Source organism: Ensifer adhaerens (assembly GCF_013283195.1).
In the GTDB taxonomy this organism is placed as follows: Bacteria; Pseudomonadota; Alphaproteobacteria; order Rhizobiales; family Rhizobiaceae; genus Ensifer; species Ensifer adhaerens_G.
In genome coordinates this window covers 56901-113631 of the sequence record NZ_JABEKT010000002.1, presented here as the reverse complement: position 1 = coordinate 113631, position 56731 = coordinate 56901, and the positions used below count along the sequence as shown (strand labels likewise).

Below are 56731 nucleotides of genomic sequence, written 5' to 3'. Positions count from 1 at the left end.
CCGCATGAGCATCCACACCCGCGCTGTTGAAGATCACCGGGTTCAGGAACGCATCGATCAGGCCGACTTCTTCAGGGGTTGCCGCGTTGTTGCTGAGCTTCAGCATTTCGACGTTCTCGGCGAGCATCGAGTGACCGAAGCGATAGACGACCTGGGCAAATTCCTCATAGATCACCGCGTCGATCTCGACCGAATGCGAGAACACGAACGGATCGATCTGCGGGGCAACGGCGCGGACGAACTCTTCGAAGACCAGGTGCTGGTAGACCATTTCGGTGGAGAAGCGGGCCGCCTGGAAGAGGCGCTCACCGTCCCAGATCAAGCCAGAAAGGTCGGTGGGCAGGCTTGTAACATCGACCAGGAGCCATTCGTTGAGCAGCGCCAGATCGCCTTCGGCCAACACCGTCGCCTTGATGGCGTCGACCTGGCGGTTGTGCTCGCTGTGGAAGATCGAGTGCGTCGCGGTCAGCGCGATGTTCTCGTTGCCGCGGCCGTCGCCGACGATGAAATGCGCGTTCAGCAGCTCGTCATCGTAAGTTAGGTTGAAGCCGAACTGGTTCGGGGTGATGGGGTTGCCGGTCACATTGTCGGCATCCGGCAGCACCGCCACGGGTGCTGTCGCCGGGTTGCGGTCATGGTCGATCGGCGCGCTCGGCACCGCGTTGTGGGCGATGTCGTTGAGGAAGGCCCGGCCGGCGCTGAGGCTGGTCAGCGCATTGAGCGGCGCTGCGAGATTGCCTTCGACGGGTCCCGTCGCCGTCACCATCAGCGGCAGGCCGTTGGCGCCGCGCACGAACTCGCCATAGAGGTCGGTGACCAGAAGCGGCACGCTATGGACGTTGAGATCGCTGAGCTCGATGCCGAGCAGCTCGCGCGCCTGGGCCTTGATGTCGGCCCAGGTCGGTGGTCCGCCGTTGGCGCCCTCGAGCATCTGGCCGGTTGCCATCGGCTTGCCGCCGACCATCACATATTCGCGCAGGAACACCTGGTGCGACGGGTTCGAGGTATAGACCTGGTTGAGGTCGATCCAGGGCGTGGTTTCGTTGCGATGATCACGGATGTCGTCGGACGTCCCGACCTGGCCGTCAGGCCCGGCATGTACGGCGTCGTTGGTCGCGCGGGTGAGAACCATGAAGTTGGTCTGGCTGCCCGGCACGTAGAGCGGGTCATCGGGCTGCAGCGGAATGATGACGTTGCCGCTGCCACCCTTGGCGGTGAGGTCGAGGCCGTGGTCGAAGAACTGGCCGAAAATCGTCATGAACCCGTTAAAGGAGGCGGTGTCGCCAAGGTCGGCGGCAATGTTCTTGATGAAGACGTTGTCGCCGTCCATCGTCACGCCGTGTGACGTGACTTCGGCAATCACGGCAGCATCGGCGGCCGCTGCGGCAGCGACGGCAGCTGCCGTTGCGGCGCCGTCAGTCGGAATGGCATCGCGCGCCTCGATCGCGTCGGCAAGGGCGTCGTTTGCCTGGGCGAGGTCGTTGGTGGCAGCGCTCAGGCTTGCGTCGGCATTGGCAAGAGCGGTTGCCGCATCTGCAGCCTCCGCCTGGGCCACGTTGACTGCGTTGGACAGCACTTGCTGCTCGGCGATGGCGTCCTGGAGGACGGAGATCGTCGCGGCATGTGCCGACTGGGCCGATCCAAGGACAGCAACCGCATCCTCATGATCCTCGACGGCCTGGGCATGAATGATCTGTGCTTCTTCACGGGCATCGACAGCCGCCGCATAGGCTGCGGCATTGGCAGGACTCGGGTCATTCTGGAAGGCGGCGAGCGCATTGGCTTCGGCCTGCTGGGCGAGGCCCAGATTGGCAAACGCAATGTTCTTGGACGCTTCCGCGGCGGCGGCCGCAGCTGCAGCGGACTGGCTGGCGACGAGCGCGGCGGCGACGGCGGATTGGGCGGCGGTGACGACGGAGGCATGTCCATCGCGTGCTGCGACGGCTGACGCCAGCGTCGCGTTGGCGGCGCCGAGGCCCTGTGCGGCGACTGCCTGCCCGGCCGCTGCCGTATCGAAGGCGGACTGTGCTATGGCCTGCGCGGTTTGCGCGCTCGCGACGATAACGTTGGCAGCAGCCACGGCGGCGTCAGCGTCTGCCGCAGCGTCGGCGACGGCTGCATGCGCGGCCCGGGCCACCGCCTGCAACTGCATCACCTCGCCAATGATCTGCAGTGCCTGCGAGCCGGTGATGCCGACGGAGGCAAGTGCGCCGGAAATGGCGGCCGGATTGTTCAGGGACTGGTCGGCCACGATGTTGGATATCATGCGCGGCTGGCTGTCGTAGACCGAACCGCTGAGATCTGCGTAGCTGGTTGGCAGGCCGTTGCGGATGTTGGTTTCTGCGGCCGCATAATTTGGTGTCAGCAGCCGGGCCATCACCTGGTCCGAAGAACCAAAATGCGTCATGTTCGGCTGGAAGTTGTTGTACGAGCCGTCAACGGTGCGCAGGCCGTAGGGAAGCAGCGGGCTTGATACCAGCTGCTCGAGCGCTGTCCGGGGGTCGGCGCCGCCTTCGATGGCGGCCGTGTGCGCCTCAGCGATCTTGATCTGCTTCAGGATGAAGTCGAGGTCGTTTCGGTTAAGCTGTACCATTTTCCCCTCCGTCGGCCGTAACGCAGCCGCGCCCGCCGGTTTTTGCCAAAGTTTCACCGCCCGGCGGGCAGGCGTCGCCTGCGCCCGTCGGCTGCAAATCGTCTTCTTGTCCGATCTCTTGATCAGGACCTTCGTGTTGATGCTCAGATGTTCGGAGGAAACGGCGAAGAAAGAAACGTCGCAAAGTCGGGCGAAATTGCCGACGAATGTCGCACCGGCAGTCCGACCACTGTCGGCGCGGCAGGTAGAATAGGACCGCAAGGGATACTGGACTTAGGTCCAGATATAGTCCAACCCTAAGATGTTGTTCGCCGACGCTCTTTCAATTTATGAAAATACTGCGATCATCATCCAGCAAGGCAGCGTCTTGATTTTCGTGCGCGGACAATTTCGACTTCGCGCACGACCCGAAGGAGGGAGCGGCGCAGTTTGACTGATCTTCTGGGTGGCATGGCGGGCAATACTCCGGCACAGCAGCGGCACCTTGATCCGGTTGCGGGCGGGCGGTGGTCGTTGCCAGGCGCCTGGTTCCGCCGACAGACCTTGTCTGTCCAGTTTCTGCTGGCGAGCAGCGTGCTTATCCTTGTTGCCGCCGCGGTCGCCGGCTATTTGATTTCCGAAGAGGTTTCCAAGAACGCCGCCCACGATCGGGCGGCATCGACAGCACTTTTCATGCAGAGCATCCTGGAGCCGATGGCCCAGGAGTTGGACCAGGCAAAGGAACTGTCACCGGCGACGATCGTGAAACTCGACCACCTCTTCGCCGACGAGCAATTCCGCAGCAGCTTTCCCTATTTCGAGCTCTGGCGCCCGGACGGCACGGTGGCCTATTCCACAACCCGGCAGCTGATCGGTCGCCGCTTCAATCCGCCGGCGGGGCTCGTGCGGGCCTTAGGCGGCGAGGTTGCCTCCGAGTATGCGGACCTGGGCGCCGACGAGCACACGCTTCGCAATTTCAGCATGCGCTATTTGGAAATCTACAGTCCGGTGCGTCGTGCCGACAGCGCGGCGATCGTCGCGGTTGCCGAGGTGCACGAGGACACCGAGCTTCTGCACCGGGAAATCTTCGAGGTGCGGCTTAGCAGCTGGATCATCGTCGCAGGTGCCTCCGCCCTGATCATGCTTGGCCTGTTCGGCATCGTGCATCGCGGCAGTGCAACGATCGAGCGACAACGCCGGAAACTTCAGCAGCGCGCCGACGAGGCAGAGCGGGTGTCGGAAGAAATCCGTATGCTGCGCGACCGCGCCCGCCTGGCCTCCTTGCGATTGACGGATTTCAACGAGAAGCTGACCCGCGGCATCGGCGCCGATCTTCACGACGGGCCGGCACAGCTCATCGGCTTTGCCGTCCTGCAGATCGAACCGGCGCGCCGCGCCAAGACCAAGGGAGAGCGGGAGCATTCTCTGGAAGCGATCGGCCGGACCCTGGAAGAGGCACTGCACGAAATCCGCATGATCGCCCGCTCGCTGCTTTTGCCCGACATCGACAGGCTCAATCTGGAGCAGGTCGTCGCGCGCGCCGTCAAGCTGCACGAAGCGCGCACGGCTACCACCGTTCTCGTCGAGACGTCTGGCGCCCGCATCGCCCTTCCGACCGTCATCAAGACCTGCGCCTATCGCTTCGTCCAGGAGGGGCTCAACAACGCCCACCGCCATGCCTCCGGCAACGATCAACGGGTGACCTGCCACATCGATGGTGCGATCTTGAAGCTGAGCGTGCGAGACGGCGGAAGGCGCCCGGGCGAACCTGCTCCACAAGGGACTGGCGACGGTGGGCTTGGCATTCATGGCCTGCGCCAACGGGTCGAAAGCCTCGGCGGCACGCTGGAGTTCGAACCGCGGCCGGCAGGCGCGGTGTTGACCATGACGCTCGATCTTGGAGGGGGAATGCTTGATGAGTGAAACGACCTCGGTCATCGTCGTCGACGACCATTCCCTGTTTCGTATGGGTGTGCTGCAGGCGCTCCGGTTGGAGGAAGGTCTCTCGGTGATCGGCGAGGGCGGCACGAAGGCGGAAGCGCTCGGTCTTGTCGAGCGCTTGTCGCCCAATGTCGCCTTGCTCGACATCTCCATGCCGGGCAACGGCATCGAGGCCGCGCGCGATATCACCAGCCGGTGGCCCGACACCAAGGTCGTGATGCTGACCGTCTCGGAGGAAGACGACGATGTGCTCGAGGCGCTTGACGCCGGAGCCGCCGGCTACGTCTTGAAGGGCACGCCCGCACCGGAGCTGGTTGCGGCCATCGTCGCGGTTGCCGAGGGGCGGTCCTATATGTCGCCCAATCTCGGCATGCGGCTTTTCGGCGTTATCCGCAACAGGACGGAGGAGCACAAGGCCGGCAAGCTGATCGATGCGCTTTCGCCCAAGGAAGAGATCGTCTTCCGCCTGCTCGGTCGCGGCTACACCAATCGCGCGATTGCCGAGGAAATGGGTGTCCAGATCAAGACCGTCAAGTTCCATGTCAGCCGGCTGCTGGTGAAGCTCGGAACGAAGAACCGCGTTGAAGCGGCGCTGATGGCGCAGCGGCATTTGAGCAATCCGGGCAAGCCGTGACGGCCTCCGAGCGGGTTGTCCGCTCAGTCTTTTGCCACGTTCGAACTGTCGCACATGCCGCGGCCAAGCGGCGGCAGTGGACCGGTTCGGTGCAACGCAACACATCAGCCATGCGTTGTGCTGCACCTCCTCCACGTTTACCCCTCGTTACGCGACCTTGCTTCGGTCCTGTTGCCCTGCGATCCGGGCTTTTCCGGCAAGTCCTCGTGTGATGTCGACGCATTCCCGGGCGGCATACCAGTAACGGGGGTCGAGTTCGATGTTGAAGACAACGCCTTCAGGGAACTCGCACGCCTCAAGGAGCTGCGTCCAGGGAATGTCACCCCATCCGACCGGCAGATGCAGGTCACCGTTTCCGTACGCCAGGCGTTCGCTTTGGGTATAGGCCCAGAGATCGTCCTGGCGGCCGAAACTGTCATGAACGTGCAGATGGCGTGCGACAGGCGCCAGCGCTGCAATCTCCTCCACGAAGCTTTCCCTGCGTCCGTCGGCATCCAGTTTGATGTAGCTGTGGCTGAAATCGATTGTCGCCATGATGTGAGGATGGTCGACGATCGCGATCTCCTGCGCCAGCCGCTTGGGGCTCGAGGCATGCTTCCAGCCGTCATACTCGAACAGGGTCTCGACGCAGATGATCAGGTTGCGCGCCCGGGCAAGCTCGCCTGCCTCGGCGAGCAGTTCGCGCTGGCGGGCATAGGCATCTTCGATTTTCGCCGCCTGGGTCTCATGGGTCAGGCCGGAATGCAGGACATAGTGAACAGCGCCGACGGCGGCGGCGACATCGAGCGACGCTTCCAGCACCTCGATATGGCGCGGCGTATTTGTCGGTCCGTCCATGAGGTTGATCGCCAACGGACCGTGTACCGAATAGGCAACGGCGCGGCCCGCGCAGGCCGTCTTCAAGGCGAAAAGCTGGGGCGCCCTGACCCTCCCACCGATTACGAGGTCGTAGTCGAAGGTCGGCAGTTCGATGAGATCGACGCCCAGCGCCTCGATCATATCCAACTCTTCACCGAGGGTCGTGAGGTCGCCGGCCCGGTTTTTCGCCGAGATGCCAACACCGAAAGCACCGTGTTTCAAGGGCTATTCTCCATTGTGTCTGATTGAGTGTCTTGGCCGCCCTTCCGCCTTCGAGCTGTCACGGCGCGCCGCCGCCCGGGAAGGGAGGCGATGCGTTTACGTTGCCGGTCCTGCCGCAATGCGCTTGCGACGCCGAATGACCTCCCATGCAATCGCGCCAGCAAGCGTGGTGATCATCATCACGAGGCCGAGTGCATTCACGACCGGCGTCAGGCCCGCTCTCACTTTCGACGCGATGAAGATCGTCAGCGGCGTTTCGGTGCCGCGAACAAAGAGCGTGGTGTTGTAATTCTCGAAGGACTGAAGGAAGGCGATGAAGCACGCGCCTACCAGCGCCGGACGCAGGAACGGCAGCAGGATCCGGCGAAACACGTAGATGCGGGAGGCGCCCAAGCCGAGGGCCGCGTCTTCCATCGTTCTGTCGAAGCGCTGCAGCCGCGCTGCGACCATCAACATGACGAACGAGATGATGAAGCTCGATTGGGCAAGAATGCTGAGCGCAACGCCGCCGCCGATGCCGACCTTGCGCCAGAACAAGAGCGTGGCGATGCCGATGACGACGCCAGGTGTGAGCAACGGGGACACCATCAGCGCGTAGAGGATGTTGCGGGCCCGGCCATGCAGGCTGGTCAGCACAAGGGCGGCGGCGGTTCCGACAGGCAGCGAGATGGCGATGACGCCGGCCGCGATCACGGCGGAACTGCCGAGCGCCTTCAGCATTTCTGCATCGCGAAACAGGGCCGCGATCCACATGTCTGTCGTGCCAAGCCAGGGAACGATTGTCGGAAAGCTGCTCCTGTTGAACGTCGCTGCCGCCAGGATCAGCAGCGGCAGCAGCAGATAGGTAAGAAAGAACGCAAAATAGAGGCGAAAGGCGAGGCGCGGCAGTCTGTCGAGAACGCGAGACGCCCGGGTTTTCAGGCGACCTGCAGAGACCGGCCGGACAGGGTTTGAAGCTGGTGTGCTCACATTTGTCATTTGACCGCACTCGTCAGGTTGACCTGGAAAAGGCGCAGCATCCCAAGGACGGCGATGAGGCATAGCACCAGCAACGTGACGCCATAGGCCGCGCCGCGGTTCCAGTTGCCGCTTTCGAAGAACCAGTCGTAGATCAGCTGCGTGAACCAGCGGCTGCCCGGTGCACCGAGCAGCGCCGGCGCCATGTAGCTTCCGGCCGCCAGCATGAAGGTGAAGACGCAGCCGGTCGCGATGCCTACCTTGGCATGGGGAAGGACGACCCGGCGATGGATGCGCACTGTTCCGGCGCCAAGGTCGCGGGCCGCATCGATCTGTGCGTGATCAAGCGTGCTGACGGCGTTGTAGATCGGCAGGAGCATGAACAGCAGATAGGCATAGGCCATGCCCGCCAATACGCCGCCGTCGCCATACCACCGGACGGGTTCGCTAAGCAGTCCGAGGTGGACAAGCGCGGCATTCAGCGGACCGTCGAAGGCCAGGATGATGTACCACGAGAGCCCGCGCAGGACCTCGTTCATCAGATAGGGCACGGTCAAAAGAACGAGCAGGGCCGATGTCTGCCTTGGTGTCGAAACCTGCCCCAGCCAATAGGCGATGGGATAGCAGATGACGAATGTCAGCACCGTCACGAGCGCGCTCGACCAGACGGTCTTCAGGAAGATCCAGCCATGCGATGGATGGTTCCAGAGGTAGAGGAAATTGTCGAGCAAATAGCCGTCCTTCGGGCCGCCGAGCTGGGCGGCAGGCAGGTTTGGTCGAAGGGCGAAGTCGAGCATCGTCAGGTTGGGAACGAGCACGAGACCGGCCAGCCAGAAAAGCACCAGCAAAATGAAGCAGCCACCGAGATGCTTGCCGAAACGTTGGGTAATCTCATTCATGGGCGAGAACGACCGCGTCTTGCCGGGAGAAGCCGGCGACGAACGGCTTGCCGATGTCGGGCGCCTCGCCGAGATGCTGATGGGGAATTGCCAACTGGACGCTGAGCGGATCGCTGTCATGCGGAACGACCGCGTGCGCGGTGGCAAAAGCACCTTCGAAATCGAAACGCTTGGATACCGCCGTCAGACGGTTCTCGGGTTCCTGGCGGTTGAGAGAAAGCGATTCCGGCCGAACATAGAGGCGCGCTTTCATCTGGGGTTGAAGGTTCGCACTGCGGCGTCCGACAAAGCGACCGTGCGCACCTTCAAGAACCGCGTAATCGCCGAAGGTGTCGACGACGGTGCCGGACATGATGTTGTTCTCGCCGACGAATTCGGCGACGAAGGCGGTGGCCGGGTTGGTATAGAGTTCAAGCGGCTCGCCCACTTGCTGCAACTCGCCGGCGCTCATCACCGCGACGCGGTCGGACATCGCCAGTGCTTCCGATTGATCGTGGGTGATGTAGATGAAGGTGACGCCAGTGCGTTTCTGGAGATCGCGAAGCTCGGCGCGCATCCGCTGTCTGAGTTTGAGGTCGAGCGCTGATAGCGGCTCATCGAGAAGCAGCACCTTGGGCTCGATCGCCAGCGCGCGGGCGATCGCGACGCGCTGTCTTTGCCCGCCCGACAATTCGTGCGGCATGCGCTCGCCATAGCCGGGCAGCGCGATGAGTTCCAGCAAGCGCTCGGCTTCCTGCCGTCGGCGGGCCTTGCTCATGCCGCGCACTTCAAGACCGAAGGCGATATTCTCCCAGACCGGCATGAGTGGAAAGAGCGCGAGAGACTGGAAGATCATCGCGGTCGAGCGGCGGTTGGCCGGGATGTCGCGCATGTCCTGACCGTCGATGAAGATCCTGCCCGCGGTTGGCTGCAGGAAGCCTGCAATCATGCGCAACAGCGTGGTCTTGCCGCAGCCCGACGGGCCGAGGATCGAAAAGAACTCTCCCGACCGGACTTCGAGTGACATGCGCCGGATCGCCAGGCTGGCGGCAAAGCGCATTTCGACGTCCAGCAGGCTGACGGTATTGGTCATGACAGCAGATATTCCCGGGAATGAGGAGACGGGCGGCGCTTGCCTTCAAGGCCAGCGCCGCCAACCGCATGCGTGTCGCGCTCGCGCGCTTCGGTTTACGTGTTGTTCGGCGGAAAACCGTCAGGCGCTGAGGAAGCGATCCTGGTACTCGGTGCGCAGTTCGACGAACCAGCTCTCCTGCACCGGCCACCACCACAACTTGTCGAGTGCGTCGGCCGGGTAGGCTGTTTCGAAGAAAGCCTTGGCATCGGCCGGAAGCAGCGCTTCTGCGCCCTTGGCAGTGGTGTTGACCTTGGCATGGCTGGCGTACATGGCGCCCGCCTCGGGCGTCAGCATCCAGTTGATGAACGCATAAGCCTGGTCGATATTCTTGGCGCCGATCGGAAGGGAAATGCCTTCCATCCAGGCGAGCGCGCCTTCCTTCGGCGCGATGTAGCCGATCGGCATGCCTTCCTGCTTCAGGCCGGCAGCTGTCGAATCCCATGTCTGGCCGAGGATACAGCCGTTGGTGCGGAACGCGCCTTGCGCCTCGTTCTGGCTCGACCAGAACTGCGCGACGTTGGCCTTGCGGGCGAGAGCCTCCTCAAGGACGACATCGTAGTTGGCGCGCATGGCCTCCGGATTCTTGAAGCTTTCTAGGAATGGCTTCGGCAACTTGCCTTGCTGCTCCAGCCACAGCGCCAGGCCGACGAGAGCGGAATGGCCGCGGACGGTGACCTTGCCAGCCATTTCCGGCTTCCACAGATCGCTGTAGGAGGCGGTGCCGTACGTGAGCGGTGCCTTTTGCGTATCGAAGGCGATGGCTTCCGTGCCCCAGTCGGTCGGCACCTGATAGCGTTTTCCCTCGACCACGGCGCCGAGCGTCTCGGAGCTCTTCACAGCGCTTTCGATGCAACGGTCCCATTCGACGCGCTTTTCGTCGATCGGCTGAACGAGCGAGGCTTCGACATAGTTCGGAACACGGTCGAGCGCCGGCCAGATGACATCGAAACCCTCGCCCTGATTGACCTTCATCAGGCTGAGTATTTCATCGTTGGTGCCGTAGGGCGTGTAGCTCGCCTTGATACCAGTCGCCTTTTCGAAGGCTGCGAGCATTTCCGGAGAAATGTAACCGGCCCATGCGCTGATGCGAAGTTCACCCGAGCTCGATTGGGCAGCCGCGCTGCGCGCGACGAACGGCGCGCAGACGAGCGAGGCCAATGCGCCGCTCAGGACTGTGCGCCGTTTGAGGTTGAAGGAATGTCTCGTTGTCGCCGGCTTGTCTTGCACCATGGTGGCACGCTCCTGAATTTGGGCCTCATCCGAAAACCGCGGATGAGTTTGCAGGCGGCGAGTAGCATCCGGGTGTAACAGTTGAACGACAGGGAAACCGACGGCACGGCGGAAGCGTTTACACCTCGTCGCGATTGCGCTTGGCCACCGCGTGCGCGACCGGCGGCAGCCGGTACATGGCTGTCGCCATGTCATGCTGCTCGGCTGTTATCTGCTCGTGATCACTGGGCAGAAGGACGGCAACGTCCGTGAAGCCGAGATCGGCCAGCTGGTAGGGCGTACCGTGACCATATTCCAGATGGCCGCGCCCGATGATGCCGACGACGAGCGCGCCGCCATCAGCATGCGCCTCGGCGATGTTGCAGGCAAAGGCGCGATCCCACGTCTGCTGCGCCCGCACGAAGCGGTCGAAGGCGGGGTCCTCAGCCGAAGTGGCTTTCCGTGCCGGCGATCCGCCGCCGGTGATATCGAACAGATACTGCCGATAGGCCGGCATCGCCGGCTTTGCCGGGGTGACACCGTCGCGGTCTTCGGGTGCTATCGCCTCCCAGCCGAGCTTGCCGACTTCCGTCACCAGCGCCCGCCGGCAATTCAACGCCTTCATCGGAACCTTGAACTGCCGGCAAAAATCGAAGATCGGCATGTAGAGATCAGCCGGAAATCCCCAGACGGTTTGCCAGCCGACCTTGTCCAGAAATTCCGCATTGGAAAGGTTTCCCGCCACCCACGCGTCGAGGACTGGCTGGGTGCTGCGCGGAAACATCTCGAAGCCAACGACAAGGTTGGCATTGTGGGCGTAAAGGCCGGCCGTGAAGTGAAGCTGCCAGCGATGGATGTCGTAGCGGTCGTGCGTCTCGCCGAGAAGCACCGCCTGTTTGCGGGACAGGCGGTTCATCAGGTCGTTGTGGCGGATTTCTTCGCCGGTCGAGGGCACGATCCATGTGCCTGGCTTGTGTTCGATTGTAGTCAACGCCGTATCCTCGATCAGTTGGCTGGGCGAAACGCCGCAGCGGTCTTGGCGCGAAGGGTGAGCCCTGTGGGGCGCTCGTCCTTGCCGTATGCGGCAAGCACGACCTCGTCTTCGGTCGCCTCTTCCTGCCAGCGTGAGACGGTGCCGCCGAGCAGATGAAGATGGAAGTCCGATGTCATCACATTGATGAAGCCCATGGCGGGGCTCACTTTCGGGACGACGCCACTCCAGCGCTGCGAGAAGCCGGGCTGATCGAAGGCGATGACGATGGTCTCGGCTGAAGCGAGTGCCGCATTGAGCGGCACGAGGCCTGGATCATCCGTGGCGACGTCGGCTCGTTCGGTTCTTTCTGCCTTTGGCCGTTCAACCGGGTCGACCTCGGTCGCAAGACCGGCAAGGGCTGTCTCGAACGGTTCGAGGCCGCCGAAGCCGACGATGCTGAAGACGGGTTCCCCATCGGCGCCGTTGAAATCGAGCCGCGGATAGACCTGTTCCTGCATAACGCTCGACGTGTCGATGACGACAGTCGCAACAAGCCGCGGATCGAGGCGGCTGTCATGATCCTGTCCCCGACAGACAAGGAAGGCGCCGTCATCTTCAACATGTTCGACGGGGCCGATGCGTTCGTGGGTGACGCCATTGCGTTTGCCGATGATCATCAGCTTGCCAATATCGGGCAGTCTGCGCACGACCGTATCAGGTGTTTCGAGAACGAAGCGGCGGGTTGCGGAAGCAGAATCTGTCATGTGTTGTCTCACGGTTGCGGAAGGGAACGGGATAGGTTGTGCTGCTAAGCGGCGGCCAAGGCTGGTATCGGCATCAGGTCGATGGTTCGGACGTCGAAAGACATTTGTGGCCCGCGATGGGCGATCAGGATCAACGCGGTCTGGGGCAGGCGATGCCGGACCAGTGACAGGAGTTTCGCCTCGGCCGCGGCGTCGAGCGCGCTCGTCGCCTCGTCAAGGATCGCCCAGCGCGGCGCGTGTAGCAGCAGGCGGGCGATCGCCAGCCGCTGCAGCTCTCCGCCGGACAGCCCTTCGGGCGCTTCGAGACTGGTAGCCCCGTTATCGGCCACGCGATGCTCCAGTCCGACATCGCAAAGTGCAGCGCGGATCTGCTCCTCGCCGAAACTTTCGACCGCAGATGGATAGGCGGTCGCTTCGAGCAGCGTGCCAAGTGGCAGGTAAGGCTTCTGCGGCAGGAACATCCAGCCTTCCTGCGGCCGCCTGATCTCGCCGGTGCCATGTGGCCAGAGACCGGCAACGGCTTTCATCAAGGTGGTCTTTCCGATGCCGGATGGACCGCGCAGCCAGACGCACTCGCCGGTGCTGATCGTCAGATCCTCGATGGTCAGAAGACTGCGGCCATCGGGCGTATCGAGCAAAAGGGCGTTCAGATGGAAGACATCGCTTCGTCCCAAGCGGTGAATGCGGGCGTCAGGGCCGGTGCTTGCGGCTGCCGACTGCATGAAATTATCCAGGCGCGAAGCGGTGGCGACGAGGTCGGCAAGGTCGCGATAGGAAAAGATGAACCAGGAGAGCGTTGTTACGACCTGCGAAAAGGCGGTGCTCAACTGCATCAATCCGCCAAAGGCGACATGGCCCGCGAGATAGCCCGGCAGCGCGACGAAGAGCGGTATCCGCAGAACGGAATGATTGAACGGATAGGTGAAGCCGCCGAGGATCAGTTCGCGGATGATCAGCTTCTTCCAGTTCGCCGCAAGTGCGTCGAAGCGGGCGCGGAATATCCGTTTTTCGGCGTCTTCTCCGTTCGAAAGCGCAACCTCGTCAAAGCTTGTACGCCATCGGGCCATCGCATAGCGGAAGTCGGCTTCGCGATGTTGCTGTTCGGAGAAAAGGCCCTTGAGCGGCCGGCCGAGCAGGTGCGTCAGCCCGCTGCTGACCGCGACATAGAGAAACGCCGCCCAGACCATGTAGTGCGGTATTTCGAGGTCGATGCCCATGAACGCAAGCGACAGGGGAAAGTCGGAAAGGCCCCAGAGAATGGCGATGAACGAAACCAGTCCGACGACGCGGGAGATGAGGTCGAGGGTCTCGCTGAGCATGCCACTGACGAACAGCCGGCAATCCTCGGCGATACGCTGATCCGGGTTGTCTATCCTGTCGGTCTTGGCCTGCGCCAGATGCCAGAAGGCCTTGTTGGCCGTCCAACGGTCGATGGCGATATCCGTCAATGTCCGGCGCCAGCGGATTTCGAGAATCTTGCGCAGATATTCTGCCAGCAGATGTCGGGCGGAATTCAAGGCGATGATGGCGGCAAAGATGCCGATCTGCCTCAAGACCCCAGGTGCATCGACCTTTTCGACCGCCGAATAAAAGGCGCCGGTCCATTCGACCAGGCGCACGCTGGCATAGACGCTGCCGAGCGTCAGCGCGGTGATGAGCAGGAACAGCGCCAGATTGACCTTGCCGCCGGGCGAGCGGACGCAGAGGCCGATGAGGCGCTGGAATTGGCCGGCGATCTTGAACATGCTGCGCTCCTGCCTTGGGAAAGAGGGGCATGCGCGGCCGCTGCCGCGCATGCCTTGCTCGTCGATCAGAAGCGCACAGTTGCGCCGAGCTTGAACACCCGGCCCGGAGCGGTCTGCAGCTCGAGTGGGTTGACGTTGGCTGTGGCGACGGATGCGGGGACGCGATCATAGCCAGTGAGGGTGTTGGGGAAGTAGCGGCGATCGAAGATGTTCTCGATGCCGGCCGTCAACTCGACGTTTTCCCTTGGCGTCCACTTCGCATAGGCGTCGAAGACGGCGTAGCCCGGAACCAGATAGTCGGCAGGATCACTGTTCTGCGTGCGTCCCGCTGCGAACGTACCGAAGACTTCGAACTGAAGGCCGTAATCGGGCAGTTCATGCTTGAGGCCGAGGACGGCGGTGAGCGGCGTGGCCCCATCGAAGGCGGTGGTCGCCGCCCCGGCAGATGTGCGCTGACGCCCCTTGCTCCAGGTGATGTTCGCCGATGCTGTCGTGTAGTCGAGAACTTCGTATTCGCCGCCGAACTCGATCCCCCACAACGCCACGTCTTCGACGTTGTTGGAGGTGTAACCAACGACCGGGACTCCGCCAGGACCCGTGACGGTGATGGGTTGAAAGCCGCGAATGAAGTTCGTGTAGTCAGCATAGAAAGTTGCCACGGTGAAATAGCCGCGATCCAGTTCGCCACGGAAGCCGATTTCGTAGCTGTCGACCGATTCCGGCTTCAGGTTGGGGTTCGGCACGAGCGAACTGCCGGTGAATGGGTCGACGCTGGATTGGAAGAGCTGCGCCGACGTCGGCATCTTGAAGCCCTCGCCATAAGAGGCATAGGCCGAATAGGTATCGTCGAATTTGTAGATGGCACCAACCCGCTTGAGAAGTTCGGTATTCTCCTGCTTTTGCGGGCGGAAACCCGGCAGGCCCGGATAGCTGGCGTCACCCGTCGGATCGATCGAGTAGTGCGCAAGACGAACACCGGGATTGACGGTCAGTTGGCCGTCTAGAAACTCGATGCTGTCCTCAAGGTAGAAGTCGGCACGCTCGGTGTCGACACGTGGGAAGCTGAAGCCCTGGTTGATCGCCGTGGTCGTTGTGCCCGTCAGCGAATTGTAGGTCCTGTTGATACCGGCGTAGTCACCCTTGGTGCGGTCGCCGTCGAAGCCGTAGGTCAACGTGTGGTGCGTGGATCCCAGGTCGAAGGACGACTTCATCTGGATATCGGCTTCAAGAAAGTCTTCGCTGTAGTTGCGGTACTGGTCATGCAGCTGGATGCGGTTGGAGTAGACGCGGCGCTGCCGGCTATCGGTCTCGCGCTTCTGCGGTGACCACGAGAGGTTCCAGTTGACGCTGTCGAGCCACGCTGCGCCGACCTGCCAATCATGTTCGAGCGAAATGCGCTTGCGGCTCATTTCCAGATCGCGAACGTAAGGGTCGTTCACATAGGCCGTCGTCGATGGGATCCCGGTGGCGGAGGCCGACATGTCATAGAGTTGCAGCACTCGCGTGTCGCGGCCGAAAAGCTCCCCGGTCAGCTTGAACGTATGCTGCGCGTCCGGTGTCCAGACGACCTTCGCAAGCGCGTTGTCCACGTCGGTGTCGGCGGGGAACAGGCGGTCGCAACCGATGTAGAGACGCGAGCAACCCCAGATGCCGCCGTCAGCGCGCGCCTTGCGGAGTTCCGCTTCGCTTGACGAGACCTGGCCGTAGCTGCCGAGAACTTCGATGTCGCCGAAGTCGTAGGCAGCCGTTACCTGCTTGCGCCAGCTGTTGTCGAGGCTGTCATAGCCGGTCCTGACCTCGACGGCCCAGGGCTTGGTCGGGTCGGTCAAAAGATCCGAGGGATCGAGCGTCTGGAACATGACGGAACCGCCGAGCGCATCGGCACCCCATAGCACCGAGTTCGGTCCGCGGACGATCTCGACGGATTTGAAATTGCTCATGTCGAAGAAGTCGCGGCTACCGTCGGTGATGCCCTCCTGCACACGCGAGCCGTCGACCGTCAAAAGTACGCGGTTTCCGCCCATGCCGCGGATGGTGAAGCTGTTGAGCTGGCCCCACGGGTTGGTAATCGAGGTGGTGCGGTTGACGCTGACACCGGGCTCATGGCGAACCAGGTCCTGGATGTCGCGCACATTGTGATCGGTGATCTCTTCGCGGGTGATGACCGAGATCGACTGCGGCACGTCGAGGACCTTTTTTGCGCCGCGCGTCGAGGTGACGACGATGCGCTCAAGCGGCGTTTCTTCCTGGACGCGCCGGGCGGTCTTGTCCTGCGCCTGGGCGTGCGCCGGCAGCGCCAATGCCAGGGCGGCGACGCCGGTCAACAGTGCCCGGCGATGCTTGCTCGCCAGGTTGTGAAGTTCGAATGTTGCTGCAGTCCCCATGCCGACCCCTCGAGAATTGAATAAAATCAATGCGAGGCCTTGTATTGAAACATGAGTAAAAGAATCAAGTTAAAATATGGCGTGTCCCGTTTTGTCGCACGTCATGTCGCATTTCGACTGCTGGCAAGCAGCGCCGGCAGGCAACGACATGGCGTTGGCCGGCGAGCTCGAAACGGTGCCAAACAAAGTGCTCGCGCCTGTTCGTATGGGCAAATTCGGGCGGCGCGCGAACGAAGCCGTCAACGGCAGCGTCCTCCTGGGCTGCGACGGTTTGACCCGTGGAAACGAGGGCAGCAAGGCTCAGGAATGTTGTGATCTTGGTGGATGGCCGGTTGAATCCTTGTCGGCGTTGGACCATGCCTGCAACTCCCGATCGAAGAGCGCCCGTACGCGGAAGCCCTCCATCACCGGCCAATTGGAGTTATCAGTTTGTTTTCAAGAATTTTCCTGCCGGCAGCCGCCATTGCCACCCTGTCGAGCCCGGCTGCAGCCTTTGCCTCCGGAAACGCCCCAGCCTTCTACGATGGTGCCCTTTGCAAGCCGCCCTACACGATGCAATCGGCAACCGAACTCTATGACGCCGCCGAGAAGCTGGCGAAACCCGACACATCGTTGCTGACGGCTTACGTTTACAAGCTGCCGTCCGACATCGGGCAGGACGGTTTCAAGACCCATGAGGTTGTCTTTGCCGGGAGCTCCGTCGGCGTCCTGATCGAAGGGGCGCGTGCAGATGAGCTGGCGGCTCGCTACCAGCTGGAACCTGAAAAAAGCAGCATTCTCGGCACGTCGACCAAGGGCTATGCGCGGGTTCTGCCCGATGCCGAGCAGCCGACGGCGGACATGGGAATCGTTTCGGTCGTTGCGCGTGAAAGTGATGCCATCCCGGGCAAGACCTTGCTTGCATGCGAGTTCGTATCGCATGCGGATCGGGAAGCACTCAAGAGCCTTGAAGGCGGCAACTAAAGCGCCGTGCATTCGGAGCAACGCGTCAAGGATGCTGTAGTTTGTTGATTCTAAAACATCTTTCCGCTTTCTGTGGTTCCGCTTGAAAGCGGAATGCTCCAAAGCCAAGCGCATGACGGGATGCAGGCAGCATCATGAAGAATGCCTGTATCCCGTCTGACGTGTGCGGCAAGAGCATGTTAGGCTGACCGCGGTATCAACAGTACGAGGCGCCCCGCGCCCGAAGGGAGACTATGTCCGGCTCGGATGGCAGTATTTTCGATTATCTCGGAATACTGGCCGTGTTTCTGCTCGTTGCCGCCAACGGCTTTTTCGTTGCGGCTGAGTTTTCCCTGGTGTCCGTCCGGCGCAGCCGGGTGACGGAGCTTGTGGCGCAAAGGCGCATGAATTCGGGCGCACTCCAGCATGCCGTCGACAATCTCGACGCCAACCTGGCCGCCACCCAGCTCGGCATCACCATATCGTCCCTGGCACTCGGCTGGGTGGGCGAGCCGGCTCTGGCGCACCTGATAGAGCCGCTGTTGAAAGCGCTGCCGATGGCCTGGGCATCGTTCGGCTCGCATGCGATCGCGGTGGCGATCTCCTTCATCATCATAACAGCGCTTCACATCGTGCTCGGGGAGCTGGCACCGAAGAGCCTGGCGCTCCAGCGCAGCGAGGGCACGGCCCTTGCGGTCGTGCGCCCGCTCGGGCTTTTCCTGTTTCTGTTGCGTCCGGCTATTCTCACGCTCAACGGACTCGGCAATCTCGTGCTTCGCCTGGTCGGGCTGCGGCCGGGCACCGGCGAGGCCTCGATGCATTCGCCCACCGAACTGAAGCTGCTTGTCGCCGAAAGCCAGGAGGCCGGTCTTCTCGACGTTGCCCAGCAGGAACTGGTCGAGCGGATCTTCAACATCGGCGACCGCCGGATTTCCGATTTCATGACGCCGCGCATGGAGGTCGACTGGATCGATGCCGACGACACGCGGGAGGAGATCCTTCGCACCATCAGGGATTGCCATCACGAGCAGTTGCTGATCGGCCGTGGCGGCATCGACTATCCGCTGGGCATGGTGCTGAAGAAGGATCTGCTCGATCAGTTGCTCGACGGCCAGACGCTCGACCCGATGAAGGCGATGCGCGAACCGCTGGTGCTGCACGAATCGGCACGCGTCTTCCGCGTCCTCGAAACGTTCAAGACGGCACCCGTCCGGCTGGCGATCATCGTCGACGAATATGGCAGCCTCGAAGGCATCATCACACAGACCGATCTGCTCGAAGCGATTGCCGGCGACCTGCCGGATACGGAGGCGAACGATCCCGACATCGTCACCCGCTCGGACGGCTCGCTGCTGATCGAAGGGCTGATGTCGGCGCACGACGCCTTCGAGCGGCTCGGTATTCGCGATCGTCCCGAAGGCGATTTCCACACCATTGCCGGTTTCGCGCTGCAGATCCTTGGCCATCTTCCGCATGTGGGAGAAACCTTCGATTTTCAGGATTGGCGCTTCGAGATCATCGATATGGACGGCATGCGCATCGACAAGCTTTTGGCGTCACGCCAGGAGTGACGCCAGGGCCTTAGAGTTCGCCTGGTCCGGCCGGCCAGGCGAAGGGACCACTCAAAGGGTCGCCAGCGCCCGGTTGGACAGGGCGCCACCATAGGCCTCGCGAATGGCAAGCTTGTTTTCAAGCGCGATCACGATCTCCTCGGCGAAATCGATCTTGTGCAATGCCTGAATGTTGGGCAGCCCGCCGGGCGTGAAGACGTTGATCTCCAGCACCTTGTCACCGACGATATCCAGCCCCACCAGGAACATGCCGTCGTCGATCAGCTTGGGGCGAAGCTTTTCGGCAATCGCCAGTATCGCCGGGGTAATGGTTGCCGCCTCAGCAGTGCCGCTCGCATGAATGTTGGATCGCACCTCGCCCTTGGCAGGCACACGGCGGAAGGCGGCATAGACGTCGCCGCGCACCAGCGGACGGCCGTTCATCAGGAACAGGCGGATGTCTCCGGCGGTGGCTTCGGGCAGATAGCTCTGGGCGATGAGATAGCCGACCTCGCTGACGGCTTCGAAGATCTGGTTGAGATTGGCCTCATCGCTGGACTTGATCTTGAAGACGTTCTTGCCGCCCGATCCCTGCAGCGGCTTCAGGATGACGCCGCCGCGATGGTCGTCGATGAAGGCGCGGATTTCCTCGATGTTCTTCGAGATCAGCGTCGTCGGGCGCACGGCCTGGGGAAAGTCCTGGAAATAGAGCTTGTTCTGCGCCAGCGAAAGACCGGAGGGATCGTTGACGACGATCGCGCCGCGTTCCGAGGCGAGCCGGCCGAAATTGGCGCCGACATTCGCGGCCCAGGGGCGGCCCTCGGCATCTTCCGAGGGGTCGTTGCGCAGGAACAAGACGTCGACCTCGCTGACGTCGACCACGCTCATCACCGCATCATCGGCCTTCAGCGCCGAAATGAACGTTTCCGGCTTTTTCGGCTTGGTGCCGTTGAGGCTGCGCGCCCGGATCATCAGCCTGTCGTCGGGCCGCAGGATAAAATCCGCCGGCGTAACGTAAGAGATTTCGTGCCCTCGGGAGAGCGCGGCGAGCGCCAGAGACGTCGTCGTGTAGGACGCCGTTTCCAGCTCAATCGAATTGACGAAGAAGGCTATGCGCATCAGGTCTCCTATTCTGCGATCATGTCGAGCGGGGTTATGCCCGCACGTGCCCGGTCCAGCCGGGAGCGTGCGTGGGCGTCATCCAGAAAAATGGGGCGTACCGCCGGTGCAGACAGCAAGCCGCGCAAGCTCAATTCCTGCATGGCGGTAAAATGCGAGGCGGCGATCTTGCCCATCCAGAAGGGGTCGAGGCTGCCGCCAGCGGCGAGATGAGCAAGCAGCTGAACAAGGCCGCGCAGATAGATCGCGTCCTTCGCCAGCCCGCCGCCGCGATAGATCCGCAGCACGATGTTGAAGGCATCGTCAGGCTGAAACCGGTGCTGATCGACGAGCAACCGATAGGTCTCCGGGAATACCGCGCCGCTGAGCATGGCTGCGCAGGCGACCACGCGGGCGGCGATGAGACGCAGGCGGGCCAGCGTCATGCCGCCGCTCAAATATTCGGCAAAGACGGCAAGCCCTTCCTGCATGCCCTCATAGCCGGCAAGACCGGAGCGAAAGAGCCTGAGCCCCTGTGCCGAGCCGTTGAAGTAGGTGAGCAGGTGCACGCCGATTTCGTGATTGAGCAGAGCCTCGACACGGTTCCGGCTCATCGCTGTGCTGCGCGCGATCAAGAGTTGGCTTCTCGACACCAGCAACCCTGCGGGAATGTCGTCACGCAGTTCCACCGACGCGTTGAAGTCGGCGTATTGGCGCTTGTAGGTCGAAACCATCACTTGCGCCCGGTTGCGAATGTAGGCGCTATCGACGGCGTCAATGGCAGGCTTTTGTCCAGGCTTGCTCACCCGGTTTTGCGTCTGCGCCAGGATATCGGTTGCGACATCCAGCAGCTTCGCCTCCACCGGGCCATAAAGCGCGCGGCCGAACTCGACGAAGGTGCGGCCCTCGCGGGCGGAAATCATCGAAAGCTGCAGGTCGAGTTCCTGCTGTTTCTCGCGATAGAGCGCGTAGAGCAGCGGGTCCTCGAGGTGCTCGAAGCCGACGGAAAAGAGTTTCTTCTTCGCCGCCTCGACTTCAAGCGTCAGCGGCCGGTAAAGCAATCGCGGCGCGACCTGATGCCGGCTTGAAACAAATTCTGCCCAGGCGGCATCGGAGTTGATCGGCGTGACGGCCAGGAGAAAATCGAAACTCCCGGCGATTTCGTCGATGGCACGATCGGTGCGGGTCACGGTTTCAACGAAGGTCTTTCGGCCGAAGGCCCTATGCGTCGAAACGCGGATGTCCGTCGTGCTCGCCGTGGCCGCCGCGAGCGCTTCCAGACCGGCATCGAAGATGTTGGCGATTAGGCGTTCGCGCAGTTCCGGGTAGATCCGCTCCGTACCCGTTTCGCGATAGATCGGCGCAAACCGCACGCTGATACCGGGAAATGTCGTCAGCGGCGCGTCGTCAGCCTGTTCTTTCGGAGGTGGCTCCAGCAGGTCCATGTGAGCGGTGCGAAACTTGCCTTCGATCGTGCTGACGGCGCCGAGGAAGGCTTTGGCTGCAGCCTGCGCCGCCGGTTCTTTGCTGGCCACGACTTCGATGGTGAACGGTGGCTGATAGGGCGCGTCTCTGGCGGGGGGATCGTCATGGTCGAGTTCGCCGTACTCCAGCACGAAGAAAGCGCCGAGCCGTTCCTGGATCACGCGCCCCACCGCGGCGATGACAGGTGCGGCGGCCGCAGCGTGCGGCGCGATGAGATAGGATGCATTGGACTGGGTGATCTCGCGTGCCACGACGGCTTGCTTCGCCCCGGCGACAAATACGCAGAGAAACGGTAGTGGTCGATCGATGTGCAGGCGCCCGCCCTCGGCAAACTCGCGTCGCACCGCCTTGCCGGCTGCAAGGCAGGCGATCACTTCGTCGAGCCAGGCGTCATCGGGTGCCAGGCGGTCGGCCGGCTCGGGATGCGGCGTGTCGCGGTCCCTGGGCTTAGCTGCGCTTTTCATCGGCGCGCGTCCAGCGCCTTGACGAGGTCGGGCACGGTCGACGCGATCAGCGCACGCAATGCTTCCAGCATCTCTAAATCCGGCTCGCCGGTCCATTCGTCCATGAAGAATTTCTTGAATTCGATGGCGATGGCGCAGCCTGTCTGCGGAAAGTGTTCGTGGATGAAACGGGTTTGTTCGCCACGCCCCTGAAACGCGACGTTTTCACGAACGTCGAACCGCCTGCCTCGAAATTCGAAACGACGAAAGCCATCAAGCAGCGTTTCAAGCACATCGGCCCAGTAGCTGCGGTCCATCGAATGGGTGCCGATGTTGATTTCCGGCGCGGCCGCCGGGTCGGAGGGGACTGAACCGGGGCCGTCGCGGCGGTGGTTGTAGCTGTGTATGTCAAGCACGACGAAACTGCCGTGCCGCCGCTCGATCGACAGCAGCATGGACCGCAGCATGCGGTAATATTCGTCATGCAGCACGAGCGAACGCTCGTGCAGATCACGCGGAAGAGCGTCCCGCCAGACGTTAAGCCCCCAGGCTTGCGAAGGATCGATGTAGACCGCGCCGTCGCGAGGCCGGTTGAGATCCACCTCGAAGCGCGAGCGGTGCACGATGACCCGATTTGCCAGATCCTGAATGCTGTAGGCCGTGTAGGGATCCTCTTCCCGCAGGCGCTCGTCATCGGCAAGCGCCATCAGAGCCCGCAGATCGGCACGCAAGCCATGCCCGTCGTGTATCGCCGTGGCGACTATGGGACTGTCGCCGCGATGCACCGTCCACCAGCTGTCGTTGCCAGCGTCCGTCAGCGTCTCGCCTGTCCGGTTCAGCATATTCAGGTCCCGTTCCTCCTCATTCATGGGGTTGCTGTCCCGTTACAATTCGCGAGGCAAGGGTTCGGTTCCAAACGCAGGGGAATTCCGCTGATAAAGCAAAACAGGGAGATGGGTCCGCGGATGGGCATGCTGCGCCGTTGTCGGCAATTGTGTGCTCACAGCCGGACGGGTGGCGGAACCAATGCGCCTGCGCCGCATTTTCCGAACACGCAACAACACATAGGGAAGGTGGACATGCTGGGAACTGTGCTGCTTATCGTTTTGATTCTGCTGCTGATCGGCGCGTTTCCGAGTTGGCCGCACTCGACGAATTGGGGCTATGGCCCGTCCGGGATACTCGGTGTCGTGGTCGTCGTTCTCCTGATCCTGCTGCTCATGGGGCGGATCTGACCTTGAGGTGAATCGTGTCCGCCGCGCCGCAAGAACCCGACCTGATCTACGTGACCGACGCCGATCCGGGCATAAAGCGCTTCCGGAAGGGGAAGCGCTTCAGCTATCGCCTTCCGGACGGCTCTGTTCTCAAGGATCCCGATGCGAGGGCGCGCATCGCAGCACTTGGCCTGCCGCCAGCCTATGAGCGCGTCTGGATCTGTCCCAAGCAGAATGGCCATCTGCAGGCTACCGGCTTCGATGCGCGCGGGCGGAAGCAGTATCGCTATCACGATGCCTGGCAGGAAATGCGCCATCACGCCAAGTTCGACCAGTTGATCGACTTCGCCAAGGTTCTGCCGAGACTTCGCCGGGCCCTGCGTCGCCACATGGAGGGGCCGGTTGACGATGCCCGCACGGTACTGGCCGTACTTGCGGCCCTGCTTGATCAGGCGTGTCTACGCGTCGGCAACGTCTCCTATGCGCAGGAAAATGGCACCTACGGCGCAACGACGCTGTTGAAGCGGCATCTCAAGCTAGGCGACGAGGGCATCGAGTTGCGTTTCCTGGGGAAGGGCGGCAAACGTGTTGTTCGCAAGCTGCGCAGCCCGCGACTGCAGCGGCTGCTGGAAGATATTGCGGACCTGCCCGGACGCCAGCTTTTCGTCAGCAGGGATGCGAACGGTGATTTGCACCCGATCGATTCCGGTCGGCTCAACCGCTATCTCGCGGAAATCGCCGGCGCACCGATCTCGGCCAAGACGTTTCGCACCTGGGCGGGAAGTGTCGCCGCTTTCGCCGAGGCGCGCCTGGCGCTTGGCGAGGGACGACGCCCGTCGGTCAAGCGGATGTGCGAAGCTGCAGCCGAGGTGCTGCACAACACGCCTGCCGTCTGCCGCAAGAGCTACGTTCATCCTGATATCATCGCCCTGGCTGACAAGGAGGCCAAAATCAACCTGCGCCGGCTCGAAGCGCAGCCGCGGCAAAGCGCCCTGCTGCGCGCCGAGGAGGAACGTCTGCTGCGCTTCCTCAGATATGCCGCGCACGCGAAGAAACGTTCAACCTGAGCCGGCCGTCATCCTTTACCGGTGAGCAATGCCTCGACGGTGCGAATGAGGTCGCGGCTGTTGAACGGCTTGGAAAGGCGGGGAAGGCTGCGATATTGCTCGGGAAGGTCGGAGGCGGCGTAGCCTGTCAGCAATAGCACGGGAACGCCACGGGCAAGCAGTTCGTCGGCCACGGGATAGACGAACTCGCCGTTGAGGTTGACATCGAGTGTGGCTGCCTGCGGTGTCTCGCGCTTGGCTGCAGCGATCGAGCTGCGCAGGCTTGTGAAGGGGCCTATGACCGAAAAGCCGGCCGCCAGCAGATCGTCCTGGATCTGGATTGCCAGCAGAAACTCATCCTCGACGACAAGGACGCTGCGCTGGTCGTCATTCATTGCTCGGCACCCGCAGAATACGGCATGTTGATGGTGTATCTGAGCCCGGTTCTTGCGAAATCCAGGTCGACGTCGCCGCCGAGGTCGGAGCCGACGACGCGTTCCAAGAGCAGCCTGCCAAAACCATTTCTTGAAGGCGGTGCGACCGGGGGGCCGCCGGTTTCACACCAATCGATGTGAAGTGCCTTGTTGGCGGGGTCTAGGCTCCAGCTGACGTCCACATGTCCGTCTTCCACGGAAAGCGCGCCGTGTTTGGCGGCGTTGGTTGCAAGCTCGTGAGCCGCCATGCCGAGCGCCAGTGCATGCCGTGGCGATAGCCTGATCGCCGGGCCGCCGACGGAAACGTTGCCGGCGTTTTCGTTCCGGTAGGGCGCCAGTTCGTCGCAAAGGATCGTTTCCAGCGAAACGCCGGTCCAGGTGGTCTCCGCCAGGCGGGTATGGGTTTGCGCAAGAGCCCGGATGCGGGCGTGGAAGGATTGCTCGGCGTCCTTGCGATCGGGGGTCATGGCGAAGGATTGCCGTGCGATCGAGGTGACAGTCGCAAGCGTGTTCTTGACGCGGTGACTGAGCTCGGCGACCAGCAGGTTGCGCTGTGCCTCTGCGTCCTTGCGTTCGGTGATGTCCATGCAGACGCCCGTGAGGCGGAGCGATGACGAGCCAGCGCCTTGCAGAAAACGCCCGAACGCTTCCAGCCAGCGAATGGAACCATCGGGGCGGCGGATGCGGTAGGATGTGTGGTAGTCCTCGCGCTTGTCTATTGCGGCCTGGATCTCCAGTTCGACCATGGCAAGATCGTCGGGGTGGATGTCCGCCTTGAAGTCGTCGAGCGTGCCGCCGAAGCTGCCCGGTTCCAGGCCGTGAAGCACTTCCAGACCCGGCGACCAGATCACCTTGCCGGTGTCGAAGTTCCATTCCCATGCGCCCATGCGCCCGGCCTCAAGCGCCATCTGCAGTCGCCGTTCGCCATCGCGCATCGCCTGTTCCGATTCCTTGCGTTCTGTGATGTCGACGAAGGCGGCAACGGCGCCTTGCGGGATTCCGAGCGCGTCGATCAGAGGTGTGGCGTTGCCCAGCAGGTGGCGGGACGTGCCGTCGTCGAAACGGATCTCCTGCTCGAAGCTGCGCACTTCCTCGCCGCGCGCCGCGCGCTGGACCGGCAATTCGTCGGCGGAAAGCAGCCTGTCCTGCGAATAGACCTTGAAGTGCACGGGCCTTTCGCTGCTCGGTGCCGAGAGCGAAGGGTTGCTGTCCGGCGGCAGCCTGAGCAGTTCGAACGAACTTCTGTTGCCGCTGATGACGCGGCAATCTGGCGTCCTTGCAATCCAGATCGGCGCGGGTACCGCTTCCATCAACGCCGTCACCTCCGTCGCCCTGGCACGTTCCTTTGCCTCGTTGTGCCGCAACAGATCTTCGGCCTGCCGCCTTGCCTCTTCGGAGCGGATGCGCTGCACGCTGAAGCTCAGTTGGCGGGCGATGGTCAAGGCGAGATCGATTTCCGAACCGGCGAAATGATGTGCCGTGTCGTAATATGTCATGAACTTGCCGATCAGTCGGCCGACCGAAACCAGCGGGATGAAGCCGAGCGACCCGATGCCTTCGGTCTGAACAGCCTTGCGCAGGTCGTCTTCAAGCTCGGCCAATTCGACGTCTTCGATAAAGATGGGGTTGGGGTCCTGCACCTCCGCGCTCCATGGCGTGTGGCCGTCGACGGCGAGGCGATAGCTCTCCGAAAGCCCGCGGGAAGCGACAAAACGCATGGTACCGGTTGCGTCGATGAGCAGGATGGAGGCCCGGCTGCAGCGCAGCGCCGATTGAATGGCATCGAGCGCCGCCTCATAGACCGTGGCGATCGAGCGGGCCCGATGTACCCGCTCGGTGAACTGATAAAGGGCGGCCTGCTCGCGCAAGCGCTCGGCGAGGGCCTGCTCGGAAGCCTTGCGCTCCGTGATATCGCGGGCGATCTTCGAAGCGCCGACGATGCGGCCATCATTATCGAGGATCGGCGATATCGTCAGCGAGATGTCGAGGAGCGTGCCATCCTTGCGTTGCCTCTTGGTCTCGTAGTGATCGACGCGCTCGCCTCTGCGGATCCGGCCGAGAATGTCCACCTCCTCTTCCTCATGGCCCTTTGGAATGAGCCGCAGGATCGATGTTCCCACCATCTCCTGTACGCTATAGCCAAACAGCGCTTGGGCACCCCTGTTCCAGCTGGTGACGATGCCGTTCAGATCCTTGCTGACGATGGCGTCATCGGAGGATTCGACGATGGACGCGAGATGGCGCGCCGACAGCTCGGCGATCCGGCGACTCTCGGATTGCTTCTGGCTGTCGGCCAGGAGATTGGCGTTGTCTATGGCGATGGCCGCATGCGCAGCGATGGCAACCACCGTCTCCTCGGATTCGGCGGTGAACACCCCGGCTGCGTCATGGCCGAAGAACAACCCGCCGAGCACTGCGCCGGAGCGGGCAATCACCGGAACCGCGAGATAGCTGACGACGGGCAGGTGTCCCCTGGGCATGCCGAAAGGCGGTTCGCTCAAGCCGTAGCGCGGGTCCTTGCGGATATCGTCGCTGCGCACGACCCGTTCGCCATTGAAGGTCGGCGAGAACACTGCGGTGTTGCGGGGAAGGCCGAATTTTTCGAACGCTTCGCGCGGAGCACCGGAGAGGGTGAAGAGCTGAAAGTGTTCGCCGCTTTCGTCGAGGACGTTGTAGAAGAAGGCGCCGAATTTTGCGCCCGTGAGTTCTGTGGCGCTGTCGGTCACGGTCTGGACGATGTGCTCGACATTGAAGTCGCCCGCCAGGAGCCGGGCGATGCGAGCGAGGGCCTCGATACGGTCAGTTTTTGCCCGCAGTTCGAGCTCCGCTGTCTTTCGCTTGCCGATATCGATGAGGACGTTGACCGCGCCGATCATCTCGCCGTCGGCATCGAAGATCGGTGTCGGATAGGGAAGCACCGGCACCATTGCGCCGTCGGGCCGAGCGACGAGCAGTTCTTCGCCCCGAACCGCCTTTTTGCTGCGCAATGCCTCAGCCATCGGGCATTGGTCCGTCGGCAGCGTCGTACCGTCGGGCCGGTGCAGGCGCCAGCAGATGCACCAGCGGTCGGCATGAAGGATAGGTTCGCGTCCGGCCAATTCCGCCGCTGCGTGATTGAAATAGGTGACGACCCCGGCGGCGTCCGTGGTGTAGACCGCGATGGGAAGGTTGTCGAGAACCGCCCTGGATTCGATCGTCTGCGACCCGACCGCTCCCGCCAGCGCTGCCGCCAATGCTTCTGCGCCGCTCATATTTCCCTCCGCAAGCGCTTGCTAACGCAGGGCAACGCGGCACGATGCGATTTTGTTCCGCCGGCCGGCCATGCCGGGAGGCGCGGATGGCGGGCTGCATCCTCTGCCGACGTCTTCAATGCGTCTGCTTTGCTGCATCGCGGATCAGCCGGTTGATGAAATCCAGCTTTTCGATCACCGGCTGGGACAGGACGAAGGGATAGCTGTCAGGTTGTCCCATCGACCTCTGCAGGGCGTTCAGCGCGACGCTGAGCGGCACCCACGCGTCGACAAGCGCATCAGCGTTTGACGCACGATAGGGATCGAAATCGATGTCCGCGTCAAGCGCTTCGTGCCCCTCCGGGTCGAGATTGATGCCGAAGGCGTGACCGGTCTCCAGCGTGTCGACGATATGAAAGAGATGCGCGAAGCACTCGGCGAAATCCTCCGCTGGATGGGCGCTCGCATAGGGACTGATAAACCGCTCCTGCCAGTCCTCGGGCGGCCCCTGTTCATAATGGCGGTCCAGTGCCGCCCCATAGTCCTCGCTTTCATCGCCGAACAGCGCCCGGGCCGCGGATCTCGTCGGCTCGTCGACGATCAGTTGCTGCCAATAGAAATGACCGATCTCATGGCGAAAATGACCGAGCAGCGAGCGATAGGGCTCGTTCATGGAAACGCGCACACCTTCCCGCACCACGTCGTCAGCCTCGGAGGCTCGCAGGCTGATCAGTCCGTTTTCGTGACCGGTCATCGCCGGAATGACATTGCCGTTCGCATCGACGGTGTCGGCGAGGAATTCGAACGCAAGTCCGCCTTCGGGATCTTGCTTTCGCGTCGGATGCGGCAGGCCCCAGCGCAGGAGCGAGTAAAACAGATGACGCTGCGCCACGCCTATCCTGCGCCAGCGCTCCAGACCGTCGTCGTCGCTCATCGGTACAATCGTATTGTGCCGGCAGGCAACGCAGTAGCGCTCGGACTGATCGGCCGGCACCAGCCAATGGCAGACATCGATGGCGGCATTGTCGCAGAAACGAAAAGTTCGCGACGCGTTGCCATGGATCTGGAAAAGCCCGTTGTCGAGTGGCACGAGGGCGCACATCCCGACCCCAACGGGATCGAACCCCAGTTGAGCCCCGCAGCGTACGCAGCTGCGGTTTTCAAAGTGGATCGTCTGGTCGCAGACGCCGCACTCGAAGAGCCGCATCTTTTTCTCCTCACGGATTTTCCGAGCTTCGAAGTCGTGTATCAAATGCAACTATTGCGTGCTTTTACGGCGGCATCGAGGGCCTGTCGCGAGGGGCCGTACTGCTGAAACAGGGGCCGCGCTTCAAGCGGCGGCAGATCATGGGCGCGGATGAATTCGGCCAGATCGTAGATGTTGCTCCAGCCGTAGACGACATCTCTTTGTTCTGCCGGTCTCTTGTCTTGCACGGATCTTGCCATCGTTATCGACGTCTCCCTTGGTTCTGAGCCTGGCAACAACGCCCCGCGGTGCATAAAGTTCCACCACGCCAAAAAAACCCCGCCGGAGCGGGGTTTTCGAGCCATTTGACCGTTAGTGCTGGCGGCCGTACCAATCGTCGATGTCGCGGCGAGCGCGGTCCTTTTCGATGCCGTAGCGTTCCTGGATCTTGCCTTCCAGCTGATCCCGCTTGCCGGCAATCTGGTCGAGGTCGTCATCGGTGAGTTTGCCCCACTGTTCCTTGACCTTGCCCTTGAACTGCTTCCAGTTGCCTTCAACACGATTCCAATCCATCTGTGGATCTCCTGACGTTGTGGTTGCACTGGTAGACAAACGCCTCGCATCGGCTTTGGTTCATTCAACGCTGCAAAAAGTTGGCATGCACGGCGGATCGTTTTGGTCGGCGTGCGGCCCTCCTCTCGTCTTTCCGCTCGATCGCCACAGATAAGCAGCGAGCCGCCGCCCGAACCCGGCGGCGCTTTCTGGAGGAGTGCTCATCATGAACGAGCCCGTCGTGGCTTTCGATCTCGGCCGGATGCTGATCGGAGACGAACCGCCGCTTTTCCTGCTCGAAATCGCGCTGAGGACGGTGATCATCTACGCCTACACGCTGTTCCTGATCCGTTGGATCGGCAGCCGGTCGATCGGCCAGCTGTCCTTGGTGGAATTCTTGCTGGTGATCGCGCTCGGTTCGGCCGTCGGCGATGCGATGTTCTATCCCGACGTCCCGCTGATCCACTGCATGGCCGTCATCACCGTGGTCGTGCTGCTCGACAAATCGTTGAGTTACATCGTCGCTCGCAATCGCAAGCTTGAGGACGTGATCGAGGGTATCAGCGTCGAGGTGGTGCGTGATGGCGGCATCCTGTGGAAGGCGCTGAAGCAGCTGAACGTCGGTCACGATGAGCTGTTCGAACAGCTCCGTCTCAAGCAGGTGCGGCATCTGGGACAGGTGCGGGCCGCCTATTTCGAAACCAACGGGTTGCTGTCGGTCTTCACGTTCGACGATCCGCCGGCGAGGCCGGGGCTGGTGATCGAGCCGCCCTGGGACGTCAGCAAGCCGATGGAGTTTCGATCGGGCGCCACGGTCGGTGAGAAACGCCGTCTTGCCTGTGTGCAGTGCGCCGAGGTCCTCGCGTTTTCGGCGGGAGAGGCCGTGCCGCCGTGTCCCCGTTGCGGGGCGGAGGTCTGGCACGAGATCCGTTAGTATGTTGCTTGTGCGTCGCGGGATGTGGCAGAAATTCGGGCACGCCGAGCTTGACGTCTGCTCGCAATCAGGAGGGATAAACGCGTTGAAGGTCATGGGACTGATCGGCGGCATGAGCTGGGAAAGCTCTGCCCAATACTACCGGATCGTGAACCAGGAAGTGCGCGCGCGCCTTGGCGGCGTGCACTCGGCCAAGAGCCTGATGTGGTCGATGGATTTCGGCGAGATCGAGCGGTTGCAGCATATTGGCGACTGGTCGGCCCTGACAGGGGAAATGACCGCCGCGGCCCGGCGCCTCGAGGCCGGCGGTGCGGATTTTCTGGTGATCTGTACCAACACCATGCACCGGATGGCCGATGCGGTGTCGGCTGCAGTCGGCATTCCGCTCTTGCATATTGCCGATCCGACGGCGGAGAAGATCAAGGCGCTCGGCCTCAGCCGCGTTGGCCTCTTGGGCACGGCCTTCACGATGGAGCAGGATTTCTACAAGGGGCGGCTGATCGAACGGCATGGGCTGGATGTAATCGTCCCCGACGAGGCGGATCGGAAGACCGTGCACGACATCATCTACAAGGAGTTGGTGGTTGGCCGTGTCGAGGATGCGTCGCGGGACGCCTACAGGCAGGTCATTCAGCGGCTTGTGGACCGCGGCGCCCAGGCGATCATCATGGGCTGCACAGAGATCATGCTGCTGATCTCTCAAGGCGACAGCCCGGTTCCGGTCTTCGATACCACCGAGCTTCACGCGCTTGCGGCAGTTGATCTCGCGCTCGCCTGAGGCCGGCGAAAACGGCGGCCACTGTGCGCTGCTCCGAGAGCAGGGGTTGCCACGGCCGGTCATCCGGCCGTGGCTCGTCGACAGGTTCAATGGCCGGAAACGTCAGCCATTGCGGAAGGTGTAGCCATAGCCGTTGAGTGCCGGGGCGCCGCCGAGATGGGCGTAGAGTACCTTTGATCCCTCGGGGAAGTAACCCTTTCGCACCAGATCGATCATGCCCTGCATCGACTTGCCTTCGTAGACGGGGTCGGTGATCATGCCTTCGAGGCGGGCGCAAAGGCGGATGGCCGCCTTGGTCTCGTCGGAGGGGACGCCATAGACGGGATAGGCATAATCCTCGATCAGCACCACGTCCTCTTCTGTCAGATCGGTGCCGAGTTCGACGAGGTCGGCGGTTTTGCGCGCGATGTCGAGCACCTGCGCCTTCGTTTGCGCCGGCGTGAAGGAAGCGTCGATGCCGATGACCCGCCGCTGGCGGCCGTCCCTGGCAAAGCCGACCAGCATGCCGGCATGGGTCGAGCCGGTAACCGTGCACACGACGATATAGTCGAACTTGAATCCGAGTTCTTCTTCCTGCGCCCGCACCTCCTCGGCAAAGCCGACATAGCCGAGCCCGCCATACTTGTGCACGGAGGCGCCGGCAGGGATGGCATAGGGCTTGCCGCCACGCGCCTCGACGTCCTCGATCGCAGCCTCCCAGCTTTGGCGAATGCCGATGTCGAAGCCTTCGTCGACCATCTGCACGTCTGCGCCCATGATGCGGCTGAGCATGATGTTGCCGACGCGGTCGTAGACGGCGTCCTCGTGGGGTACCCAGCTCTCCTGCACCAGCCGGCACTTGAAGCCGATTTTGGCTGCAACGGCGGCGACCATGCGGGTGTGGTTGGATTGCACGCCGCCGATGGACACCAGCGTATCGGCGCCGGAGCGAAGCGCGTCGGGAATGATGTATTCCAGCTTGCGCAGCTTGTTGCCGCCATAGGCAAGGCCCGAATTGCAATCGTCCCGCTTGGCGTAGATCTCGACCTTGCCGCCCAGATGGCCAGAGAGCCGGTCGAGCTTCTCGATATGCGTCGGCCCGAAGGTCAGCGGGTAGCGTTCGAATTTTTCCAGCATGGCGTTCCCTTCCTTTTGTGTTGAAAGCTAGGAAACGCTACCACTGCTCAAGTGAAAGGTGCTCTCTAATGCGCCGTTCAAATTTCGCAGTTCTCCGAACTGGCTGCGCTTGATAATACGTTACTTCCGGCTTTGGCATGAAATAAGGAAGATTCTTCCATGCAGGGTGAACTCGATCGTATCGATCTTAAGATGCTGCGCCTCTTGCAGAAGAATGGCCGGCTGACCAATGCCGAACTGGCACAGATGGTCGATGTCAGCGCCGCGACCTGCCACCGCCGGACGCAGAGGCTGTTCGAGGAAGGCTACATCACAAACGTCCGCGCACTGGTGGCGCCGCAGAAGGTCGATCGCGGCGCGCTGGTCATGGTCGGCGTGGTGCTCGACCGGTCGACGCCCGAGAGTTTTCGCGATTTCGAAAAGGCGGTCGAAAAGCTGAAGTTCATCCTCGACTGCCACCTCGTCGCCGGTGACTTCGACTACTTCCTGAAAATCCGCGTCGGCGACATGGCCGACTTCAACCGCATCCACGGAACGCAGTTGATCGCGCTGCCGGGTGTCCGCCAGACGAGGACGTTTTTCGTCATGAAGGAAGTCGTCGACAACGCCGCCCTCGACTTCTGAGCGACCCGTGCCGGCTAGCCCGTGGTAATCAGGATCAGGAGAACGAAAACCACCAGCACCATAGCGAGCGCGGGAATGATGATGGCGGGGTAACCGAAGGTCACGATCGCCAGTAGCCACATCAGCACGCAGTTGACGAGAAACAGCACCTTGGCTGTGCCGGAGCCCCGCACCGCTTCCTTGAGCATCCAGCCGAACACCGGCACGTGATAGACCATTTTCGCAATCATTGTTTTCAAGCCTTTCTTCTGGGCGGGTCCTGAGCCCACCATGATCTGTTGGGTTGGCTGGCCTTGTGCGGAGAGATCAGTCCCTGCGCGCAAGGCCAGCCAGTGCCCGCAATTGCTGTTCGTCGAGGATGCGCACCGTCTTCGGGTGGTTGAAGTCGATCAGGCCGTCGCGCTTGAAGCGGTTGAGACAGCGGCTGACGGTCTCGACCGTCAGGCCCAGCCAATCGGCGAGATCGGCGCGCGAGAGATAGAGGTTGAAGCTGAACAGGTTCCGGCTGGCGGCGCGGCCGCGCCAGGCGAATTGATCGGCAAGATCGATGAGCCCCGTTGCAACCTTTTCCGTCGCGGTCTTGCGGCCGAGCAGGGTTGCGTGGGCCTGCATCCGGTGCAGCGTCGCCTTCAGTTCGGCAGCGACATCGGGCCCGTGGTCGCCGTCTTCGACCTGACCGCCGGCGAGCGTCTCTATCCGCGCGAAGGTCAGTGTTTCGGCGGTGGCGATGTTGCGGCCGTCATGGGTGAAGCCGAACAGGCGACCGGGGCCAAGCACGTCGGTGATCTGCCGGCGTCCGTCGTCGAGCAGTTGCGACAGCGCGACACAGCCGTCGACGACCCGGTAAAGATGGCGGTTTCGCCCGCCCTGGAAGAGCAGGGTCGCATGCTCGCCGACAAGGCGCTGCCGGTTGGGCGAGGGTTTGGCCGTCGCGAAGGCGGCGGAAGGTGGGGGCGGAAGCGTTGTCTCCGCAAAAGTTATGGTATCGGGCATTGGTGGGCGATCCGTATTGCGATCTCGTCGGGATCGTCGCTATGCGACGCGCCGCAGATCAGGCATCAGCGTTCCGTCACGATCGGCCGTGACGAGGGGCTCAGGCGTGAGATCCTGACGCTGGCGGCCCGCGCGGGCTCGCATTGGGTGGACGCTGCGATCGGGCGGATGCCACCGGATGTGCCGGTGGCAGGACCTTTCCGGTCTTGCGAACGATCGTGTCCGTGGCGTTGGCCGGTGCGGGCAGGAGGGCCCAGAAGATGCGACAGGCGCCGCAGAAGTGGCTGTGGGAGATTTGTTTGCCGCTGCCGTCGTCGCCGGATCCGGGCAGGCAGAGGTCGGGCAGGGACCCGTCGGGGAGCACGAACTGCGCCCGCTCCGCGGGCGACAAAGCCGCGGCGGCTGCGGGCGCCTGGTGCGCGAAGCCGAGAAGCAGCACGGCCAATGCGCAAAACATGCGCATGGCCTGCTGCATTCTGATCCTCGTGCGAGGCTTCATTGCTGTCTGCCTATCCCTATGCCGATCTGTCGGCTCAGGGATAGGCTACGTTATTGACAAAGCTCAATGTGGCAAACTGCGCAGGGGCAGAATGCCGCATCCCCCCATCCCCCATCCCTCCTGGATCAATCTTCCTCGACGAAGACCTGCTCGCGCTTGGCCTTGACGCTCGGCAGGAACACCACCACCAGCACCATGGCGGCGATGAACAGCAGGATGGCGCTGATGGGCCGCGTGACGAAGGTGGTCGGGTCGCCGCGCGACAGGATCATCGCCCGCCGCAAGTTTTCTTCGAGCAGCGGACCGAGCACGAAGCCGAGCAGAAGCGGGGCGGGTTCGCACCGCAGCTTCAACAGCAGGTAGCCGACGAGGCCGAAGAAGGCGACGGCATAGAGGTCGTAGACGTTGGAGTTGACGCTGTAGACGCCGATCGAGCAGAACGCCATGATGATCGGGAAGAGCACGTAGTACGGGATCTTCAACAGCCGCACCCACAGCCCGATCAGCGGCAGGTTCAAGACCACCAGCATCAGGTTGCCGATCCACATCGAGGCGATGATGCCCCAGAAGAGGGCCGGTTGCTCGGACGCGACATTCGGGCCGGGCACGATGCCCTGGATGATCATCGCGCCAATCATCAGCGCCATCACGGGGTTTGCCGGAATGCCGAGGGTCAACAGCGGGATGAACGAAGTCTGGGCGCCGGCATTGTTGGCGCTTTCCGGACCGGCGACGCCGGCAATGGCGCCGTGGCCGAATTCCTCAGGCTTGTCGGAGACGCGCTTTTCGACGGTATAGGAGGCGAAGGCCGCAAGGATGGCGCCGCCGCCGGGCAGAATGCCGAGCGCCGAGCCGATCGCCGTGCCGCGCAGGACCGGGCCGACCATGCGCTTGAAGTCGTCGCGCGTCGGCATCAGGTCGGTGACCTTGGCCATCAGCACGTCGCGGGTGCGCTCATTCTCGAGGTTGCGCAGGATTTCGGCGATGCCGAAGACGCCGACCGCAAGCGCGACGAAGTTCAGGCCGTCCGAATACTCCCGGATGCCCAGCGTAAAGCGCGGCGTGCCGGTGTAGATGTCGGTGCCGACGAGGCCGAGCAGGAGGCCGAGCGCCACCATCGCCAGCGCCTTGACGATCGATCCGTGCGCCAGCGCGATCGAGGATACGAGGCCGACGATCATCAGCGAGAAATATTCGGCCGCGCCGAACTTCAGTGCGATCTCGGTGAGCGGCGGCGCGAAGACGGCGACGAGGAAGGTCGAGACCGTGCCGGCGAAGAACGAGCCGAGTGCGGCGATGGCGAGTGCTGCACCGGCGCGGCCCTTGCGGGCCATCTGGTAGCCGTCGATCGCGGTCACGGCAGACGAGGATTCGCCCGGCATGTTGATGAGGATGGCCGTGGTCGAGCCGCCATACTGCGCGCCATAATAGATGCCGGCGAGCATGATCAGCGAGGACACCGGCTCCAGCTGAAAGGTGATAGGCAGCAGCATGGCGATGGTCGCCGTGGCGCCGATGCCGGGAAGCACACCGATCAGCGTGCCGAGCAGGACGCCGATCAGGCAGAAGAGCAGATTTTCCGGCGAGGCGGCGGTGGTGAAGCCGAGGGCGAGATTGCTGAAGAGTTCCATCATCCGTCTCCTAGAACTGGGTCCAGGGGCCGAAGCGCTGGAAGGGCAAGCCGAGGCCGTAACTGAAGACCGCGACGGAAAAGGCCGTGAGCGCCAGCGAAAGCGCGATGGCGGTCAAAGGCTTCATCCGGCCGGACGCAAAGCAGGCGATCAGAGCCGTGAAGAACAGCGAGGGGACGAAACCGAGGCCACGCACCGTCAGGCCGAAAAAGACCGGCGCCGGCAGGATGAACAACATCCCACGCACCGCGATCGGCCCGATCGGCTCGCCCTCGACCCGGGTCGACTGAACGAGGATCACGATACCGAGAAGCGTCAGGATGACGGCCAGAACCAGCGGGAAGTAACCAGGCCCCATGCGGAATGCGGTGCCGAGTTCGAGGTTGAAGGCCTGCCAGGCGAAGAACATCCCGACGGCTGTCAGGATACCGCCGCAGAGCGCATTGGTGGTGTCGAAGGAGATTGATTTCATCGTGTCCCCATTTGGTTTTTTTGGCTATGCGTGGGCAGGAAAGGCCCAAACGCAAGCTCGGACTGCCAGTTGCCGGCGGTGTGGTGCGATGGCTATGGTCGGGCAACACCTCTTGGGTATCGCGGAAGCCAATTTCCGGCACGATTGCGTATCCACATCACGTGGCTCCGCTGCATAAGGCGGTAAACCCGCCACGATCCTTGTCCCTCAAGGCGCCGGATCGTGGCGGGTATGACTTCGAATTAGTCGGCGTACTGGCCGGCGGCTTCGATCACCGGCTTCCAGCGGGTGATTTCAGCTTCAAGCTTCGCCTTCAGCGCTGCCGAGGTTGCGTCGGCATCGCTCGACGGTATCGTGCCGAGCTCGCCGAAGCGGGCGACAACGTTCGGGTCTTTCAGTGCCACCTGCAGAGACTTCGAGAGGCGCTCGTTGACGTCGGCCGGCGTGCCCTTCGGCGTATAGACGCCGTGCCAGATGCCGACCTGCAGGCCGGAAAGGCCGCCTTCCGTCGTCGTCGGCAGGTCCGGGAAGACCTTGAGACGCTCGGGCGAGGTCACGGCATAGGCCTTGATGGTGCCGCCCTGGATCTGCTTGGTGGTGTTGGTGGTCTGGTCGCACATGATGTCGACCTGGCCGCCGAGCAGATCGGTCATCGCCGGGCCGGTGCCCTTGTAGGGAACGGTCGTCAGCGGTGTTTCGATGGCGCTCATGAACATCATGCCGCAAAGGTGCGACGCGGCGCCGATGCCGGCATTGGCAACTGTGACTGTGTCCTTGTTGGCCTTGGCGTATTCGACGAGGCCCTTGAGGTCCGTCGGCTCAAGATCCTTGCGAGCCACGATCGTCATCGGCACTTCGGTGACGAGACCGACATATTCGAAGGCGTTGAGCGTGTCGTAGGCGAGCTTGCGGTAGAGCGTGGCGCTGGTCGCCATGCCGATGTGGTGGAGCAGAACGGTATAGCCATCCGGATCAGCCTGGGCGACACGACCGGCGCCGAGCGTGCCGCCGGCACCGCCGACGTTCTCGACGATGATCTGTTGGCCGAGATCCTTCGACATGGATTCGGCGACGAGCCGTGCGACGGTATCCGTCGGGCCGCCGGCCGAGAACGGAACGACCATGGTGATCGAGCGGTCGGGATAGGTCTGCGCATTGGCGGAAGCGGCAGAAAGCGACAGGGCGGCAACGGCGCCAAGAAGCGCATTCAGGGTTTTCATCTTTTCCTCCCGGATGAATTATCGACCAGCCGGCAAGGCTCCTCCCATGCCGATTCTGGTTGATCCATTTGCAGACGCAATCCGAGCGTAGACAACGGCCTTGCTGTGCGCCTTCGCGCATTTCCGCCGCCGGTTGTCCGAGTTTGGGTAGAATCTGAAACAACAGGCTCGTTCAGTGGGTGGATTTCCACCCATCATGGGTCGAACCGCCCGACGGGGTGTTGCGGCATCGCGTCCGACTTCGGGCCGCTATTCTTGTCCCGTCCGATGCCGTAAATACTGGACTTCGTCCGACGTCAGCGGACGGCTGGCGCCCTTGGCAAGTGCCCCAAGCACGATCTCGCCGATCGAGACGCGCACGAGCCGCAAGACCTCGAAGCCGAGGACATCGAGCATGCGGCGGATCTGACGGTTGCGACCTTCCTTGAGCTCGACCTCGATCCAGCTGTTCTTTTCGCCGCCTCGCAAGTGCTCGGCGCGCGCGGCACGCAAGTGTTCGCCACTCTCTTCGACGCCATCGACCATCGCCCTGAGTTTGGCATCGCCGATCTCGCCTGAAACCTGCACGTGGTAGACCTTGCCGAGATGGGTTTCCGGGTCGAGCAGGCGCTGGGCGAGAACCGTGTCGTTGGTGAAGAGGAGCAGCCCCTCGCTCGCTTTGTCCAGCCGCCCGACCGGGGAGAGGAACTGCGCGTCGCTGTCCCCAAGGCAATCAAAGACAGTCGGCCGGCCCTCCGGGTCGTGACGGGTTGTCACCAGCCCGCGCGGCTTGTTGAGCATCAGGTAGATCTTGTCTTCCGCCAGAACCGGCTTGCTGTCGACGGTGATGCGATCCTTGTCGATATCGACCCATTGCGAAAGATCGGTCGTCTTGCGCCCACCGATGCTGACGCGCCCCTCGAGCACCAGCTTTTCCGCCTGCGTCCGCGAGCAGTAGCCGAGCTTGGAAAGCGCGCGGGCAACCGTCACGCGTTTGCCGACATCGCCGGCCATGCGGCCGGTGCCTTCACCTCGTCCTGCAATCGGCCGCTTCTGCCTCACTTCGGGTCGTCTCCGTCCATCTCTGTTGTCGGCGCGTCTCGTCACACCCAGGACCTGTCGTTCAGCCGACCTTGATATAGCCGATCTGCCGGGCAAGCCAGCATCCGATCGTCAGACCGGACACGGCGCCCTCACCATCGCGATGGATTCTGACGGTCCAGTCCCCTGGCGCCGGCGCATCCATCGAACGCTTGCAGCTGACAAGCCACATATCGTCCGCAACCGGCTGCATCGCATGCATCGCGCCCTTGCCGAGCAAGCCCTCGAAGCCGGCAAAGAAGACGCCGTTGGTCGACACGATTTCGATATCGGCGTCGAGTTCGGCGGAGTGGTAGCGCCCGGCGATGTCGGGCTTTGCCTTGCCGGCGACCCTCTGGGCCGTCGTTACGAGGTTCTCGCGCCCGCGCCCCATCTGCAGGCCGGTGTCGTTTGCCGAAAGCGAGACCGCGCCGGAGCGGGCGGTACCATCCGTTCCGATCTGCAGAACGTCGCCCGCGGTCGCAAAACGCAGTTCAAGCCGCCCGGTCGCGAGGGGCCGGGTCGACAGCGCAAGACCGGTCTCCGGCTCAAGGAAGGTTCCGAACTGCCGGCTTTCCCAGGCGCCGACCTCCGTCTCGGCATCGCGGTGGCCGAGCGCGATCTTCATCAGGGCGGTGGCTGCGGCGTGGGCGTCGGCCTCGTGGTTGAACATCACGACGATCGATAGGCGTTCGCTGGCCGCATGCAGCCGGCGGCAGCGAAAGCCGCGCAAGGCGCCGCCATGGCCGGTGATCGCGACGTCACCGATCGTCTCGTGGGCAAGGCCGAAGCCATAGGTCGCGGCCCCTCCATCCGCATAGGTCTGTGTTGCGGAAAGCCGGCGGTAAAGGCCGTCGTCATCGTCGCGCGTGCGGTCGATGAAGCACTCCCAGGCCAGCATGTCGTCGAGCGTTGCCGAAATGCCGGCATCGCCCGCCCAATAGATCCGGTTTGCGGCCTCGAAATATCCCGTGGCCTCGTTGCCTTCGTAACCGATCACGCCGTTCGGCGACACGCTGGTGTCGGGGGTGAGGGCGGCCATCGTCATGCCGGCCGGACCGAAAGCGGAGCGATCGTAGAGTTCGGACAGCGACCGGCCCGTATAGTCCTCGATGAGGTCGGCGAGGATCCGGTAGTTTCCGTTCGAATAGGAATAGCGCGTGCCCGGCTCGAAATGGGTCGAACGGGCGCGCGACAGCAGCGGCCGGGCGTCCTCGCGACGAAAGACGCCATCGGCTACGGCGCCCTGCAGTACGGTCAGAGCCCAGTAGTCACGCAGGCCCGACTGGTTGTGGCAGAGTTGCGCAACGGTGGGGCGCTTGCCTTCGATCAGCGGCAGGTAGGCGTCAAGTGCGCCATCGAGCCTGGCGGGATCGCCCACCGTGTCGAGCAGCACCGCGCAGGTGAAGTGTTTGCTGATGGAACAGATCGGCAGCAGCGTGTCGGGTGACATCGGCTTGCGCGCGGCGAGATCGGCATAGCCCCAGACGTGCTTCATGATGACCTGGCCATCCTTGACCACGCCGACGACGCCGCCCGGCCCCCGGTACTGCTGTGGCAAGGCGTGGACGGCTCGTTCGAGGGCGGGAAGATCCAGGGTCGTCATGGTGTGCAATGCCAGTCGGTCGGGAGGGAAATCTGCCGCCCGGACGGGCGGATCGGTTTCGTACCTACCGCTCCGTCAACGCAGTTGCAACCGCGCTCCCACGTCTCCTCAGCGCAATCCGGCCTGTGCGTGATACAGCCGGCTATAGGTGCCCTTGGCGGCGAGCAGAGTGTCGTGCGGGCCCTGCTCGCTGATGCCGTTCGTATCGACGACGATAATGCGGTCGGCATCGCGGATCGTCGCCAGGCGATGAGCGATGACCAGGGTGGTGCGACCCTTGGAAAGCTCGGCCAGCGATTGCTGGATCGCCGTTTCGGTTTCCGTGTCGAGCGCCGAAGTGGCTTCGTCGAGGATCAGGATCGAGGGGTTCTTCAGGAACATCCGCGCGATCGCCAAACGCTGCTTCTGACCGCCGGAAAGCTTGACGCCGCGCTCTCCGATAACCGTGTCCATGCCGTCGGGCAGTGCGGCGATCATGGCGTCGAGCTTTGCCCGGCGGGCGGCATCGAGGATATCCGCTTCGTTTGCGCCGAGGCGTCCATAGGCAATGTTGTCGCGGATCGTGCCGGCGAACAGGAAGACGTCCTGCTGCACGATGCCGATCTGTCCGCGAAGCGAGGCGAGCTTGATGTCGCGGATGTCGATCCCGTCGACGGTGATGCTGCCTTCGGCGACTTCGTAAAAGCGTGGCAGCAGCGAGCAGATCGTCGTCTTGCCGGCGCCCGACGGGCCGACGAAGGCCACGGTCTCGCCGGCCTTGATCGTCAGGTCGATGTTGGCAATGGTCGGCTTGTCGGCGCTGTAGCCGAAGGAGACGTTGCGATAGGTGATGTCGCCGCGCAGGCCCTTGACGTCGACCGCGTCAGGGCGATCCTCGATATCGGGCTCGGTTTCCATCAGTTCGATGAAGCGCCGGAAGCCGGCGATGCCCTTCGGATAGGTCTCGATGACGGAGTTGATCTTCTCGACCGGACGGAAGAACACGCCGACGAGAAGCAGGAAGCCGATGAAGCCGCCATTGGTCAATTGTCCCGTCAGCACGAAATAGCTGCCGGTGATCATGACGATCAATTGCGTCAGCCGCATGCTCATGTAGCTGAGCGACGTGCTGGCGGCCATGATGCGATAGGCCTCGAGCTTCGTCTGGCGGTAATTCTGGTTGTCGGTCTCGAACAGGCTGCGTTCGTGTTCTTCGTTGGCAAAGGCCTGGACCACGCGGATGCCGCCGACATTTTCCTCGATGCGGGCGTTGAAGTCGCCGACACGGCCGTAGAGGTTGCGGAAATTGTTGGCCATGCGGCCGCCATAGCGGCTGGTGACCCAGGCGGTGATCGGCACGACGGCCGCCGTGATCAACGCCAGTTGCCAGTGCACCGTCATCATCAACAGCAGCGCGCCGATGAAGGTCATGATCGCGATGAACAGGTCCTCGGGACCGTGGTGGGCAACTTCGCCGATCTCTTCAAGGTCCTTCGTCAGCCGGCCGACGAGATGGCCGGTCTTCTGATTGTCGAAGAAGCTGAAGGAGAGCTTCTGCAAATGGTCGAACGCCAGGCGGCGCATGTCGGTCTCGATGTTGATGCCGAGCATGTGTCCCCAATAGGTGACCGTCGCCATCAGGCCGGTATTGACGAGATAGACGACGAGAAGGCCGACGGAGGCCAGCAGGATCAGCGTCCATTCCTGGCTGGGCAGCAGCTGGTCGACGAACAGCTTGACCGCGACCGGGAAACCGAGCTCCAAGAGGCCGGACAGCACCGCGCAGGTGAAATCGAGAATGAAGAGGCCGCGATAGGGCCGGTAGAACGCGAAGAAGCGCTTCAACATGACAACCGCACTCACATGGGCAGCCGCTCGGGAACGGCCTTAAAATCTGAGCTCAAATGTCATGTTTTTAGCCGGAAGCCAACAGATATGCGACGGAAAAGCGAAGAGACGCCGTCACAAATGACACCAACCCGAGCGTGTGATCCCCCGATGAGACGGAACGCGGGGCGAGAGGAAGAAAACGTTAACCATAAGCTTCGTAGAAGAGGGAATCACCAGGGGAGAAATTGAAGCAATGGCAGGCGATAGATCAGATGAAGCAGCGGTGTTTGGCGGACGCGAGGTCGTTCCGTTTCCGATGGCGAGAAGACTGAGCACCATTCGCATCTGCGCTGCCGACCTCGAAGATCTCCATGGTGACGACGCCGTAAAATATTGGCGGCGCGAATGCCGGAAGCTTGCCGACGAATTGCTTGCGCTCGGTTGCTCCGAAGAAGACATGCGTGAGCAGGTCATGGCATTTCAGGCTGAGGTGCAGGCCGAACTCTGGCAGCGCCACCAGTCGCGGGCTTCCACCGGCGCGGTCAGCCAGTAAAGCGACAGTCCGCACCCCACATCATTGGTCGGTGGGTCGAACGTATCAGGCAAGGCCGCCATTGGCGCGCAGGATCTGGCCGTTGACCCAGCCGGCGGCAGGCCCCACCAGGAACGCCACGACACTGGCGATATCCCCCGGCTGGCCAAGCCGCTCCAGCGGCGGCATCTTGGCAAATTGTGCGACAAGATCCTCACTTTTGCCCGACAGGAACAGGTCCGTCGCAACAGGGCCCGGCGCCACGGCGTTGACGGTGATATCGCGTCCACGAAGCTCCTTGGCAAAGACGTGCGTCAGTGCTTCGACGGCCGCCTTGGTGGCGTTGTAGACGGCATAGCCCGGCAGGTTGAGGGCAAGCGTCGTCGAGGAGAAGTTGACGATCCGGCCGCCGCTGCGCATGCGCCTTGCCGCTTCGCGAAGCGTGTTGAAGGTGCCCTTGGTGTTGATGGCGAAGTGGCGATCGAACTCGTCATCGCTGGTTTCGGCAAGCGCCGCAGTCTTCAGGATCCCTGCATTGTTGATGAGTACGTCGATGCCGCCGAAGGCGGCCTCGGTTGCGTCGAACATGCGCTTGACCGCTTCGGGATCGGCGACATCGGCCTTGGCGGTCAAGGCGCGGCCGCCGTTTGCTTCGATCCTGCAGGCCAGGTTTTCGGCGGAAGCTGCGTCGCCGGCATAGTTGATGACGACCGTGAAGCCGTCAGCGGCCAGGCGTTCGGCAATCGCCGCGCCGATACCGCGCGAGGCGCCGGTCACGATGGCAACCCTGTCTGTTTGGTCCTGCATCATGCTTCTCCTTGGTCGCGAAGCGGATTTGCTTCGTTGATGAGGAGAAGATGACGTCTTCCTCGCCCCGGATAATCATGCATAATCTGGCAACATAATCCGGAGATGCCGAACAAATGGACAGGTTCGACGCCATGCGCGTGTTTTCACGTGTCGTCGAGAGGCGCAGTTTCACGCAGGCCGCTGATGATCTCGGCCTGCCTCGCTCGACGGTGACGGATGCGGTCAAGCAACTGGAAGCGCGACTGGGCGTTCGCCTGCTGCAGCGAACGACACGACATGTCAGCCCGACATTGGATGGCGCTGCCTACCATCAGCGCTGTCTCTCCATTCTCGCTGATATCGAGGATGCGGAAGGGGCCTTTGCCGGTGCCAAACCCAAGGGCCTGCTGCGCATCGACGTGCACGGCACGCTCGCGCGACACTTCGTGTTGCCGAGCTTGCCCGCCTTTCTTGCGGCCTACCCGGAGATCGAGCTTTACATGAGCGAGGGCGACCGGCTGGTCGATCTTGTGCGGGAGGGCATCGACTGCGTGCTGCGGGTCGGCGAGCCGCAGGACAGCGACATGATCGGGCGACGCATGACGATGCTGGACGAGATTACCTGCGCGGCACCCGGCTATATTGCTCTCCACGGCAAGCCCGAAAGGTTCGATGCCCTGGAAGGGCACCACATGGTCGGTTTCCGTTCGTCGACTTCAGGCGCTCCGATACCGCTCGAGTTCAAGGTTGGGGACAAGGTCGAACACGTCGCGCTGCCGGTGACGGTCGCAGTCAATGCCGCCGAAAGCTTCGTTGCCGCCGCTCGGCTGGGGCTCGGGCTCATTCAGGTGCCGCGATACCATGTCGAGCGTGACCTGCATGAGGGCAGGTTGGTCGAGGTGCTTGAAAGCTGCCGCCCGACGCCGACACCGGTTTTCCTGCTCTATCCGCGCAACCGCCAGCTTTCGCCGCGCGTGCGCGTCTTCCTCGACTGGCTGGCCGGTGTTTTTGCCAAGGGCGGCGTTTGATCCGGGGCATCAGTCCGTCAACAGTTCCGGATCCCAGGTGAACAGTTCCTTGGCGCGGGCAATCCCGCGCAGCGCGAAACGCCCGAGCGAGACAGCGTCCGCCTGCAGCTGCTGCGGGCAGGCCTCGACGAAATCCGCCGACATGATCACCTGCCGCTCGATCGAGCGGCACATCGAGGCGATGCGGCTGACTTCGTTGACGGCGGGGCCGACGACGGTGAAATCGAGTCGGTTTTGGCTGCCGATATTGCCGTAGAATACCTCGCCGATGTGCAGGCCGAGATAGACATCGGTTGTCGGCTTTCCCTCCTCTTCCCGGCGGGCGTTCAACGCCACCAGCATGCGCCGCAATTGCCGCTCGGCGGCGATGGCATTGGTGCAGGCGGTGGTCGGCTCTTCCGCACTGAAGATGGCAAGCACGCCATCGCCGATCAATTTCAGGACACTGCCGCCGTGATCGTGGATGGCCGAAATGACCATGCCCGAATAGTCGTTGAGGAACGGGATGATGTCCTCCGGCGCGGCCGTGTCGGAAATCCGGGTGTAGTTGCGAAGGTCGGAAAACCACATGACGGTTTCGATGCGTTCGGCCTCGCCGCGCACGATGCTGCCTTCGACCACGCGCCTGCCCGCGTCGGCGCCGAGATAGACGTCGGCAAGCGTGCCGATAATGCGGACGCAGGACGTGGTCTTCACGGCAAGCGCCAGGGTCGGCAGCAGAATGCGAAGGGCCGCGATCTCCTCGTCGGTAAAACCGGTTTGCCGGCGCGTGGTCCAATAGGAATAGAAACAGTCCATTTCGCCGACGCGACCCCGGTCGGTGAAATGGTGGATCATGTTGAGGCAATCGGTATGTCCCTCTTCCTTCAGGCGGTCGAGTACCTGGTAGGGGACCGAAGGCTCGTGGGCGAGCCGCACGCGCCGCTCCGGTTCGCGTGCCGTCAGCATGTGGTAGAAGATCGAGCGATGCCAGTTCGCCTGCGCTTCTCCTCCCGTGGTCGCGGAGTATTGCACGACCTCCGGCGTCACATCGCTTTCGCTGTTCCATTGGAACGCGCGGCCCTCGAATTCTGGGTGCAGCGTATCGATCAGGCCCTGCGCGCGCGCAAGGTCGATGCCTGCAGCGCGACATTTCTCACAGAAGCCTGCAAGCATTTCAGGCTCTTCCAGGCCCTTCAGTCCCTCTTCGGACAGCCATAGAACGATGTCGCGGATCTGTTCGTTGTTCATTGCGGGTCTCGCTCTTGAGCTGCCGGTGGTTTGCGCTGGCGCCAGCCGGGCACATTATCAATAGCCGAGTCCGGCATGAGGACAAGCAACCCTTCAGACCTCGCCAAGGTTCCGATGCGTTCCCGCACTTCAGGCCTCCAGCAGGTAGGAAGGCGCTGCCCGCAGCCGCGCAATGTCGCGCAGCGGTGGCGCACCGAAAAGGCGGGCATATTCGCGCGAGAATTGCGACGGGCTGTCATAGCCGACATGGTGGCCTGCGGTCGCCGCATCGATGGATTGACCGAGGATCAGCCGGCGGGCTTCCTGCAGCCGAAGCTGCTTTTGGTATTGCAGTGGGCTCATCGCCGTCACAGCCTTGAAGTGCTGGTGAAAGGATGACAGGCCCATATTGGCTCTTGCCGCCAGATCTTCGATGCGCAGCGGCTTGCGGAAGTCGCGTTTGATGAGGTCGATCGCGCGGTTGACCTGGGTCAGCTTGCTTTCGGCGCGGGCGATCTGGCGCAGGCGATGGCCCTGTTCGCCAACAAGCAGCCGGTAAAGGATCTCGCGTTCCGCCAGCGGCGCCAGCACGGCTATTTCATCCGGCCGGTCGAGCAGGCGCAGCAGCCGGACGATGGCGTCAAGCAGTTCGGGCGTCGCATCGCTGAGAAACAGGCCGGGTTCCGGGGCGCCGACATCGGACGGCGAGGACCCCATCTCGATCACCAGTGCGCTCAACATGGCCGGATCCAGATCGAGGCGCAGGCAAAGATAAGGCTTTTCCGCCGATGCGTCGATGACCTGACCGATGACCGGCAGGTCGACCGAAACGGTGAGATACCGGTTGGGATCGTAGGTTTGCACCGTATCACCCAGCATCACCTGCTTGGACCCCTGCGCAATGAAACAGACGGCGGGCTTATGCAACGTGTGGATCGGTTCGGTCGGGTTCGACGACCGGATCAGGATGAGGTGCGGTATCTTTGTCGACAGCACGCCGTCGATGCCGCTGTTGCGTTCCATCAGTTGCTGGAATTCTTCGAGATCGCCCAAGGCCGTTTTCCTTCGCGGGGGAATGGCGCCCCGAAAAGGTTGGTCTTTTCCGAGCGCAAGTTCAACGGGATATCGAGGGAGCGGCAGATGTCGTCGGCCGCCGCTCCCTCTGTCACTCGTCTTTCCGGCGCAGGGTCATGCCGCCGTGGTGGAGCACGCCGTCGACAAAATTGCCGTCGGCGGTAAAGCCGGTATCGTCGACATAGTCGATATGATCGCCGGTCACCCAATAACGTCCCCGATAGGCGCTCTGCCGCTTGCCGCGCGCTTCGTCATAACGGCCACCCGTCAGGAGGTGGTGGCGGACATGCCCGTCTTCGGTCTCCCACATGCCGACATAGGGGTGCGGCGCCTGCTGCATGATTTTCTCCCGTGCCGATGGCGGATCTGGCGAGATGGCGGAAAGGACAAGGCCGAACGTCGTCCAGGCTCCCGCTGCCATTGCTGTTGGAAAAGTGAGGTTCATCTGCGTGCGCTCCGCTTGAACCGGATCAGTGCGGGCTTGCCGTCGGGCGAACGATGATCTCGCTGACATCGACATCGTCAGGCTGCTCGATGGCATAGGCGATGGCCCGAGCGATGGCGGTGGCCGGGATGGCAATGCGCCGAAAGTCGCGCATTGCGCTGCGGGCGCTTTCGTCGGAGATGCTGTCCGCCAGTTCCGATTCGGTGACGCCCGGCGAGACGACGCTGACGCGGATGCGATCTGTCTCCTGTCGAAGGCCATCGGAGATCGCCCGGACGGCAAACTTGGTCGCGCAATAGACGGCTGCGGTCGGCGACACCGCATGACCGCCGATCGACGAGAGGTTGACGATCTGTCCGCGGCCTTGCTCGTTCATGAGGGGCAGACTGGCAGCGATGCCGTTCAGTACACCGCGGATGTTGACATCGATCATCCGGTTCCACTCGTCGACCTTGAGGGCGGACAGCGGCGACAGCGGCATGACGCCGGCATTGTTGACGATGACGTCGAGCCGGCCGAATTCTGAAACCGCATGGGCGACGAAGGCCTGCATGTCGCTAAGGTCGGTAACGTCGAGCGCCTGGAAGCTGGCGGTGCCGCCGGCCGCGCGGATTTCGCCGGCAAGGGTCGCCAGACGGTCGGTGCGGCGGGCCCCGAGGACGACGTGGGCACCTGCTGCAGCCAGATGGCGCGCAGTCGCTTCGCCGATGCCACTGCTGGCACCGGCGATGGCGACGACTTTTCCTTGAACGTTGGACATGGCTGGTTCCTTTCTAGATGGGCCGAGAACCTCCCCGGCTCTGAAAGTCACCTTGCTCTATCCGCTCCATCGAGCGGTAGAACAGCACTCCGGCATCCTTGCACGATTCTCCGAAAGGTTTGTGACGACGCTGCGCGGCGAGCGGCAGAGCCATGGTGCAGCTGAGTTAGACGGCCAATTGAAGGGCTTGCCCGTCATTTTCCGCCGGCACGGCGCAGCAGATCAAAGCCTCCCCCTGCCTGACCTCGAACGAGGGCTGCTGGGGATAGGCGACTTCGCCCTTGAGGACGCGGGTACTGCAACTGCCGCAGCTGCCGTTGCGGCAGCCATATTCGGGCGAAAGGCCGCGCGCCTCGGCCAGGTCGAGCAACGTGCCTTCGCCCGGCTGCCAGCGTGCTTCCTTGGCCGAGGTGGCAAAGATGACGCGCACAGGCGTACTCGACGGTGGCATTGCCGATGTCGGCACTCCGGGATCAGCGCTGCGCGTCAGCGAGGACAGGCCGAAGGTCTCCGCGTGGATACGGGCGTCGGCGACGTTGAGCCCACGCAACCCGTCATAGAGCGATTGCATAAAAGCCCGCGGGCCACAGAGGTAGAAGTCGTAATCGTCGAACGGCAGGACGGATTGCAGCAACGGCATATCAATGCGTCCGGCGGCGTCGTAGTCCTCGCCCTTGCGTGCGCCATCCGCCTGGCTGAGCACACGGGTCAGGTGGATCTTGCCCTGGCCGGCATCGACGAGGGAGGCAATCTCCTCACCGAATGCGCGTTCGTCCAGACTGCGGGCCGATTGGAACAGCCACGTCGGACGGATCCTCCGCTTGCGCAAGCCCTCATAGAGGACGTCGTGCAACATCGCGATGACAGGTGTGATGCCGACACCGGCGGCAAGCAGCACCGCCGGACGGCGCTCCGTAGCGTCGATGACGAAGCTGCCGGCCGGCGCCCGCGCTTCGACAATGTCGCCCGGTCCGAGATCGTGCAGGAAGGACGAAACCGCGCCTTGGCGCTTGATGCTGAGGCGATAGGCCCCGTCCGAAGGGGCGGCTGAGAGCGTGTAGCTTCGAACCACGGATTTGCCGTCCATTTGCAGCCGGATCGACAGATGCTGGCCGGCGCGGAACGGCGCCAGACCGGCATCATCAGCCGGTTCGAGGTAGAGCGAGCGGATGGTGGTGCTCTCCGATTGTGTCTGCACGATCCGAAACGGGCGCCATTCCCCGGCGCGGGCAGCGGCGCGCTGCCGATCCTCCGTCTGTTGCCAATCGCCGGTCATCAGCGAATTGGGCGACTGACCAGCCTCGCGATCAGACCAGCGAAGTGGCAAACCATCCGGACGGTAGACCACTTGCCGTGGTCGAAAGCGCCAGAGGCGTTCCGCGCCCTGGAATGCGTCGATTTCCGACGAGGCGAGGACGACTTCCGCCTCGCCGGTCATTTGCAGCATGTCTCCGGTGGCAAAATCGACAAAAAGCAGCCCTGCCTTGGGGTTGAGCATGAAATTGCCGAGCGTGTTGAAAAACAGGTTGCCGGCGAAATCGGGGATCGTCAGCACGCCATCCTCGCCGATACGTACGAAACCGGCCTTGCCGCCGCGATGGGAAACATCGACCTGCCGCTCACCGTTGTCGCGGTCGACATAGGAGGCGACGAAAAACGTGTCGGCGTTAGCGATGATTTCTTTCGTGCGCGCATCGAGACCGCCGAGGTGAACGGCGCGCGTCCGCGGTGGAGCGGCTGGTTCACGCACGAACGAGAAATCCCGCAGCTGGATATATTGCGGACAGTTGCCGAAGCTCTGGCCGACGGAGACGGCAAAGCGATCGTCCGCCGGCCGGCGGATGGTGCCGTTCAGCCGGTTGCGGCGCCGGGTTTCAAGCTGAATGCCCAGCAAGGCGATAGCGTCGCCGTCCTCCATGCCATTGTCTGCGGGGTCGTTCCCGTCGCGGGGGAGCTGAAGTTCGAGGGCGTGTGCGTCCGGTGCCTGGATAAAACCCGGTTCGCCCGCCCGCAGGCTTGCCCAGACATCACCGGCGGGATCGACGGCGCCAAGGACGATGAAGGGCAGCATCGGAAAGAACTGCCGGTGCTGTTCGGGCATGAAGGCGCGAACGAAGTTGCGGCCCGGCGCGTCCATGCGTTCGACGACCCCGAGACTGCGTTGAATGGCAAGTTCGCCCTCGTGCCAGGGGGACGCGGCGGCGGTCGGTGCAAGTGTGTCCGGCATCGGCTTTCTCCTTGCTGACGGGAAAGGCCGGGGCGGAGCGTTCCGCACCGGCAGCGCAATCAGGCGGCGAGGCCCGCCGCCGTTTTCTGGAAGCCCACGAAACCGGGCAGGGCCTCGATGCGTCCAAGCCAGGCCTTGACGTTGGCGTAGCCGCTGAGGTCGACGTTGCCTTCGGGCGCACTGGAGACATAGCTGTAGAGCGCGACGTCGGCGATCGTCGGCCGGCTGCCGAGCAGGAAGTCGCGGTCGGTGAGTTCGGCTTCGATCAGTTGCAGGATGCGGTGCGCCCTGGCGATCACTTCCTCCGGCCGAAGACCCGCGCCGAAGACGGTCACGAGCCTTGCAGCGGCCGGGCCATACGCGATTTCGCCGGCGGCGACCGATAGCCATTTCTGCACTTTCGCCGCGCCGGCGGGATCTTCCGGCAGCCAGTCGGAGCGACCGAGCTTCTTGGCGAGATACACGAGGATGGCGTTAGAGTCGCTCACGATCGTGCCGTCATCGTCGAGCACCGGAACCTGTCCGAAGGAATTGAGCTTGAGGAAATCGGGCGCCTTGTGGGCCTTTGCCAGGAGGTCGACGTCGACAAGGTCATGCGGCACACCAAGCAGGGCTAAAAAGAGCTGGGCGCGGTGCGAGTGGCCCGAGAGTGGATGGCGGTAAAGTTTCATCTTTCGTGTCCTCTTGTATCGCGGCCCGCCGACGGATCAGCCGCCGGAAGCACCATGTGCAATCATTCGGCAGCGAAAACCGGTTTTCTCGGAGCGAGCTCAGCGTCCACGGGCGCTTCGGAATGAACCGCCTTCCTCAACAATCTATGCCCTTCCGGAATTTGGTTGTAGAATGTCATTCTGGTAGATGGATTCTCGTAAACTGGAAGGCAAATGGATCGACTGGATGCAATGACCGTGCTTCTCGGCGTCGTCGAGGGCGGGAGCCTGTCTGCCGCATCGCGGCGGCTTCGCATGCCGTTGGCGACGGTCAGTCGCAAGGTTTCGGAACTGGAAACCCATCTCGGTGCGCAATTGCTCACCCGAACCAATCGCCGGATCCAGCTGACGGAGGCCGGGCGAACCTATGTCGACGCGGCGCGAGAAATCCTCGCGCGTGTCGACGAGGCGGAACGGGTGGCGGCTGGGGAATACACGACGATCAAGGGCGATCTGACGATGACGGCGCCAATCGTCTTCGGACGGCTGCACGTGCTGCCTGTCGTCGTCGATTTCCTCAAGGCCAACCCTGACGTCAACATGCGCCTGTCTTTGGGCGACCGGCTCGTCAATCTCGTCGACGATCACATCGATGTCGCGCTCAGGATCGGCAACCTGCCGGACAGCAACCTGATCGCCACGAAACTCGGCACGATAAGGCGGGTCGTCTACGCGAGCCCAAGCTATTTGGGCCGGAATGGACAGCCGGGTCATCCGAGCGAGCTTGCCGACCACGATTGCATCACGTTCGAAGGCTTGATGTCGAACCGGACCTGGAGCTTTGTCGACGGGAAGGACGAGATCACTGCCCCGATCCGGTCACGCCTCGCGGTCAACACCGCCGAGGCCGCAGTCGACGCTGCCGTTTCCGGGCTCGGCCTGACACGCGTTCTGTCCTATCAGGCGGCACGCGCGGTTGCCGATCGTCTGCTTGTGCCGGTGCTGGAGACGTTCGAACATCCGGCGCTGCCGGTTCAGCTGGTCTACCTGCCGCAGGGTCACGTGCCGATGAAACTGAGAGCCTTCGTCGATTTCGCGGCTCCCCGGCTCAGAGCTGTGCTGAAATGACAACGCCAGAACCACCCCCAACGGATATTTCCCCTGATATCACCGGCTGATCTGCGGTGCCTCGCCGATGATGGCGCCTCGGTCAGCCGTCGCGATGGGCAGGTCACCCGCCTGCCGAAGTTGATGCATCGCTTGCAGCGGGCGCGGTCGGTGGACGAGCGTGACCAGCACGAAGGACAGGATCATCAGCAGATACCACGCACCCAGCTTCTGCAGCGACACCAGCGTCCAGCCGGCGTGTTGCGAGGGATAGATCCAGGCGCGCGACCACGTTCCGATATTCTCGGCAAACCAGATGAACAGGGCAATGAGCAGAAAGCCGATCAGCAGCGGCATGCGATGCCGGAACCGGAAGACGCGGTAGTGCACGGTCGTGCGAAAGAACAGGATCGCGATGATGGCAAACAGCAGATAGCGCAGATCCACGACGAAGTGGTGGGTGAAGAAGTTGGCATAGATGGCGAGAGCCAGGAGCACCGTTGCCCAGCGCGCAGGATAATGGGTGTAGTGCAAATCGAGAATGCGGGTCACGCGAGCAAGGTAGGAGCCGACGGCGGCATACATGAACCCTGAAAACAGCGGCACGCCGCCGATGCGAAAGACGCGGGGTTCCGGATAGATCCAGGAACCGACGGACGTCTTGAAGATCTCCATCAGCGTGCCGACGATATGGAAGATCAGGATGACCTTGGCTTCGGCAATGGTCTCGAGCTTGAAGGCCAGCATGAGAAGCTGGATGCCGAGGGCGGCGAGGAACAGGAAATCGTAGCGGGCAAGGCCGATCTCGTCCGGCCAGAACAGCTTGGTTGCAATCATCAGCGCGAGCAGGGCGCCGCCGAAGAGACATGCGAAAGCCTGTTTGATGCCGAAGACGAGAAATTCCGTCAGACCGCCAGGGATGCCATCGCGTGGAAGCCTGTCGAGCAGCCGGTGCGCGGCCGCATCGATGCGCGCTTCCAGTGATGTGAAACGTCTGTCATCCGATCGCTGCGCCACGCGATTCGCCTCCATCCCGGTGTCGCAGGTGCGATGCCGGGGCAATGCGGTCGAATTGTGGATCGGCCCGAACCTGAACGCTCGGGCCTCTGGCTACCGGAAGAGGCTCGGCAGCCAGAGGGACAGGCCGGGGATGTAGGTGACGAGCATCAGGACGGCGATGCTGGCGCCGAAGAACGGCCAGATGGTGCGCATCGCCTCGCGGATCGAAATGCCGCCAACGGCGCAGCCGACAAAAAGTACGGTGCCGACGGGTGGGGTGTTGAGGCCGATGCCGGCGTTCAAAATCATCACCACGCCGAAATGCACCGGGTCGATGCCGAACGCCTTGACCACCGGCAAAAGCACCGGCGTGCTGATGATGACCAGCGGCGCCATGTCCATGAAGGTACCGAGCAGGAGCAGAATGATATTGATCAGCAACAGCACGATGATGGGATTGTCGGAGATCGCGCTGATGGCGGCGACCATGCCCTGCTGGACCTGCAGGAATGCCATCAGCCAGCCGAAGGAGGCGGCGGTGCCGATCACCAGCAGCACCATCGCGGTGGTGCGCACCGCCTGAAGCACCGCCTCGACGAAGCCTTTCCAATCAAGTTCGCGGTAGACGAGAAGTGCTACGAGCAGGGCATAGAACACCGCGATGCAAGAGCTTTCCGTTGCCGTGAAGATGCCCGAGCGTACGCCGCCGAAGATGATGCCGATCAGCAGCAGCCCCGGCAGCGAGGCGAGCAGATAGAAGCCGAGGCGGCGAAGCCCCGGGAAGGGCTCCGATGGGTATCCCTTCTTGCGCGCCACCACATAGGCCGTGACCATCAGCGCTGCGGCGAGCAGAAGGCCGGGCAGGATGCCGGCGGTGAAGAGATCGGCGACCGAGACATTGCCGCCGGCGGCGATTGAATAGAGGATCATGTTGTGCGAGGGCGGGATCATCAGCGCGATGATCGCCGCATTGACCGTGACATTGACGGCGTAGCTGCGGTCGTAACCGCGCGCCGCCATCTGCGGGATCATCAGCCCACCGACGGCGGATGCGTCGGCCACGGCGGAGCCGGAAATGCCGCCGAACAGCGTCGAGGCGACGATGTTGACCTGGCCGAGGCCGCCGCGCAGGTGGCCGACGATGCCAGCGGCAAATCGGATCAGCCGATCGGCGATGCCGCCGCGCACCATCAGGTCGCCGGCAAAGATGAAGAACGGGATCGCCATCATGGCAAAAACGTTCATGCCGGAATTCATCTGCTGGAAGACGACGATCGGCGGAAGGCCCATGTAGATGACGGTCGCCAGCGACGCGATGCCGAGGCAAAACGCGATCGGCATGCCGATCATCATCAGGATGGTGAAGGTGCCGAAGAGAATGCTGTAGGCCACTATGCCGCCTCCTGAATAACGATATCGGCGACCGGGGCCTCACCGAGCACAACATCGGCGAGCCGCTCTGCCGCAAACAGCGCGATCAGCAGGCCGCCGGCGATCATCGGAAAGAAGTCGACGCCACCCGGCCAGCCGAGCACGGGGATCGTCGCGGCCCAGGTGCCGACGGAAAGCAGGGTCGAATAGAAGCTCATCGAAAGGCCAAAGAGCACGATCAGGGAAAGGCTGACGAGATCCATCAGGCGCTGAACAGCTGGCGATGCCGAGTGGCGGACGAAGTCGAGCCCGAGATGCACGCTCTCGCGCACGCCGACGGCGGCGCCGAGCAGGATGAACCAGGACATCAGATGCAGCGACAGAGGTTCGGACCAACTGGGCGTGTCGTTGAGCACGTAGCGGGCAAAGACCTGCCAGCCGACGATGGCCGTCATGGAGACCAGTCCCACACCCGAGATGTAGAGCGAGAGCCGGCTGAGCCGGGTAAGCGCAGGCCTGACGGCCTGCAAAAAATGCCACATTGCCGTATCCTCCATAGGCTGCAGACGAGAGGAGGGCCCGGCCGATGAAACCGGACACTCCGTTGTGGGGGGGGGCTAGTTGATGGCGCGGATGCGCTCGAGCAGATCCTTCATCTGAGGATCGGTGACGAAGCGGTCGTAGACGGGCTTCATCGCCGCGGAGAACTCTGCCTTGTCGACAGTGACGACATTGGCGCCGGCTGCGCGAACCTTTTCCTCAGAGGCCTTTTCGCGCGCGGTCCAGAGCTCCCGCATCTTGACGACCGATTCCTTCGCCGCTTCCTTCAGAACCTTCTGGTCGTCGGGCGAAAGCTTGTCCCAGCTCAGCTTCGAGATCACCAGGATTTCCGGATTGAGGGAGTGTTCGGTGAGCGTGTAGTTCTTGGCAACCTCGAAATGCCGGGAGGATTCGTAGGACGGCCAGTTGTTCTCGGCCGCATCGACGACGCCTGTCTCAAGCGAGGAATAGACCTCGCCGAAAGGCATCGGCGTGGCATTGGCGCCGAAGGCTTCCATCATGGCGATCCAGAGATCCGACTGCTGGACGCGAACCTTCATGCCCTTGAGATCGGCGAGTTTCTCGATGGGCTTCTTGGTCGAATAGAACGAACGCGCGCCGGAATCGTAGAAGGCAAGTCCGACCAGTCCGTGCGGTTCGAAGGCGGCCAGCACTTCGTCGCCGATCGGGCCGTCGACGGTCTTGTGCATGTGTTCGGTCGAGCGGAACAGGAAGGGAAGTCCGAGCACCACGGTCTGCGGTACCAGGTTGTTGAAAGGTGCTGCGTTGACGCGGTTCATGTCGATGACGCCGAAGCGGGTCTGCTCGATCGTGTCCTTCTCGCTGCCAAGCGCTGCGTTGTTGGTGACGTCGATCTTGATGCGGCCGTTGGTGCGCTTGGCGACCAGCTCGCCCATGTATTTCACCGCATCGACGGTCGGATAACCGTCCGGGTGGATGTCGGCCGAGCGCAGGGTAATTTCCTGCGCCTGCAGGCTGCCGGCGCCAAGGGCAACGCCCAGGGCCAGGCAAAGCGTTTTTGCGATATTCATTGTGTCCTCCTCCTTCTTGAAACGCCGAAGCCTCCTCGCTCCGGACGCATGCGGGTGGCTTCAGGCACCTCCGTCCGTGAATGGCTTCAAGCCAAAGAGCCGTTCAGGATTTTCGACGAGCACGCGATGACGGATCTCGGCGTCGGGCAGCCAGCCCAGGACCGTGTCTGTCAGCGCAGCATCGTCGGGATAGTCGGCATTGGTCTTTGCAAGGTTGTGTGGCCAGTTGCTGCCCCAGACGATGCGCTCCGGCGCATGAGCGGCGATCGCTCGCGAAAGGGCTGCCACATCGGCATAGTCAGGACCGCCGGTCTTTGAGGATTCATAGGCGCCGGCGAACTTGAACCAGCAGTTGCCTCCATCGATCAGCCGCTTGACGGCTGCGACCTCGGGACCATCCGGTGCGGCGCCTGAGAAGAACTTGCCGTGATGATCGAAGACCCAACGGGATTTGAGTTTCTTAAGCCTCGGTTCGTGCTCGAGGATATCGCTGCCGTCGAACTGGACGGCGACCATCCAGTTGCGTGCGGCGGCACGGGCATCCACGGCTTCCAGTTCATCGAGGGCAACGCCGCCGCCGGGCAGGTCCATGATCCTTGCGCCGATGATGCCGGCCGCCGCCCAGGCGTCCAGCTCCCTATCCGAGGTTTCCGCGCCGAAGGCGGCGACCCCTCGGGCGATGTCACCCATCGCATTCAGGCAGGCGATCAGGTTGGCATTGTCACGCTGATGGGCATTGCCCTGGGTGATGATGA

The 56731-nt window shown here is 62.6% G+C and carries 52 protein-coding genes (2 of these 52 only partly in view); 12 read left to right on the top strand and 40 right to left on the bottom strand.

Annotated features, from left to right (window positions below; genetic code table 11):
- Positions 1-2593, bottom strand: partial view of a peroxidase family protein gene (locus tag LPJGGPFB_RS17090; RefSeq protein ID WP_173421161.1) — the beginning only. Its footprint begins 4667 nt before the window's first position; 2593 of the gene's 7260 nt are visible here — the first part of the coding sequence; it begins with the start codon at positions 2591-2593; the stop codon falls past the left edge of the window.
- A gap of 429 nt (positions 2594-3022) precedes the next feature.
- Between LPJGGPFB_RS17090 and LPJGGPFB_RS17085 the strand changes: the two genes are divergently transcribed.
- Both LPJGGPFB_RS17085 and LPJGGPFB_RS17080 read left to right on the top strand, forming a co-directional pair.
- Entirely contained in the window at positions 3023-4495 is a 1473-nt protein-coding gene (locus LPJGGPFB_RS17085) for a sensor histidine kinase (RefSeq protein WP_173421160.1), read from the top strand.
- Entirely contained in the window at positions 4488-5147 is a 660-nt protein-coding gene (locus LPJGGPFB_RS17080; protein WP_173421159.1) for a response regulator, read from the top strand. The genes LPJGGPFB_RS17085 and LPJGGPFB_RS17080 overlap by 8 nt, the downstream gene beginning before the upstream one ends.
- A gap of 147 nt (positions 5148-5294) precedes the next feature.
- Here the strand turns inward: LPJGGPFB_RS17080 and LPJGGPFB_RS17075 are convergent, their stop codons facing one another.
- From LPJGGPFB_RS17075 to LPJGGPFB_RS17035, 9 genes are all read right to left on the bottom strand, one after another.
- On the bottom strand, positions 5295-6227 hold the full coding sequence (locus tag LPJGGPFB_RS17075; RefSeq protein ID WP_173421158.1) for a sugar phosphate isomerase/epimerase family protein: 933 nt from the start codon (positions 6225-6227) through the stop codon (positions 5295-5297).
- A 96-nt stretch (positions 6228-6323) separates the two neighbouring features.
- The gene (locus tag LPJGGPFB_RS17070; protein ID WP_173421157.1) at positions 6324-7205 is read right to left on the bottom strand and encodes an ABC transporter permease; all 882 of its coding nucleotides are present in this window, start codon (positions 7203-7205) and stop codon (positions 6324-6326) included.
- The gene (locus LPJGGPFB_RS17065) at positions 7202-8083 is read right to left on the bottom strand and encodes an ABC transporter permease (protein WP_173421156.1); all 882 of its coding nucleotides are present in this window, start codon (positions 8081-8083) and stop codon (positions 7202-7204) included. The genes LPJGGPFB_RS17070 and LPJGGPFB_RS17065 overlap by 4 nt, the downstream gene beginning before the upstream one ends.
- Complete coding sequence (locus LPJGGPFB_RS17060) at positions 8076-9155, bottom strand: ABC transporter ATP-binding protein (protein ID WP_173421155.1); 1080 nt, start codon at positions 9153-9155, stop codon at positions 8076-8078. Before LPJGGPFB_RS17060 ends, LPJGGPFB_RS17065 begins: the two co-directional genes overlap by 8 nt.
- 120 nt (positions 9156-9275) lie before the next feature.
- Positions 9276-10427 carry an extracellular solute-binding protein gene (locus tag LPJGGPFB_RS17055; protein ID WP_173421154.1) on the bottom strand — a complete coding sequence of 384 codons (1152 nt, stop codon included), beginning with the start codon at positions 10425-10427 and terminating at the stop codon, positions 9276-9278.
- A 118-nt stretch (positions 10428-10545) separates the two neighbouring features.
- Positions 10546-11397, bottom strand: a complete 852-nt coding sequence (locus LPJGGPFB_RS17050) for a ChaN family lipoprotein (RefSeq protein ID WP_234902919.1) — start codon at positions 11395-11397, stop codon at positions 10546-10548.
- Positions 11398-11411: 14 nt separating this feature from the next.
- Positions 11412-12143: a hypothetical protein gene (locus LPJGGPFB_RS17045; RefSeq protein WP_173421153.1), complete on the bottom strand. Its 732-nt coding sequence runs from the start codon at positions 12141-12143 to the stop codon at positions 11412-11414.
- Between the two features lie 44 nt (positions 12144-12187).
- Positions 12188-13888 (bottom strand): ABC transporter ATP-binding protein/permease, encoded by a 1701-nt coding sequence (locus tag LPJGGPFB_RS17040; RefSeq protein WP_173421152.1) that lies wholly within the window; start codon positions 13886-13888, stop codon positions 12188-12190.
- A 65-nt stretch (positions 13889-13953) separates the two neighbouring features.
- Complete coding sequence (locus LPJGGPFB_RS17035) at positions 13954-16272, bottom strand: TonB-dependent hemoglobin/transferrin/lactoferrin family receptor (RefSeq protein ID WP_173421151.1); 2319 nt, start codon at positions 16270-16272, stop codon at positions 13954-13956.
- 429 nt (positions 16273-16701) lie between these two features.
- On the opposite strand from LPJGGPFB_RS17035, the gene LPJGGPFB_RS17030 reads away from it, so the two are divergent.
- Positions 16702-17235 carry a hypothetical protein gene (locus tag LPJGGPFB_RS17030; protein ID WP_210264513.1) on the top strand — a complete coding sequence of 178 codons (534 nt, stop codon included), beginning with the start codon at positions 16702-16704 and terminating at the stop codon, positions 17233-17235.
- A gap of 233 nt (positions 17236-17468) precedes the next feature.
- Positions 17469-18785 carry a hemolysin family protein gene (locus LPJGGPFB_RS17025; RefSeq protein ID WP_173421150.1) on the top strand — a complete coding sequence of 439 codons (1317 nt, stop codon included), beginning with the start codon at positions 17469-17471 and terminating at the stop codon, positions 18783-18785.
- Between the two features lie 51 nt (positions 18786-18836).
- Here LPJGGPFB_RS17025 and LPJGGPFB_RS17020 read toward each other — a convergent pair whose 3' ends face one another.
- Genes LPJGGPFB_RS17020 through LPJGGPFB_RS17010 form a run of 3 tightly spaced genes read right to left on the bottom strand, consistent with a single transcriptional unit; the run spans position 18837 to position 22632 of the window.
- Entirely contained in the window at positions 18837-19883 is a 1047-nt protein-coding gene (locus LPJGGPFB_RS17020; protein WP_173421149.1) for a glutathione synthase, read from the bottom strand.
- Between the two features lie 8 nt (positions 19884-19891).
- Positions 19892-21811 (bottom strand): flavohemoglobin expression-modulating QEGLA motif protein, encoded by a 1920-nt coding sequence (locus LPJGGPFB_RS17015; RefSeq protein ID WP_173421148.1) that lies wholly within the window; start codon positions 21809-21811, stop codon positions 19892-19894.
- Positions 21808-22632: an N-formylglutamate amidohydrolase gene (locus LPJGGPFB_RS17010; protein WP_234902918.1), complete on the bottom strand. Its 825-nt coding sequence runs from the start codon at positions 22630-22632 to the stop codon at positions 21808-21810. Before LPJGGPFB_RS17010 ends, LPJGGPFB_RS17015 begins: the two co-directional genes overlap by 4 nt.
- A 237-nt stretch (positions 22633-22869) precedes the next feature.
- On the opposite strand from LPJGGPFB_RS17010, the gene LPJGGPFB_RS17005 reads away from it, so the two are divergent.
- Both LPJGGPFB_RS17005 and LPJGGPFB_RS17000 read left to right on the top strand, forming a co-directional pair.
- Positions 22870-23025, top strand: a complete 156-nt coding sequence (locus LPJGGPFB_RS17005; RefSeq protein ID WP_173422203.1) for a DUF3309 family protein — start codon at positions 22870-22872, stop codon at positions 23023-23025.
- A gap of 11 nt (positions 23026-23036) precedes the next feature.
- Complete coding sequence (locus LPJGGPFB_RS17000) at positions 23037-24071, top strand: DNA topoisomerase IB (protein ID WP_173422202.1); 1035 nt, start codon at positions 23037-23039, stop codon at positions 24069-24071.
- An 8-nt stretch (positions 24072-24079) separates the two neighbouring features.
- On the opposite strand, the gene LPJGGPFB_RS16995 is transcribed toward LPJGGPFB_RS17000, so the two are convergent.
- The 5 genes from LPJGGPFB_RS16995 to LPJGGPFB_RS16975 all read right to left on the bottom strand — a co-directional run bounded on the left by LPJGGPFB_RS16995 (position 24080) and on the right by LPJGGPFB_RS16975 (position 29473).
- Positions 24080-24445 carry a response regulator gene (locus LPJGGPFB_RS16995; RefSeq protein WP_173421146.1) on the bottom strand — a complete coding sequence of 122 codons (366 nt, stop codon included), beginning with the start codon at positions 24443-24445 and terminating at the stop codon, positions 24080-24082.
- Positions 24442-27735, bottom strand: coding sequence for a PAS domain S-box protein (locus LPJGGPFB_RS32880; protein WP_234902917.1), 3294 nt, complete (start codon positions 27733-27735; stop codon positions 24442-24444). Before LPJGGPFB_RS32880 ends, LPJGGPFB_RS16995 begins: the two co-directional genes overlap by 4 nt.
- A 115-nt stretch (positions 27736-27850) precedes the next feature.
- Positions 27851-28921, bottom strand: a complete 1071-nt coding sequence (locus tag LPJGGPFB_RS16985) for a zinc-binding metallopeptidase family protein (RefSeq protein ID WP_173421145.1) — start codon at positions 28919-28921, stop codon at positions 27851-27853.
- A gap of 41 nt (positions 28922-28962) precedes the next feature.
- Positions 28963-29160: a hypothetical protein gene (locus LPJGGPFB_RS16980; protein WP_173421144.1), complete on the bottom strand. Its 198-nt coding sequence runs from the start codon at positions 29158-29160 to the stop codon at positions 28963-28965.
- A gap of 112 nt (positions 29161-29272) precedes the next feature.
- Positions 29273-29473: a CsbD family protein gene (locus LPJGGPFB_RS16975; protein ID WP_077498137.1), complete on the bottom strand. Its 201-nt coding sequence runs from the start codon at positions 29471-29473 to the stop codon at positions 29273-29275.
- 205 nt (positions 29474-29678) lie between these two features.
- Here LPJGGPFB_RS16975 and LPJGGPFB_RS16970 point away from each other — a divergent pair, with 205 nt between their 5' ends.
- The gene (locus tag LPJGGPFB_RS16970) at positions 29679-30386 is read left to right on the top strand and encodes a YetF domain-containing protein (RefSeq protein ID WP_173421143.1); all 708 of its coding nucleotides are present in this window, start codon (positions 29679-29681) and stop codon (positions 30384-30386) included.
- A gap of 85 nt (positions 30387-30471) precedes the next feature.
- Positions 30472-31164 carry an aspartate/glutamate racemase family protein gene (locus LPJGGPFB_RS16965; protein WP_210264512.1) on the top strand — a complete coding sequence of 231 codons (693 nt, stop codon included), beginning with the start codon at positions 30472-30474 and terminating at the stop codon, positions 31162-31164.
- 102 nt (positions 31165-31266) lie between these two features.
- Here the strand turns inward: LPJGGPFB_RS16965 and LPJGGPFB_RS16960 are convergent, their stop codons facing one another.
- Positions 31267-32280: a 1-aminocyclopropane-1-carboxylate deaminase gene (locus tag LPJGGPFB_RS16960; protein WP_173421142.1), complete on the bottom strand. Its 1014-nt coding sequence runs from the start codon at positions 32278-32280 to the stop codon at positions 31267-31269.
- A 159-nt stretch (positions 32281-32439) separates the two neighbouring features.
- Between LPJGGPFB_RS16960 and LPJGGPFB_RS16955 the strand changes: the two genes are divergently transcribed.
- The gene (locus LPJGGPFB_RS16955; RefSeq protein WP_173421141.1) at positions 32440-32904 is read left to right on the top strand and encodes an Lrp/AsnC family transcriptional regulator; all 465 of its coding nucleotides are present in this window, start codon (positions 32440-32442) and stop codon (positions 32902-32904) included.
- 14 nt (positions 32905-32918) lie between these two features.
- On the opposite strand, the gene LPJGGPFB_RS16950 is transcribed toward LPJGGPFB_RS16955, so the two are convergent.
- From LPJGGPFB_RS16950 to LPJGGPFB_RS16910, 9 genes are all read right to left on the bottom strand, one after another.
- Positions 32919-33134: a hypothetical protein gene (locus tag LPJGGPFB_RS16950; protein ID WP_173422200.1), complete on the bottom strand. Its 216-nt coding sequence runs from the start codon at positions 33132-33134 to the stop codon at positions 32919-32921.
- A gap of 76 nt (positions 33135-33210) precedes the next feature.
- Positions 33211-33897: a Crp/Fnr family transcriptional regulator gene (locus LPJGGPFB_RS16945; RefSeq protein ID WP_173421140.1), complete on the bottom strand. Its 687-nt coding sequence runs from the start codon at positions 33895-33897 to the stop codon at positions 33211-33213.
- A 100-nt stretch (positions 33898-33997) separates the two neighbouring features.
- Positions 33998-34372 (bottom strand): hypothetical protein, encoded by a 375-nt coding sequence (locus LPJGGPFB_RS16940; protein WP_173421139.1) that lies wholly within the window; start codon positions 34370-34372, stop codon positions 33998-34000.
- A gap of 149 nt (positions 34373-34521) precedes the next feature.
- Entirely contained in the window at positions 34522-36027 is a 1506-nt protein-coding gene (locus LPJGGPFB_RS16935; RefSeq protein WP_173421138.1) for a tripartite tricarboxylate transporter permease, read from the bottom strand.
- A 10-nt stretch (positions 36028-36037) separates the two neighbouring features.
- On the bottom strand, positions 36038-36499 hold the full coding sequence (locus tag LPJGGPFB_RS16930) for a tripartite tricarboxylate transporter TctB family protein (RefSeq protein ID WP_173421137.1): 462 nt from the start codon (positions 36497-36499) through the stop codon (positions 36038-36040).
- Positions 36500-36741: 242 nt separating this feature from the next.
- A complete protein-coding gene (locus tag LPJGGPFB_RS16925) occupies positions 36742-37719 on the bottom strand; it encodes a tripartite tricarboxylate transporter substrate-binding protein (RefSeq protein ID WP_173421136.1) in 978 nt (325 codons plus the stop codon).
- Positions 37720-37968: 249 nt separating this feature from the next.
- Positions 37969-38760: a pseudouridine synthase gene (locus tag LPJGGPFB_RS16920; RefSeq protein ID WP_427858274.1), complete on the bottom strand. Its 792-nt coding sequence runs from the start codon at positions 38758-38760 to the stop codon at positions 37969-37971.
- A gap of 61 nt (positions 38761-38821) precedes the next feature.
- Positions 38822-40384, bottom strand: a complete 1563-nt coding sequence (locus LPJGGPFB_RS16915; RefSeq protein ID WP_173421135.1) for a D-aminopeptidase — start codon at positions 40382-40384, stop codon at positions 38822-38824.
- Positions 40385-40492: 108 nt separating this feature from the next.
- The gene (locus tag LPJGGPFB_RS16910; protein ID WP_173421134.1) at positions 40493-42211 is read right to left on the bottom strand and encodes an ABC transporter ATP-binding protein; all 1719 of its coding nucleotides are present in this window, start codon (positions 42209-42211) and stop codon (positions 40493-40495) included.
- 235 nt (positions 42212-42446) lie between these two features.
- On the opposite strand from LPJGGPFB_RS16910, the gene LPJGGPFB_RS16905 reads away from it, so the two are divergent.
- Positions 42447-42746, top strand: a complete 300-nt coding sequence (locus LPJGGPFB_RS16905) for a DUF6074 family protein (protein ID WP_173421133.1) — start codon at positions 42447-42449, stop codon at positions 42744-42746.
- 45 nt (positions 42747-42791) lie between these two features.
- Here LPJGGPFB_RS16905 and LPJGGPFB_RS16900 read toward each other — a convergent pair whose 3' ends face one another.
- Entirely contained in the window at positions 42792-43532 is a 741-nt protein-coding gene (locus LPJGGPFB_RS16900) for an SDR family oxidoreductase (protein ID WP_412728431.1), read from the bottom strand.
- Between the two features lie 116 nt (positions 43533-43648).
- On the opposite strand from LPJGGPFB_RS16900, the gene LPJGGPFB_RS16895 reads away from it, so the two are divergent.
- Positions 43649-44542 carry a LysR family transcriptional regulator gene (locus tag LPJGGPFB_RS16895; protein ID WP_173421131.1) on the top strand — a complete coding sequence of 298 codons (894 nt, stop codon included), beginning with the start codon at positions 43649-43651 and terminating at the stop codon, positions 44540-44542.
- A gap of 9 nt (positions 44543-44551) precedes the next feature.
- Here LPJGGPFB_RS16895 and LPJGGPFB_RS16890 read toward each other — a convergent pair whose 3' ends face one another.
- The 6 genes from LPJGGPFB_RS16890 to LPJGGPFB_RS16865 all read right to left on the bottom strand — a co-directional run bounded on the left by LPJGGPFB_RS16890 (position 44552) and on the right by LPJGGPFB_RS16865 (position 50928).
- Positions 44552-45772: an adenylate/guanylate cyclase domain-containing protein gene (locus LPJGGPFB_RS16890; protein WP_173421130.1), complete on the bottom strand. Its 1221-nt coding sequence runs from the start codon at positions 45770-45772 to the stop codon at positions 44552-44554.
- A gap of 129 nt (positions 45773-45901) precedes the next feature.
- Complete coding sequence (locus tag LPJGGPFB_RS16885) at positions 45902-46804, bottom strand: AraC family transcriptional regulator (protein ID WP_234902916.1); 903 nt, start codon at positions 46802-46804, stop codon at positions 45902-45904.
- Positions 46805-46916: 112 nt separating this feature from the next.
- Positions 46917-47270 (bottom strand): Atu4866 domain-containing protein, encoded by a 354-nt coding sequence (locus LPJGGPFB_RS16880; RefSeq protein ID WP_427858273.1) that lies wholly within the window; start codon positions 47268-47270, stop codon positions 46917-46919.
- A gap of 25 nt (positions 47271-47295) precedes the next feature.
- Positions 47296-48030 (bottom strand): SDR family oxidoreductase, encoded by a 735-nt coding sequence (locus LPJGGPFB_RS16875; RefSeq protein WP_173421129.1) that lies wholly within the window; start codon positions 48028-48030, stop codon positions 47296-47298.
- A 166-nt stretch (positions 48031-48196) separates the two neighbouring features.
- Positions 48197-50257, bottom strand: a complete 2061-nt coding sequence (locus LPJGGPFB_RS16870) for a 2Fe-2S iron-sulfur cluster-binding protein (RefSeq protein ID WP_173421128.1) — start codon at positions 50255-50257, stop codon at positions 48197-48199.
- Positions 50258-50316: 59 nt separating this feature from the next.
- Complete coding sequence (locus tag LPJGGPFB_RS16865) at positions 50317-50928, bottom strand: glutathione S-transferase family protein (protein WP_173421127.1); 612 nt, start codon at positions 50926-50928, stop codon at positions 50317-50319.
- 213 nt (positions 50929-51141) lie between these two features.
- Here LPJGGPFB_RS16865 and LPJGGPFB_RS16860 point away from each other — a divergent pair, with 213 nt between their 5' ends.
- On the top strand, positions 51142-52035 hold the full coding sequence (locus LPJGGPFB_RS16860; RefSeq protein WP_173421126.1) for a LysR family transcriptional regulator: 894 nt from the start codon (positions 51142-51144) through the stop codon (positions 52033-52035).
- A 39-nt stretch (positions 52036-52074) separates the two neighbouring features.
- On the opposite strand, the gene LPJGGPFB_RS16855 is transcribed toward LPJGGPFB_RS16860, so the two are convergent.
- The 5 genes from LPJGGPFB_RS16855 to LPJGGPFB_RS16835 form a co-directional block, all read right to left on the bottom strand.
- Positions 52075-53031, bottom strand: a complete 957-nt coding sequence (locus tag LPJGGPFB_RS16855) for a DUF817 domain-containing protein (RefSeq protein WP_345791040.1) — start codon at positions 53029-53031, stop codon at positions 52075-52077.
- Between the two features lie 93 nt (positions 53032-53124).
- Positions 53125-54405, bottom strand: a complete 1281-nt coding sequence (locus LPJGGPFB_RS16850; protein WP_173421124.1) for a TRAP transporter large permease — start codon at positions 54403-54405, stop codon at positions 53125-53127.
- Positions 54405-54926 (bottom strand): TRAP transporter small permease, encoded by a 522-nt coding sequence (locus LPJGGPFB_RS16845; RefSeq protein ID WP_173421123.1) that lies wholly within the window; start codon positions 54924-54926, stop codon positions 54405-54407. Before LPJGGPFB_RS16845 ends, LPJGGPFB_RS16850 begins: the two co-directional genes overlap by 1 nt.
- 75 nt (positions 54927-55001) lie before the next feature.
- Positions 55002-55976 (bottom strand): TRAP transporter substrate-binding protein, encoded by a 975-nt coding sequence (locus tag LPJGGPFB_RS16840; RefSeq protein ID WP_173421122.1) that lies wholly within the window; start codon positions 55974-55976, stop codon positions 55002-55004.
- A 60-nt stretch (positions 55977-56036) separates the two neighbouring features.
- Positions 56037-56731 carry the 3' portion of an amidohydrolase family protein gene (locus tag LPJGGPFB_RS16835; RefSeq protein ID WP_173421121.1) on the bottom strand. Its footprint extends 187 nt past the window's final position, so only the last 695 of its 882 coding nucleotides appear in the window; its start codon lies off the right edge, out of view; the stop codon is at positions 56037-56039.

Bases quoted from the DNA above. Each gene is read 5' to 3' on its own strand.
- LPJGGPFB_RS17080 (WP_173421159.1), top strand. From the start codon at position 4,488: ATGAGTGAAACGACCTCGGTCATCGTCGTCGACGACCATTCCCTGTTT.
- LPJGGPFB_RS17070 (WP_173421157.1), bottom strand. From the start codon at position 7,205: ATGACAAATGTGAGCACACCAGCTTCAAACCCTGTCCGGCCGGTCTCT.
- LPJGGPFB_RS17065 (WP_173421156.1), bottom strand. From the start codon at position 8,083: ATGAATGAGATTACCCAACGTTTCGGCAAGCATCTCGGTGGCTGCTTC.
- LPJGGPFB_RS17060 (WP_173421155.1), bottom strand. From the start codon at position 9,155: ATGACCAATACCGTCAGCCTGCTGGACGTCGAAATGCGCTTTGCCGCC.
- LPJGGPFB_RS17055 (WP_173421154.1), bottom strand. From the start codon at position 10,427: ATGGTGCAAGACAAGCCGGCGACAACGAGACATTCCTTCAACCTCAAA.
- LPJGGPFB_RS17045 (WP_173421153.1), bottom strand. From the start codon at position 12,143: ATGACAGATTCTGCTTCCGCAACCCGCCGCTTCGTTCTCGAAACACCT.
- LPJGGPFB_RS17040 (WP_173421152.1), bottom strand. From the start codon at position 13,888: ATGTTCAAGATCGCCGGCCAATTCCAGCGCCTCATCGGCCTCTGCGTC.
- LPJGGPFB_RS17035 (WP_173421151.1), bottom strand. From the start codon at position 16,272: ATGGGGACTGCAGCAACATTCGAACTTCACAACCTGGCGAGCAAGCAT.
- LPJGGPFB_RS17025 (WP_173421150.1), top strand. From the start codon at position 17,469: ATGTCCGGCTCGGATGGCAGTATTTTCGATTATCTCGGAATACTGGCC.
- LPJGGPFB_RS17020 (WP_173421149.1), bottom strand. From the start codon at position 19,883: ATGCGCATAGCCTTCTTCGTCAATTCGATTGAGCTGGAAACGGCGTCC.
- LPJGGPFB_RS17015 (WP_173421148.1), bottom strand. From the start codon at position 21,811: ATGAAAAGCGCAGCTAAGCCCAGGGACCGCGACACGCCGCATCCCGAG.
- LPJGGPFB_RS17010 (WP_234902918.1), bottom strand. From the start codon at position 22,632: ATGCTGAACCGGACAGGCGAGACGCTGACGGACGCTGGCAACGACAGC.
- LPJGGPFB_RS17005 (WP_173422203.1), top strand. From the start codon at position 22,870: ATGCTGGGAACTGTGCTGCTTATCGTTTTGATTCTGCTGCTGATCGGC.
- LPJGGPFB_RS16995 (WP_173421146.1), bottom strand. From the start codon at position 24,445: ATGAATGACGACCAGCGCAGCGTCCTTGTCGTCGAGGATGAGTTTCTG.
- LPJGGPFB_RS32880 (WP_234902917.1), bottom strand. From the start codon at position 27,735: ATGAGCGGCGCAGAAGCATTGGCGGCAGCGCTGGCGGGAGCGGTCGGG.
- LPJGGPFB_RS16985 (WP_173421145.1), bottom strand. From the start codon at position 28,921: ATGCGGCTCTTCGAGTGCGGCGTCTGCGACCAGACGATCCACTTTGAA.
- LPJGGPFB_RS16980 (WP_173421144.1), bottom strand. From the start codon at position 29,160: ATGGCAAGATCCGTGCAAGACAAGAGACCGGCAGAACAAAGAGATGTC.
- LPJGGPFB_RS16975 (WP_077498137.1), bottom strand. From the start codon at position 29,473: ATGGATTGGAATCGTGTTGAAGGCAACTGGAAGCAGTTCAAGGGCAAG.
- LPJGGPFB_RS16970 (WP_173421143.1), top strand. From the start codon at position 29,679: ATGAACGAGCCCGTCGTGGCTTTCGATCTCGGCCGGATGCTGATCGGA.
- LPJGGPFB_RS16960 (WP_173421142.1), bottom strand. From the start codon at position 32,280: ATGCTGGAAAAATTCGAACGCTACCCGCTGACCTTCGGGCCGACGCAT.
- LPJGGPFB_RS16955 (WP_173421141.1), top strand. From the start codon at position 32,440: ATGCAGGGTGAACTCGATCGTATCGATCTTAAGATGCTGCGCCTCTTG.
- LPJGGPFB_RS16950 (WP_173422200.1), bottom strand. From the start codon at position 33,134: ATGATTGCGAAAATGGTCTATCACGTGCCGGTGTTCGGCTGGATGCTC.
- LPJGGPFB_RS16945 (WP_173421140.1), bottom strand. From the start codon at position 33,897: ATGCCCGATACCATAACTTTTGCGGAGACAACGCTTCCGCCCCCACCT.
- LPJGGPFB_RS16940 (WP_173421139.1), bottom strand. From the start codon at position 34,372: ATGCAGCAGGCCATGCGCATGTTTTGCGCATTGGCCGTGCTGCTTCTC.
- LPJGGPFB_RS16935 (WP_173421138.1), bottom strand. From the start codon at position 36,027: ATGGAACTCTTCAGCAATCTCGCCCTCGGCTTCACCACCGCCGCCTCG.
- LPJGGPFB_RS16930 (WP_173421137.1), bottom strand. From the start codon at position 36,499: ATGAAATCAATCTCCTTCGACACCACCAATGCGCTCTGCGGCGGTATC.
- LPJGGPFB_RS16925 (WP_173421136.1), bottom strand. From the start codon at position 37,719: ATGAAAACCCTGAATGCGCTTCTTGGCGCCGTTGCCGCCCTGTCGCTT.
- LPJGGPFB_RS16915 (WP_173421135.1), bottom strand. From the start codon at position 40,384: ATGACGACCCTGGATCTTCCCGCCCTCGAACGAGCCGTCCACGCCTTG.
- LPJGGPFB_RS16910 (WP_173421134.1), bottom strand. From the start codon at position 42,211: ATGTTGAAGCGCTTCTTCGCGTTCTACCGGCCCTATCGCGGCCTCTTC.
- LPJGGPFB_RS16905 (WP_173421133.1), top strand. From the start codon at position 42,447: ATGGCAGGCGATAGATCAGATGAAGCAGCGGTGTTTGGCGGACGCGAG.
- LPJGGPFB_RS16900 (WP_412728431.1), bottom strand. From the start codon at position 43,532: ATGCAGGACCAAACAGACAGGGTTGCCATCGTGACCGGCGCCTCGCGC.
- LPJGGPFB_RS16895 (WP_173421131.1), top strand. From the start codon at position 43,649: ATGGACAGGTTCGACGCCATGCGCGTGTTTTCACGTGTCGTCGAGAGG.
- LPJGGPFB_RS16890 (WP_173421130.1), bottom strand. From the start codon at position 45,772: ATGAACAACGAACAGATCCGCGACATCGTTCTATGGCTGTCCGAAGAG.
- LPJGGPFB_RS16880 (WP_427858273.1), bottom strand. From the start codon at position 47,270: ATGAACCTCACTTTTCCAACAGCAATGGCAGCGGGAGCCTGGACGACG.
- LPJGGPFB_RS16875 (WP_173421129.1), bottom strand. From the start codon at position 48,030: ATGTCCAACGTTCAAGGAAAAGTCGTCGCCATCGCCGGTGCCAGCAGT.
- LPJGGPFB_RS16870 (WP_173421128.1), bottom strand. From the start codon at position 50,257: ATGCCGGACACACTTGCACCGACCGCCGCCGCGTCCCCCTGGCACGAG.
- LPJGGPFB_RS16865 (WP_173421127.1), bottom strand. From the start codon at position 50,928: ATGAAACTTTACCGCCATCCACTCTCGGGCCACTCGCACCGCGCCCAG.
- LPJGGPFB_RS16860 (WP_173421126.1), top strand. From the start codon at position 51,142: ATGGATCGACTGGATGCAATGACCGTGCTTCTCGGCGTCGTCGAGGGC.
- LPJGGPFB_RS16845 (WP_173421123.1), bottom strand. From the start codon at position 54,926: ATGTGGCATTTTTTGCAGGCCGTCAGGCCTGCGCTTACCCGGCTCAGC.
- LPJGGPFB_RS16840 (WP_173421122.1), bottom strand. From the start codon at position 55,976: ATGAATATCGCAAAAACGCTTTGCCTGGCCCTGGGCGTTGCCCTTGGC.